Annotated in this window: 40 protein-coding genes and 2 pseudogenes; 14 read left to right on the top strand and 28 right to left on the bottom strand. The window is 53.6% G+C overall.

Annotated elements, in window-relative coordinates; all coding sequences use genetic code 11:
* From KMP13_RS10560 to KMP13_RS10535, 6 genes and pseudogenes are all read right to left on the bottom strand, one after another.
* Positions 1-93 (bottom strand): annotated as a pseudogene (locus tag KMP13_RS10560) (IS5/IS1182 family transposase); the annotation flags it as partial.
* An 849-nt stretch (positions 94-942) separates the two neighbouring features.
* Positions 943-1428, bottom strand: a complete 486-nt coding sequence (locus KMP13_RS10555; protein WP_215265809.1) for a hypothetical protein — start codon at positions 1426-1428, stop codon at positions 943-945.
* Positions 1429-1519: 91 nt separating this feature from the next.
* A complete protein-coding gene (locus KMP13_RS10550) occupies positions 1520-2023 on the bottom strand; it encodes a hypothetical protein (protein ID WP_215265808.1) in 504 nt (167 codons plus the stop codon).
* Positions 2010-3911 (bottom strand): TniQ family protein, encoded by a 1902-nt coding sequence (locus tag KMP13_RS10545; RefSeq protein ID WP_215265807.1) that lies wholly within the window; start codon positions 3909-3911, stop codon positions 2010-2012. The genes KMP13_RS10550 and KMP13_RS10545 overlap by 14 nt, the downstream gene beginning before the upstream one ends.
* On the bottom strand, positions 3911-4915 hold the full coding sequence (locus tag KMP13_RS10540; RefSeq protein WP_215265806.1) for an ATP-binding protein: 1005 nt from the start codon (positions 4913-4915) through the stop codon (positions 3911-3913). The genes KMP13_RS10545 and KMP13_RS10540 overlap by 1 nt, the downstream gene beginning before the upstream one ends.
* Positions 4915-5751 (bottom strand): Mu transposase C-terminal domain-containing protein, encoded by an 837-nt coding sequence (locus tag KMP13_RS10535; protein WP_215265805.1) that lies wholly within the window; start codon positions 5749-5751, stop codon positions 4915-4917. The genes KMP13_RS10540 and KMP13_RS10535 overlap by 1 nt, the downstream gene beginning before the upstream one ends.
* 56 nt (positions 5752-5807) lie before the next feature.
* Between KMP13_RS10535 and KMP13_RS10530 the strand changes: the two are divergent.
* A pseudogene (locus KMP13_RS10530) lies at positions 5808-6494 on the top strand (IS3 family transposase); the annotation flags it as partial.
* A gap of 67 nt (positions 6495-6561) precedes the next feature.
* On the top strand, positions 6562-8733 hold the full coding sequence (locus tag KMP13_RS20480; protein ID WP_251363789.1) for an SEC-C metal-binding domain-containing protein: 2172 nt from the start codon (positions 6562-6564) through the stop codon (positions 8731-8733).
* A 196-nt stretch (positions 8734-8929) separates the two neighbouring features.
* Here the strand turns inward: KMP13_RS20480 and KMP13_RS10520 are convergent, their stop codons facing one another.
* Entirely contained in the window at positions 8930-10051 is a 1122-nt protein-coding gene (locus KMP13_RS10520; protein WP_215265804.1) for a hypothetical protein, read from the bottom strand.
* A gap of 249 nt (positions 10052-10300) precedes the next feature.
* On the opposite strand from KMP13_RS10520, the gene KMP13_RS10515 reads away from it, so the two are divergent.
* Positions 10301-10777: a hypothetical protein gene (locus KMP13_RS10515; protein WP_215265803.1), complete on the top strand. Its 477-nt coding sequence runs from the start codon at positions 10301-10303 to the stop codon at positions 10775-10777.
* A gap of 76 nt (positions 10778-10853) precedes the next feature.
* Here KMP13_RS10515 and KMP13_RS10510 read toward each other — a convergent pair whose 3' ends face one another.
* The gene (locus KMP13_RS10510) at positions 10854-11423 is read right to left on the bottom strand and encodes a metallophosphoesterase (RefSeq protein WP_215265802.1); all 570 of its coding nucleotides are present in this window, start codon (positions 11421-11423) and stop codon (positions 10854-10856) included.
* A gap of 20 nt (positions 11424-11443) precedes the next feature.
* Complete coding sequence (locus KMP13_RS10505) at positions 11444-11866, bottom strand: hypothetical protein (protein WP_215265801.1); 423 nt, start codon at positions 11864-11866, stop codon at positions 11444-11446.
* A 239-nt stretch (positions 11867-12105) separates the two neighbouring features.
* Between KMP13_RS10505 and KMP13_RS10500 the strand changes: the two genes are divergently transcribed.
* Positions 12106-12351 carry a helix-turn-helix domain-containing protein gene (locus KMP13_RS10500; RefSeq protein ID WP_215265800.1) on the top strand — a complete coding sequence of 82 codons (246 nt, stop codon included), beginning with the start codon at positions 12106-12108 and terminating at the stop codon, positions 12349-12351.
* Between the two features lie 257 nt (positions 12352-12608).
* Here KMP13_RS10500 and KMP13_RS10495 read toward each other — a convergent pair whose 3' ends face one another.
* The gene (locus KMP13_RS10495) at positions 12609-12986 is read right to left on the bottom strand and encodes a hypothetical protein (RefSeq protein WP_215265799.1); all 378 of its coding nucleotides are present in this window, start codon (positions 12984-12986) and stop codon (positions 12609-12611) included.
* Positions 12987-13147: 161 nt separating this feature from the next.
* On the opposite strand from KMP13_RS10495, the gene KMP13_RS10490 reads away from it, so the two are divergent.
* The 4 genes from KMP13_RS10490 (at position 13148) to KMP13_RS10475 (ending at position 16978) form a co-directional block, all read left to right on the top strand.
* Entirely contained in the window at positions 13148-14641 is a 1494-nt protein-coding gene (locus KMP13_RS10490) for a recombinase family protein (RefSeq protein ID WP_215265826.1), read from the top strand.
* Entirely contained in the window at positions 14641-15540 is a 900-nt protein-coding gene (locus tag KMP13_RS10485; protein ID WP_251363788.1) for a plasmid partitioning protein RepB C-terminal domain-containing protein, read from the top strand. The genes KMP13_RS10490 and KMP13_RS10485 overlap by 1 nt, the downstream gene beginning before the upstream one ends.
* The gene (locus tag KMP13_RS10480; protein WP_215265797.1) at positions 15537-16436 is read left to right on the top strand and encodes a plasmid partitioning protein RepB C-terminal domain-containing protein; all 900 of its coding nucleotides are present in this window, start codon (positions 15537-15539) and stop codon (positions 16434-16436) included. Before KMP13_RS10485 ends, KMP13_RS10480 begins: the two co-directional genes overlap by 4 nt.
* Positions 16437-16768: 332 nt before the next feature.
* Positions 16769-16978: a hypothetical protein gene (locus tag KMP13_RS10475; protein WP_215265796.1), complete on the top strand. Its 210-nt coding sequence runs from the start codon at positions 16769-16771 to the stop codon at positions 16976-16978.
* A 20-nt stretch (positions 16979-16998) separates the two neighbouring features.
* Here KMP13_RS10475 and KMP13_RS10470 read toward each other — a convergent pair whose 3' ends face one another.
* The 5 genes from KMP13_RS10470 to KMP13_RS10450 all read right to left on the bottom strand — a co-directional run bounded on the left by KMP13_RS10470 (position 16999) and on the right by KMP13_RS10450 (position 23136).
* On the bottom strand, positions 16999-18852 hold the full coding sequence (locus KMP13_RS10470) for a TniQ family protein (RefSeq protein ID WP_215265795.1): 1854 nt from the start codon (positions 18850-18852) through the stop codon (positions 16999-17001).
* A complete protein-coding gene (locus KMP13_RS10465) occupies positions 18831-19847 on the bottom strand; it encodes an ATP-binding protein (RefSeq protein ID WP_215265794.1) in 1017 nt (338 codons plus the stop codon). Before KMP13_RS10465 ends, KMP13_RS10470 begins: the two co-directional genes overlap by 22 nt.
* Positions 19840-22032 carry a Mu transposase C-terminal domain-containing protein gene (locus KMP13_RS10460; RefSeq protein ID WP_215265793.1) on the bottom strand — a complete coding sequence of 731 codons (2193 nt, stop codon included), beginning with the start codon at positions 22030-22032 and terminating at the stop codon, positions 19840-19842. Before KMP13_RS10460 ends, KMP13_RS10465 begins: the two co-directional genes overlap by 8 nt.
* A complete protein-coding gene (locus tag KMP13_RS10455) occupies positions 22029-22733 on the bottom strand; it encodes a TnsA endonuclease N-terminal domain-containing protein (protein ID WP_215265792.1) in 705 nt (234 codons plus the stop codon). Before KMP13_RS10455 ends, KMP13_RS10460 begins: the two co-directional genes overlap by 4 nt.
* Before the next feature lie 172 nt (positions 22734-22905).
* A complete protein-coding gene (locus KMP13_RS10450) occupies positions 22906-23136 on the bottom strand; it encodes a helix-turn-helix domain-containing protein (RefSeq protein ID WP_215265791.1) in 231 nt (76 codons plus the stop codon).
* A gap of 477 nt (positions 23137-23613) precedes the next feature.
* Here KMP13_RS10450 and KMP13_RS10445 point away from each other — a divergent pair, with 477 nt between their 5' ends.
* From KMP13_RS10445 to KMP13_RS10435, 3 genes are all read left to right on the top strand, one after another.
* Positions 23614-25839 carry an ATP-dependent nuclease gene (locus KMP13_RS10445; RefSeq protein WP_215265790.1) on the top strand — a complete coding sequence of 742 codons (2226 nt, stop codon included), beginning with the start codon at positions 23614-23616 and terminating at the stop codon, positions 25837-25839.
* Positions 25836-27785 carry a UvrD-helicase domain-containing protein gene (locus tag KMP13_RS10440; RefSeq protein WP_215265789.1) on the top strand — a complete coding sequence of 650 codons (1950 nt, stop codon included), beginning with the start codon at positions 25836-25838 and terminating at the stop codon, positions 27783-27785. The genes KMP13_RS10445 and KMP13_RS10440 overlap by 4 nt, the downstream gene beginning before the upstream one ends.
* A 209-nt stretch (positions 27786-27994) precedes the next feature.
* Positions 27995-32446: an ATP-binding protein gene (locus KMP13_RS10435; RefSeq protein ID WP_215265788.1), complete on the top strand. Its 4452-nt coding sequence runs from the start codon at positions 27995-27997 to the stop codon at positions 32444-32446.
* Positions 32447-32604: 158 nt separating this feature from the next.
* On the opposite strand, the gene KMP13_RS10430 is transcribed toward KMP13_RS10435, so the two are convergent.
* Together KMP13_RS10430 and KMP13_RS10425 are read right to left on the bottom strand one after the other, a co-directional pair.
* Complete coding sequence (locus tag KMP13_RS10430; protein WP_215265787.1) at positions 32605-33156, bottom strand: metallophosphoesterase; 552 nt, start codon at positions 33154-33156, stop codon at positions 32605-32607.
* A gap of 161 nt (positions 33157-33317) precedes the next feature.
* On the bottom strand, positions 33318-35603 hold the full coding sequence (locus tag KMP13_RS10425; protein WP_215265786.1) for an adenosylcobalamin-dependent ribonucleoside-diphosphate reductase: 2286 nt from the start codon (positions 35601-35603) through the stop codon (positions 33318-33320).
* 189 nt (positions 35604-35792) lie between these two features.
* Between KMP13_RS10425 and KMP13_RS10420 the strand changes: the two genes are divergently transcribed.
* Together KMP13_RS10420 and KMP13_RS10415 are read left to right on the top strand one after the other, a co-directional pair.
* The gene (locus KMP13_RS10420) at positions 35793-36224 is read left to right on the top strand and encodes a DUF1489 family protein (protein WP_215265785.1); all 432 of its coding nucleotides are present in this window, start codon (positions 35793-35795) and stop codon (positions 36222-36224) included.
* A gap of 71 nt (positions 36225-36295) precedes the next feature.
* On the top strand, positions 36296-36826 hold the full coding sequence (locus tag KMP13_RS10415) for a DUF3291 domain-containing protein (RefSeq protein ID WP_215265784.1): 531 nt from the start codon (positions 36296-36298) through the stop codon (positions 36824-36826).
* On the opposite strand, the gene KMP13_RS10410 is transcribed toward KMP13_RS10415, so the two are convergent.
* The 11 genes from KMP13_RS10410 to KMP13_RS10360 form a co-directional block, all read right to left on the bottom strand.
* A complete protein-coding gene (locus KMP13_RS10410; protein WP_215265783.1) occupies positions 36823-37935 on the bottom strand; it encodes a cystathionine gamma-lyase in 1113 nt (370 codons plus the stop codon). The genes KMP13_RS10415 and KMP13_RS10410 overlap by 4 nt on opposite strands.
* A gap of 191 nt (positions 37936-38126) precedes the next feature.
* The gene (hisG, locus tag KMP13_RS10405) at positions 38127-38819 is read right to left on the bottom strand and encodes an ATP phosphoribosyltransferase (protein WP_215265782.1); all 693 of its coding nucleotides are present in this window, start codon (positions 38817-38819) and stop codon (positions 38127-38129) included.
* Positions 38816-39904, bottom strand: coding sequence for an ATP phosphoribosyltransferase regulatory subunit (locus KMP13_RS10400; protein ID WP_215265781.1), 1089 nt, complete (start codon positions 39902-39904; stop codon positions 38816-38818). Before KMP13_RS10400 ends, hisG begins: the two co-directional genes overlap by 4 nt.
* Before the next feature lie 2 nt (positions 39905-39906).
* On the bottom strand, positions 39907-41397 hold the full coding sequence (gene hisS / locus KMP13_RS10395; protein ID WP_215265780.1) for a histidine--tRNA ligase: 1491 nt from the start codon (positions 41395-41397) through the stop codon (positions 39907-39909).
* Between the two features lie 187 nt (positions 41398-41584).
* On the bottom strand, positions 41585-43657 hold the full coding sequence (locus tag KMP13_RS20475) for a methyl-accepting chemotaxis protein (RefSeq protein WP_251363787.1): 2073 nt from the start codon (positions 43655-43657) through the stop codon (positions 41585-41587).
* A 367-nt stretch (positions 43658-44024) separates the two neighbouring features.
* Complete coding sequence (locus KMP13_RS10385; protein ID WP_215265779.1) at positions 44025-44435, bottom strand: F0F1 ATP synthase subunit epsilon; 411 nt, start codon at positions 44433-44435, stop codon at positions 44025-44027.
* 11 nt (positions 44436-44446) lie between these two features.
* Positions 44447-45871 carry a F0F1 ATP synthase subunit beta gene (atpD, locus tag KMP13_RS10380; protein ID WP_215265778.1) on the bottom strand — a complete coding sequence of 475 codons (1425 nt, stop codon included), beginning with the start codon at positions 45869-45871 and terminating at the stop codon, positions 44447-44449.
* Between the two features lie 21 nt (positions 45872-45892).
* Positions 45893-46771 (bottom strand): F0F1 ATP synthase subunit gamma, encoded by an 879-nt coding sequence (locus KMP13_RS10375; RefSeq protein ID WP_215265777.1) that lies wholly within the window; start codon positions 46769-46771, stop codon positions 45893-45895.
* A gap of 14 nt (positions 46772-46785) precedes the next feature.
* The gene (gene atpA / locus KMP13_RS10370; protein ID WP_215265776.1) at positions 46786-48327 is read right to left on the bottom strand and encodes a F0F1 ATP synthase subunit alpha; all 1542 of its coding nucleotides are present in this window, start codon (positions 48325-48327) and stop codon (positions 46786-46788) included.
* Positions 48328-48888, bottom strand: coding sequence for a F0F1 ATP synthase subunit delta (locus tag KMP13_RS10365; protein WP_215265775.1), 561 nt, complete (start codon positions 48886-48888; stop codon positions 48328-48330).
* A 325-nt stretch (positions 48889-49213) separates the two neighbouring features.
* Positions 49214-49999, bottom strand: coding sequence for a class I SAM-dependent methyltransferase (locus tag KMP13_RS10360; RefSeq protein WP_215265774.1), 786 nt, complete (start codon positions 49997-49999; stop codon positions 49214-49216).
* A 55-nt stretch (positions 50000-50054) separates the two neighbouring features.
* Between KMP13_RS10360 and gloB the strand changes: the two genes are divergently transcribed.
* The gene (gene gloB, locus KMP13_RS10355; RefSeq protein WP_215265773.1) at positions 50055-50828 is read left to right on the top strand and encodes a hydroxyacylglutathione hydrolase; all 774 of its coding nucleotides are present in this window, start codon (positions 50055-50057) and stop codon (positions 50826-50828) included.
* Positions 50829-50933 lie beyond the last annotated feature (105 nt).

The raw sequence follows: 50933 nt of genomic DNA, 5'->3' as shown, positions 1-50933 counted from the left end.
CGGGCAGTGAACGCGTGGCTTGCCGTGGGACTTCGGAAAATAGGGCTCAAGACGCGCCATCTGCGCATCCGACAGCCAGAAGAGATCAGACAGGTTCACCGTTCAATTTTTCGGTCAGTGAATCATGCAAACAAACGGAAATCAATGGGTCCTGACCCTAGCGTAGTATTGGTTTTGGCTGTCCGCGCTGCAGATACTAGGTTACGGTCCGCACCTAATTTTCGCGCAAGTAACCATGTGCTGTAACAAAGGTGGCCACCGCAGCATACCAACCTTCTGGTCGGCGGCTGACGGAGGCAGAGGAGCTACTTTGTGACTCTATTCTTACCCACAATATTCCCTCGATGAATATCAAGAAATGTGGAATGCGCTCCGGTCAGACTACCGCGAACGATTGAAAACTGCTCTATTGGAACACTTTTGAGAAATTACATCCAGCAATGCCATTTGCGCAAAACTGCAGTTTAGATGTCAAAAACTGGCGGCTCGGCGTCAAAAAGTTTCACCTTATCTGTCATTCCTGATGCAAACCACACGAAACGACCTTTCTCAAATCTTTAAGCCCTTGTTTTTAAGTGGCTTCGGAAACTGCCCTAATACTAAAGTGACCACTAGAGTCATAAAAGTTGTCCTTTCGTTACTTAGGCTTTCGCGACAAACTAGGTACGACAGCCTCTACAGATTGTGGCGACAGTCACGACGACGAACACTATCGATAATATCATTGACCATGAGTTAAGGCCACGCCCAACATCACTGAGCTGGGGTCGTGCTCTCTGCAGTGAAGGCCTAGTCTTAGCCAAATTTCTAGATGTTACGAAGCCGACCAATGACTGCAACTCAACAAGCCGACATACATAGCCAGTGTCTGGCTTTCTTGAAAAGCACTTCAGGTCGGCATTCAATCTCTGAGCTGAGGAACGCCGGTACGCATTAGTCTATCTAGTTCTCTTCCTCAGCACTACCTTCCTTGTAGCCTTTTAGCAAAAGCCAAGCAGTCGCGACAAAGGATATAATAATCGCAAAAGTCAGCAATCCGGTCGTCATATCGGCAATGATATTGTTAAGTCGATCGCTCCGGAGAAGAACGGCAACTACGGCATGCCAAGCAAGAAGATAAGAAAACGCATCATACAAGAATATTCTAAATCGCTTCTTTGTCTCCCCCCAAAAAGAGATTTTCTCCCGCTGCTTTTCAACGTCTAAAGAAAATGAATTTATGAACGAATTCCTCATGTAGACCATGGAAAATGCAAAAACCGTAGCGATATCTCCCGTCGTCGACATGATTTCGGATAGTTTAATGTCACTAAATGCCCAGACAAATCCATTTATAATTAAGTACATCATCCCAAGCCACAGGATGCCCATAGCTAAAAACACAAACGAACGAACGAGACTTGCCCTGCGGCTTAGAGAGAACGACATCGTGCACTGAATTCCTTGTTATTTTCACGGAAAATTCTCTTGAATGTTGGCCAGTTGCAAGTTGAACCTTGGTTCTGCCCATCGAAAAGAACTAACCTAACCACCAGAAACAATAAATGCAGATTGCAATAACGAGTATTAGTGTCGGCAGATACATCGGGACCTCGATCGGAAGATATCGCTTCCAGTGGGCCAAATCATCACCACCGTCTTCAATCCCAGCCATCCAAATCTTAGCAAACCCGAGAGACATAAAACTTAGCATGAAAGTTATGATCCCGAGGTTACCCATCAAAGAGAGGTGTGTCTGATCGGTACTAAGCACTTCAAAACCAAAAAACCTCATCCCACCCAAGATAGATATCAGCAAAAACGCAGGGATGAGAAATGCCCAAATCGGCAACATCAACCACATTTTCCATTCTTTTTTGTTCCGCAATGCTTCACAGAGCGAAAACACCAACCCCAAACAAATTGGAGCAAGCATCAGCTCAGATGGCGCTAGTTCCATACCCGCCAGCAACAGCGCCATAACCGACAGAGCGAAGCCAGTTGCAGAAGTGCTTATCAGTTTCTCTGGGTCAACTATATTCATTGAAATTTTCCTCGTGTGTAAAATTGCTTGAACTGGCAACGTTACAAACCGCGTTCAACATCGCAACACCCACTTCGATCGCACGCAAATCAGCTTTCACAAAAATTCGGCCCCGACACCCCTCTGGCATGTCGATGGGTCGTACACCTAGCTTTTCCAACCTATTTGCAATCGTTCGAGTATTCGCCAACAACGCTTCCGCGAGGGTTTTTGCGGGCGCATAGGTCTCTAAGAATTGACCCATGTCAGCATACGAGACGATTGATATCGCTTTCCGAGAAATCGGGTGGCGCGACTTGGTTATCGGCAACAGGCCACTAGTTGTCAGGTGTTTCACAGCTGGATCATTCACCCCCAGAAGCCCACCCAACTCGTGTTTCATATAGCCCTTCGGTGCTGTCAGTTGCATCTGCTCTGCCACTTCAATGGGATCGAGCAAGACAGAGAGGTATCCATGTTGGGATGGATCTCGACCAACAAATTGCAGCCTGCCATCTAGGATCAAGTTTACGACCTCAGCAGCACTCGACACCGTTTTTCGACATGCAGTCTGGATATCGACATACTGATCGGATGGCTGCTCAGTGATTACCGCCCCGTCCGACAGCCGTTTCAGAAAGTTGTCGATTTCTGAAACATCATAACTAGGCCGCGCATCACCAGCGCCACCGATCGACTTGATGATGTTGTGGGCCAGCAGAACATCAAACTGCGCGCGTGGCGCATTGACTCGCCGTCTCGTCGCCACCTGACAGATCGACCCATTAAACTTTCGCAAGATCGGGTCGATGTCGTCAGCACGAAAAAGGACATTCTTTTCAAACTGCCCTGTCTTCGGATCCTTATCTAGGAATCCATTTGTATGAAGAATGTGCTTTATCTTCTTCGGCTCGATGCCAGTCGCAGCTTTGGCGGTTGCGATACTGTGGACTAGCCGACGCTTGCATGGCGCCCCCAAGACATCCTCGCCTTTGCCGATTGGATAGGTCGCAATAATATGCTTACGCATAATCTCTTTGATAGGCTGGTAAAGTTTAGACTTGGACGCCTCGAGCCAAAGGAAAAAATAGCCATAGAACCGGCGCTGAAACCATGTCGGTCCGCCGCCTTGGACATGTAGATCGTTCAGGCAAGCGCGAATAGCGGCCTCACCATTGCTAACGACTTCAAAGCCCGCTTCTCCGGCTTTGCAGCGTTGGCCCGGAGATAGCCCCCCAATCTGTTTGTCCGGGCCGAATGCCAACATGAGGCCCAATGCTTCACTTGCCATTGCAACTGCGTTGAAAGGTAATTTGTCCAGCCAAGGGTTTTGGGGAACTCCCTCTATACGCTTGGTCAGATAGCATTCGAGTTTGGTCGGTGATCGTTGAGTTCGTTCTTTAGAAAACCAATCTTGGCTGAATTCAAGATCACGCAACCGCCCCGAAAAATCATGCGGTCCTCTTGTGTGACAGATTTCCGCGATCTCCATGATAGGGATCTGATGTCGGCAGCATGTCCTTATGAATGGCACATGCCAGTATGCTTGGAGAGCCGCACCCTGCCGTGTTTGATCACTCAGATCGTCCGCGACGCAATATGGGCAAAAACGAAGTCGCGATCTTTGGATCCATCGCTTTTCTAGCTCCTGTCCCGCCACGGCGTATTGTGTTTCGCCAATGCGCTCGACGGCAAAGCGACTGAGGACTTTCAAGTCGACTCCGCCAAGCTGAGCGAGAGACGAGAGGGCATCTGCCCTCCCGTCCGCTACATCTTGCAGGCGAAAACCCATATCGAGACAGAAGTCCGTGCCGTATTCAATCCCATTTTTGCGACCCAATCGGGCCGCAAAAGATGCTGGTGTTTCTGCAGGGAGTATATCAACGCTCAAAGGAAGTGGCTTCGACATCAGCTCGCCCTCCGATAGCTATCGATTGCCTGGTTCAACTTTTCAGGCATGAGGTTATCGACACCGCCCAACAACTTGCCAGCATCAACGACTTTGAAGTCGTCTGTCACAAAGGGGTTAAGCGCATCAACGCAGCCGACCCTAGATCGATACATCTCGGCAAAGTTGTCGATACTTACGGTTTTACTGTCCTCCAACAAAGCTTCTTCGATCGCGCCAACAATCATTTCGACAGCGATGCCAAATTCTGAAGATGCAGCATGTATTAACCGGCGCAGGAAGAATCTGTTGTCGATTCCCTGGCCAGTCTTGAGCCCCACAGCGTCGATGTAGGACTCAAGCACACCCAAGATTTCAGGTCCATGCGTGGTGTAAGAAATTTGAGGAAAGTGGATCGGTTTGAAACGCCGCCACAGCTGAGGATCGAGGTTCATCAACTCTTTGAGCCAAGGTAGACCGGATAAGATTAAGCCAACTGGCCAATCCTTATTTTGCATAAACGATTTCAGGGTATTCATGACTGGTTTGATCTCGGTGCCCTTGGAATTTGAGATGAAATCCTGCGCTTCATCATAGTGCACGAAGAGCGTTCCGCGATTGCGGGCATGGAACTGCACCTTGTCCCATAGCCAGTTACTCGTCTTATTGCGCTCGATTTTCAGGCCGAAACCATGCAAGGTTTTCTCGCCCACGAATTTCAAGCTCGCCGGGCTGGGAACCCGAACTGACAGAGCTTCCAGCTTCACCGAACCATCCTGCCCCAGATTGAGTTGCGGATGACGTGCTGTCAGTCGATCAACAGCCGTGGTCTTTCCGCTGCCGGAATTCCCGACGACGATGAGCCCGCGACCTTCTGGTGTTCGACCAGCAGAAATATCTGCGCGTCGTCGCCACAAGAGACGGTTAAATTCCGTTTCCAGCTCTTTGTAGCCAGCGTGGCTAACGAAACGGGCGGATAGGTCAGCCACAATGTGGCTGACCTCGTCAAGACGTCCGATATCCATTACGCGTCCTCCAGACGCCACGTCGGCGCACGGCTGAAATCTGGTGTCGGTTCATCCACATCTGGTGCAATGACTGGCGTTGGAAAACTTGCAGTCTTCCCACCCCCAGCAAACCGCTGCCCAAGCAGGCCGCGTGGCTTGGACTTCCCGGTATCAGCTTGACCCGCAATGACATTCAAACCAAGGAACAGCTTCTTGCGGTTCTGATTTACCTGTTCAGGAGTCAAAGCCTGCGGGGTCACACCAATGCGCAAACAAGCCTGCCGATCCAATTCGGAAATGTCATCAATTGCCTGATCAATACAGCTTTGGTTGATGTCAGCTTCGGCCTTATATTTACGCCGCAGTATCTGGCACGTGTGGGTCCAGGCCTCCAGCGACATGCCGTCAAACCCTGTCGCCAGGGGCTTCGCGGGCACCCATCCGCCCTCAAGATTCACCTCGATGCAACCTAAGTCGCTGCGATCGACACGAATATCGATCTTACGTTTGTTTGATTTCAGGAAATGGTCGCGCAACTCGGGATTGGTATAGTGAATTCCACAAAACCGAACGCCTCGACCTGATACGGTTCTTGAGTACTTTTGACCAAGAGCTGCCAAACGATGGCGTCGATCGGGCGGCGCTAGCCGCCCCACCCTTTCAACTTGCTCCGCCCAACAATTGGCGGGCGTCTGTCCGTTCAGGCCCGCATGAGGTTTCTGATGGTAAACGTCAACCACGAAACGAATGAGGACTTCTGCGAGTTGGTCATCGGTCAGCGCCGCAATCTTTTCAGGTTCGAAATCCCCTTTCTGCACAACGTTGGAGAATGTTCTCGCCGAGAGCAAAGGCATGAGCTCGAGGGCAAACGTATTGAAGAACCTCTCAACGTGCCCCCGAAGCTTGGGAACATCGCAAGCTGCATGATGATCTTTGTGATCTGGGTGAGACCTGTTGCCCAAACCGTGTGGCCCGACTGGCCAAATTGGCTGGGATATACGCGCAAATCGGATATAAACGCCGCCCTGGCAAGTACGGTGGCAAACCATCAGTCGTCGTCGATAATACGTTAGACCGTCAGTTCGATGTCGAGGCCCCCAACAGCGTCTGGGTAACAGATATCACCTATATCAAAACGCACGAAGGGTTCTCATATCTCGCGGTCGTAATTGACCTGTTCTCACGCCGCGTCGTGGGGTGGTCGATGCAAAACCGCCAGCCAACGGATTTGGTGTTGCAAGCGTTACTCATGGCCGTTTGGCGACGCAAACCAACCAACAAAGTTTTAGTGCATTCAGACCAGGGTTCACAGTTCACCAGTATTGATTGGGCGTCGTTTCTCAAGCACCACAATCTGGAACACAGTATGAGCCGTCGCGGGAATTGCCATGATAATGCCGTGGCCGAGAGCTTCTTCAACCTGCTTAAACGCGAACGCATCCGTCGCAGGACATACAAAACCAGAGAAGACGCAAGATCTGACGTGTTCGACTACATCGAGATGTTCTACAATCCTAAGCGCAAACACGCTAGGAATGGGATGTTGTCGCCAGCGGCCTTTGAAAGGCAACAACAACGGAAGCTGCAAGGCGTCTAACAAACTAGGGGCTATTCAACAATCAGCACGACTTCAGCAAGTTACAAGAGAAATTGGGATAACTGTGATGATGCCATTTGAGACTACGCGAAGCGAACAGGAGGTATTCGACGAACTCGAGGCTCTCTGCGGCAACAAAGGCTACATCCACATCCTCGCATACCTATCATTTCGAGACAATTTCATTTCTTACTCGAAAGAGATGACACCTGAGGCAATGTCGGCGTCATATGACAAATCGCGTACTATAAGGACCGAATTTTCTACGCTGCTAGGCTTGATGATGAAAAGCCCGATAGACTTCTCGATGCCGTCACCGCAGAAAATGCAATCTATGATCGAGAAAACACATGCACTCCTAAGTGAGATGCATGCCTGCTTAAGCCAGCCAATGTTTGGCGCAATAAAAGAGGCTGCAGCCGAACATGCTGCGGGCGGTGCATCAGAATTGCAGAGCCCTTTCCGGCGCGGTGACGTTTTGAGAGAGCCAATTTTCTATGGCGGGGAGTCTGCTTACAGCTTCCAATATCGAGACTTCGCTGCCGAAAGATACGCCAAGGATGAAGATTGGCTCGTCGCCAACCGAGGTTTCAAGATTACGGACGGTCATACAATAGCTTCAGCATTAACACGACTGCAAAACCGCAAATTGATTGAAACTAAGAACGGAATGGCGAAGCTGGATCCGTCAGAATGGACGTTGTTGCCAGGGTTCACGTTCTCCCTAGAAGAGCTAAGCAAGGAAGCAGCGTTGCCGGTCGAAATCGTTGAAGCCGCTTTGAACTCGCTGGCTGCGCCCGATGGTCCCACAAACGCAGGCTTTTCGACGCTTGGGAGTTTTAACGTTGCAAATGCATTACCGATCCTGAGGTCAGAAGCCGAAGAATTCATTTCGCTACAGACTTACGGGGTCGTTGAGGCGCTCTATGACTCTCCATTCTATTGGATGGCCGAGGACAAAAAGTATAGAGATATCGCGTTTAAACACCGTGGCGAATTCACAGAGGAATGTGTTGCTGCTCGGTTAATGTCAGTTTTTGGGAAAGCCAACGTATATAAAAACGTTGACGTATTTGATGGTAAATCCCGAGTTTGCGAAGTTGATATACTCGTGCTGTTTGCAGACCGCGCCTTGGTTATCCAATGCAAATCAAAAAAACTTACCTTGGAAGCGCGCAAAGGAAACGATCTGCAGCTCAGAGGGGATTTCAAGAAATCTGTTCAAGATGCCTACGATCAAGCTTTCTTATGCGCGGGTGCACTTAGTGACACGGATCTACGGTTTGTCACCGAAGCAGGGTCAGACCTTGAAATCCCCAATATTTCAGAGGCCTACCCAATCTGCGTGGTTTCCGATCACTACCCGGCTCTCGCAGTTCAAGCCCGCCATTTTCTAGAGCATCAGCATGACGATGTGATTCAGGCACCTTTGGTTACCGACGTGTTTCTAATTGATGTGCTAGCCGAAATGCTACCAAATCCACTGTGGTTTTTGAGTTATATCAACCGGCGGGCAAACTTTGATCAACGTGTCATGTCCGTCAATGAACTTACGATCTTGGGGTTTCACCTAACACAAAACCTCTGGGTTGAAGATGATCTCAATATGATGATCTTGACGGATGACCTTGCTATTGAGCTCGACACGGCGATGACCGTCAGGCGTGAGGGTATCGAAGGTAATCGAACGCCAAACGGTATCATGACCAAACTCGGAGCGACCCTGGTTGGGCGAATTCTAAGATCAATCGAAAATCAGCAAGAACCGGCTTTGGTTGATCTTGGGTTTATGCTCTTGAAGCTAAGTGGCGAAGCGATCGATGATCTAAATAGTGGACTCGGTCAGATCAGTAAACTTGCCAAAGAAGATGGGGAAAATCATGATTTTACCATCGGGTTTGATGGCAAAAGTGCCGGACTAACAGTTCATTGTGGATCACTGCAAAACACTGAGGCTCTCGAAAAGTTACGCTATCACTGTGAACTCAGAAAATATGCACATCGTGCTGAAAGCTGGTTTGGTTTGGTTGTACGCTCAGGCGACGGCCTTCCTAAATTTGGGCTCCATTTGACGTTTCCCTGGAAACACGACGAGGCTTTGAGCGCCGCGACCAAAGACATGCCAAAAACAAGCCAGCGATCACCTTTACCTAGAGATGTGGGCCGCCGGAAAATAGGTCGGAATGAGAAATGTCCCTGTGGTAGCGGGAAGAAGTACAAAAAGTGCTGCATAAGATAATTTCAGAATAGACGTCGGCTGCGTTGCAGATCACCACCGCGTACGTTCGATTATGCTGTTCAAGCAAGACGCCATGATCCGATCAATTGAGTGGCGACTGGCAAAACTCAATCCCCAAAACCCACACTGTGATATCGGGATCGAGTGGTCGGGTTTGCAACTCCGACCACCCAACTCACTCGCAGTACCTAGAGTGTCATCGCTTTATTACACCGTACCGCTCATAGGCCTTCAACAGCGCTGCCGTGAACTCGGCAGTTTCTACCGTCATACTGCCTAATTCAGGCCAGGCAAACGGTTCTGAGAACTGGGAAATCTCTTGCTCCAACTCAAGCCCGAGCTTTGCCGCAACCGCTAATGCGGACTTAGGCTCTTTTTCTTCGGGCCACAGCATCTCGTCAAATGTGATCCAGACCTCTTCTCCATCCAAGAGACTGATTTCTGCTCGCATTGCGCCTAGCCGTTCGTTGACTGAAGTCGCGTCTTCGAGCAACGCACACCGGATTAGTGTTGAGACGGTTTCCTCATCCAAGTGCAGAGTATGCCTAGGTTCAACGATCCGCACCTCCGGGTTTTCTCGTTGCGCCGTATCTGGCGTCTGCACTGGCTCACCGGGAAACTGATCATCAAACGGCTCAGCGTGGATGTTGAGAGGGTGCGTGCCGCAGTTGGGGCAGTGCCAATAGTTCTCAGCCACTTGTGAACCTGTAATCTGCGCATCACAGCTGTGACAATACCAATTGGCGGCGTCCCCACCTCGCAGCGGGTGGCGTGCCACCCCATCAAGATCCGCTTTTGTCGATCGGCGAGGCCAATCGACTGCCATTTGCGCGCGTATTCGTGTGCTGCGCACTTGAGCGATCTCAATGAGTTTGGCCAGAAAGCGGGAATCTTTGACCGGGCTCGTTTTCGAGTGGCGCTCATCAATCTCAACGATCGGTGCTTTAAATGGAGCTTCCGGAACTCGTAAGTCCCACCCTTTTCCAGTGACAACGACGTCCCCGGAGCAGTCTCCGATCTTGTATGCGTGGCCGCAAAGCTCACCTTCCTCCCATTTTGGTTCCTTGAAGAACAAGGTATCAGGGCTTGGGACGACTGGACCCGTCTTCGCGCCAGCTTCGCGTACAAACGCTTCGGCCCGAGCGACATCCTCGTCGTTCGGATGCCAGTCGCCCTTCGTCGCATCGTTTAGTGCTTTCCAATGAACGAACCCAAACTCCTTTGCAAAGGCGTTTAAAGCTTCATTGTGCGCCATAGCGGTCGCGCGCGCGTACCGCTTGCCCAGCATTCTTAATTTTTTCATCTGATAGTCTATCAAGTGTCATCTCCGATAGGATTTGACTAGGTGCCCACTGCTAATCATCCTGCGCAATTTACGCAGAGTTTCAATTCAAAGCTGAATACGCTGCTTAGCTTTGCATGGCGGGCACACCGGCCTGCGATAAGGCCGACTAGTTGGTATGACTTCTATCGAATTTGGTCAAGCGGCCCCTTTCCGAAGCCGACGTTGACGAAATTGCCCAGAAGGACATATTGAACCCCATTTGGGAATGGAGGGTTAAAATTTATGCAGATGCCAAAAGGAATAGTGAACGATCAATTTCTTACAGAGTTGATAGATCCCAACGATGAAATTGGTAAGGGAACTACGCGTAAGGTCTTTGGTGCAATTGGGGCACCGGATTTTGTAATAAAAGAAAGTCACAGACCTTTTCATTACAGTAATTTCGTTGAGTGGACAGTATGGCACGCGGTTCAAGAAATGGCCGAAGACATCATGGGAAACGAAACCAATCCGCATTTAGCAAAATATTTTGCGCGATCGGTTGCGATTTCGCACTCCGCAAAATTCCTGTTGATGGAACGGCTGCAACCTTTGGAAAACGCAGCTCACCTTCAACTGAAGGATTTCCCAACTTGGCTAAACGATCGAAAGCCAAACGCATTTGGCTTGGCTAAAGATGGCAGTATCAAAGTCATGGACTACGCCATGGTGAATTTTTACCATGTTCTTAATCCTCTAAATGGGCATAAGCCATTTTGAGATGTACTGCCCAGAACCACCATTGCCGACGGTCTGGATTGTCGCGGCGCAGCGCATCATTCCGAACATTCAATGCCTAAGTGTCGAATTCTGCCTCATGTTCGACATCGCCCCAATGCTTGTTCGGTGACAGCTTCTTTGTCCGGCGCACGATGTCGCTAAAGTTGATAGGCATGAATTCCCAGACGTCGACGCCAACATTCACCGAATTGCGCGACCCGCGCCAGTTATTATGAACATGGCCGAAGAGCTGTAGCGCGCCTCTGCGAGCGTGATTCCAAGTGATCATCGGGTAGTGGCAGAGCGTGTTGAGCTGGTTTTGGGGGCCGTCACGCAGTTCAGCGAAGTGAGAGACTGAATCCCAGGGTAGCTCCAGTGTTGGTTTGTGATCGTGGTTGCCGATAATCAGGTGACGTTCAGCACCCGGCAACTGATTGAAAATTTTCTCAACATAAGTGCTGTCCTTGGCCTTGGAGCCAAATGCAAAGTCGCCCAGAATCCAAAGCTGGTCTTCCGGGCCAACCACCTTCCACATTTTTTCCAACATCGCACCATCCATCTGTGATGCCGACACGAAGGGGCGATTGCAAAACCGCATGATGTTTTCATGGCCGAAATGCGTGTCGGCAGTGTACCAGATTGTCATTGAGTGTTCTTTCGGTTCAGTCAGCCCGCCAGAGCCCGAAATTCCTCGGGTGTGTAGTCGAGCGCCAGTAATTTCAGAAAAATTAGATCCAGAGGCAATTGCGTCTCCATCCAGCGTATTTCCTCTGCTCGGATGCTCAAATTGTATCCGCAACGTTTATCGACGCTGACGCATATCTCGCGCCCATTGAAGAAATCCCAAAGCACCAGAGTGAAAAAGGTATCTTTTTGGTCCGTTTGGGTCGTTATGCCCGAACATTGCGCCAGAACTTCTGGAACAACAGTCACCAAAGCATCCCACGCCTGCTGCTGCTCAGTCACACTTAAGGGTTTTGCAGTTAGAGGCATCTCTTGAGCAGCCGATTTAAGCGCCAAGACGGGGGCAAATTTCACCCGAAATGTTTCTACGGAACCTAGCGTTCGAGGAGAAACCTTATCCATCATTCTGATCTTATTTGGGCGAAGACTGCATTTTGCAGCGCTGAAGCACTGATTGTATGTATACCTAATTTCATCACTTTTCCCTCGGTATTGCAGACATCACATATGCGCAAATTGAGCCCATAAGCAGTTTCACATGGTTCAATGAAGAAATGTGATCACACCAGATTTGAGCGCCCTAAGTTCGCACATTCACAGTATACTTCATAGACCAAACGGTAAAGACCCATGATGCCGATAGGATGGAAGAACTATCGGATAAGTTACTCACTTCATTTGCCTTTGTCGTGCGCCAGCGTCGACTGGAGCTTGGGCTAACGCAAGAAGAACTCGCACACAGGGCGAATGTGTCGATGCGCTATGTATCTCTTTTGGAGACGAAGAAGCACCGACCAACGCTTGAAACGATAAACGGCCTAAGCAAAGGTCTTGAGATGACAATGACCGAGTTGGTTCGAAAAATTGAGGAAACGCTCAATAAAGCGTAACCTCAATTTTTACATTTTAAATCAAAGCGTTGGAGCGATGCCGCACCTATTCCAAAGGTCGTTTTGTGACGCAAAAGGCCGTGTCGGCTGACCCGTTTCAATTCCAGACAAAGCTGTGGATTGCCCCATAGTATTGCCATTTCACTTTTATAAACCCTTGAATTCGTTGCCACGATAATACGCCATTGCAAGCAACTTTGCCATTCGTGACCCCATAAAATTGCCATTCAAGCGCAAACCTCGCAATTTTGGCAAACCTATTCCCGATGAGGTGATTCCCGACCTTCAATCATATCAATCGCTTTCAGCATGGCGTGAAGTTCGGTTCGAACCACATCAAGGCGTGCCAAGGCGTTCGCCTCTCTTCTTCCTGCAAGGATGAGCACTGCCGAAAGTACGGCATCAGAATTTCGTATCAGTTCGATTAGATGTTCCCCTGCTGGTGCATGAGAACCTGAAATCCAGTTTCGTGCAGTCCGTTCGCTAACTCCAGTCCACCGCATCGTCGTCTTGGTCGCCTGATGTGTACCACCTAACTCTGCCGTCAACGCGATCCAAATGGCTTCACGATATTCTACCTGCGGATTCAATTTTTTACTCGTGTTTTGAAAAGTGTTGCCTGTCTTAGGAAACATGTTGCCGCCCTTCCTCTGTTAGAAATGGAACAAGGAATCGCAGACGACCTGTGCAAATTTAAGAACCCGAACGAAGGAGAGAAGAAGCATTGAATTTGTCAGATCGCGATCATTTAGAGGCTCGCAACCCAAAGGCGCGCAAAGCGGCACAGTATGTTCGCATGTCGACAGACCATCAGCGCTACTCGACCGAGAACCAGTCCGACGCGATTGGGCGCTACGCTGCAGAACGCGGTTACCAGATCATTGAAACTTATACCGATTCCGGCAAAAGCGGATTACGGATTGAAGGCCGAGATGGCTTGACGCAGTTGCTTGAGGACATCCAAGCAGGAAAGACAGATTTCAATACCGTTCTCGTATACGATATCAGCCGCTGGGGTCGGTTTCAGGATGCCGATGAGAGCGCATATTATGAATATATCTGCAAACGTGCAGGCATAGCAGTCGAGTATTGTGCCGAGCAATTTGAGAACGACGGCAGCCCAGTTTCCACCATCGTCAAGGGCGTCAAACGCGCAATGGCAGGTGAATATAGTCGTGAATTGTCACAAAAGGTTTTTGCAGGCCAGTCTCGTTTGATTGAGATGGGATATCGTCAAGGCGGCCCGCCAGGGTTTGGTTTGCGGCGGATGTTGATTGACGAAGCCGGCACCCAGAAAGGGGTTCTTACTCGAGGCGAACACAAGAGCATTCAGACGGACCGTGTAACACTTGTACCGGGCCCCGACGATGAAATCGCGGTCGTGAACCAGATTTTTCATAGCTTTGTAGACGACAATAAATCAGAAGCCGCGATCGCGGCCGATTTGAATACGAAGGGCATCAAAACTGACTTGGACAGGGACTGGACTCCGTCGGTGGTGCGCCAGCTACTCTCAAACGAAAAATATATCGGCAATAATATCTGGAATCGCAACTCCTTCAAACTGAAGAAGCGACACGTACGCAATAGCCCTGAACATTGGGTGCGATCCGTAGGCGCGTTTGAGGCGATCGTAGATACTGGACTGTTTGCTGCGGCTCGTGCTGTTTTCACAGCAAGGGCTCAACGTTATTCCGATGAAGAAATGCTGGATGGACTGCGAGACGCACTTGAAATTCACGGTTTTCTATCTGGATTTGTAATCAACGAAGCCAGCGCCTTACCATCTAGCGGCGCGTATCAAAGCAGGTTTGGCAGTTTACTGAGGGCTTACAGATTGGTCGGTTTCACACCCGACAGAGATTATCGATACATCGAGATCAACAAACGTCTGCGGAAGATCCATTCCGGGATCATTTTTGAGACGGTGGATGGCATCGAACAGATCGGCGGGCACATTCAACAAGATCCCAAATCCGGCCTGCTGACGATCAACCATGAATTTTGTGCATCTGTCGTCATTGCCAGATGTACACAAACCGGTGCTGGTGCGTATCGATGGAACATACGGCTGGATACCGGTCACTTGCCGGACATCACTGTGGTTGTGCGCATGGACCGCGCCAATGAGGCGCCACTTGACTATTACCTTATACCTACAGCTGACATGACACTTCCAAAGTTGCGCCTTTCGGAAAGTAACGGTCTGTCGCTCGACGCATACCGTTTTGATGACCTCGCCCATTTTTTCTCCATGGCCGAGCGCACTTCAATCTTGGAGGTCGCATGATGTCTGATACCCCGCAGGAACATACCGAATTGATTGCGGTTGATACGATCACAGTGGTCAACCCTCGGGTCCGCAATCAAAAGGTCTTTGATGAAATCGTCGATAATATCGCTGAACTTGGTCTGAAACGTCCAATCACAGTTGCTGCCCGCAAAGATGATGAGAGTGGTGTCCTTTCATACGAACTTGTCTGCGGCCAAGGTCGATTAGAGGCCTTCAAGACCCTAAAACAAGAGAAAATACCGGCGGTCGTCATCACGGCAAGCTCTGAGGATTGCCTTGTGATGAGCTTGGTAGAGAACCTCGCGCGAAGACAACATCATTCACTCGAACTGTTGAGGGACATCAAGCGCCTCAAGGACAGTGGATATTCCGAACGTGAAATCGCCGCGAAGACCCAACTCTCGATCAAATACGTTCACGGCGTTATTCGGTTATTGGAGAGCCATGAACATCGACTTCTGCGCGCCGTTGAAAGCGGAAGAATCCCTGTGAGCGTAGCGGTCGATATCGCCGAAGCCGATGATGTTGGTGTGCAAGCAGTGTTGCGCCAGGCCTATGAAAGTAAGGTTTTGCGAGGCGGTCGCCTCATGGCGGCGAAACGCTTGGTCGAAGCACGCAAAAATTTTGGTAAGGGGCGTGGCACATCTGACAAGCGAAACCGCAAAAATCTCTCAGTCGAAACTTTGCTACGCACATACCAAAACGACGTCGAGAAAAAGAAAATTCTGCTGCGCAAGGCCGGGGCGACCCGAAGCGAAATCCTGTTTCTGACACAGTCCTTGAAGACGCTGCTTTCAGACGAAAATTTTGTCACGCTTTTGCGCGCCGAAGGCCTTTCCGACATTCCCAAGACGATTGCAGATCGATTGACCCGGACTGAAGGAGCCATCACATGACAACTGAGGACGAAGAAAGGGTCGTTGCAGCGGCATTTGAACGTAATTTGCTGCGCATTGCTTTTGATCATATTGCACCACTGTATGTCGTAAGCCCGCAAACAAAGGAAACGATCAAATTCAAACGAATTGCCGCATCCATTGCGGAGATTGGCCTCGTCGAACCGATCGTTGTGTCGCGCGATCAAAGGGACCCTACGCAATACACATTGCTAGATGGTCATTTGCGCCTAGAAGTGTTGAAGGACCAAGGTGCTGCGGACACCCCGTGCATTATTTCCACCGATGACGAAGCCTTCACCTACAATAAGCGGATCAGCAGGCTTGCGACTATCCAAGAACACAAAATGATCCTGCGTGCGTTAACCCTTGGTGCATCCGAAGAGCGATTGGCGAAAGCACTGAACGTAAACATCAGAACGCTTCAAGAAAAGAGGCGTCTGCTTGACGGCATTTGCTCGGAGGCTGCAGAGATGCTGAAAGACAAGCAGGTCGCACTCACCGGATTTCAAATCCTTAAGAAGATGAAGCCGATGCGCCAGATCGAGGCAGCACAGCTGATGGTCGCCATGAACAAGTTCACGATCAATTATGCACGGTCTCTTTTGGCGGCAACGCCGGAAAGTCTGCTGGTGTCGGCAGCAACGCCGAAGCAGATCAGAGGGATATCGCGTGAGCAACTTGATTTGATGGAGCGCGAGTCTGCGAATTTGGAACGCGAAGTGCGCCTTGTTGAGGACAGCTATGGTACCGACCATCTCGATCTGGTGCTCGCACGTGGGTACATCTCCAAACTGATGAGTTGCGATCGCATCACAAGGTATCTGTCGCTGCATCACTCAGATTACGTGCCCGCATTTGAGAAGATCACGGAGACGGAAGCTTTCGCATCCTGATTGATTTGAGCGTTTTGCTAAGATTTGGGGACCCGGACCCATCAAGCGCGGGGACCGCAGGAGACGCCGCACTGTGGGGCGGATCGAGTGCGGGGATGGGGACGGCGGCGATCCCGCTTGGGCCCATCATGCCGGACACTCAGTCCGGCCAATTTGTTCCAGACCGTCTGCGCGTGCTTGTCAATTTTGGGCGCACGCGCAGACAACCCTTGAGTGAAACCACGCGCCATAACGAAGCGTGAACGTCGCCTAACGGGTGTTATGTTAACCGCCCATAGGTTGAAAGCTGTGGCCGAAGTGGGCATCGGTCGTGTATCATATTTCAGACAAAAATGCTGGCCATCAACCTGGGGGGAATCCCAATCGCAAACTTTGAAAAAGAATATGCTTTTGCAAGCGACATGAACGCCCAGTTTCGACTTATCAAGGATGCATTCGGCAGTGGCGAAGAGCAAAAATTCGAACAAGCGCTTCGTACAGTTCTTGATGCAAGAGACAGTCTTCGTCGTGGCATTCTCGACATGTTAAGAGACGTTGATTGATTTCAACCCGCTGCATACCATCAAGCGGACGGTGAGCGCTTTAGGGCACCTAGCGCTTGATCCCGAATGTAGATGCTGCCAATCCCCCCGCTTGGCATGGCCAGCTTCTCAACCCCTAAGTTCTTCAGCTTTGCGATGATGGTCGGTGGTTTCAGGTCAAAAAGCGCGCCGAGTTCTTTTGCAGGAACATAGTCATCCAAGAACTGGTCGAGCCTAGCTTGCGTAACGACGGAAGCGACCTTTCTGGTTCTTGGGTTCCTCGATTTTGAAGCCTCAATGTAACCCTCTTCGATCAGAAACTTGATGCTTGGATCGTTGACACCCAAAAGTGCCTTGAGATCTGCTTTGGTGAACCCCTCGATGCCAACGCCATCAAGCAGTGAGGCAAGTTCCTGAATATCAACACGAAGCGAAAGATAACCGGTGACACCACTTACTTTCCCTAAAGATCCGCACTTATTGTCGATGATCAGCTGAATGACCTCCGCCGCCCCGCAAACCAGCTTTCGACATGCAGTCGGTATATCGACCATCTCCTGTGAAAAATGTTCAACGGGGACCGCATTGCGCATCATGTCGGAAAGCAACTTGCCCGCAGCCTTTGACGAATAATGGGGAGTGATGTCCCCTAGCCCAGCGATCGGCGTAACGAGCCCGGCTTCACATACCGCATCAAACTGCGCCCGAGGGATGTTAAGCAGCTGGCTGGTCGCCAATCTTGTCAGGCCATCATTCAGATCGTTCATCAATCCTTTTGATTTCGTCGCAGAGAACGTTCCAGGTTCTTTGACTGCACCGGTTCGTGGATCCAATGTCAGAAACCCATGCTCCACCAATGCCGCGCGGACGCGCTGACCAGACATTTTACACTCCGATTGGAACGAACTGAAACTGTGTACGCGACGGGTCTGAACCTCTTCGCCAAAAACCGTTTCTCCAGCACCAATTGGGAAACTGTTGACGATGTAGTGCCGGATTGCATTTTTAATGGGCCGGTATTCTGGCTGGCGCGCCGACCGGCTGAGCCAATGATAAAGCGGTCCAAGATGGCCTTGCGCTTTTTCGAGCAAGCCCGGTGTCGGCAAGCCTTCTCTGAGCGCCTGATAGATCCTCTTGTGTCCCATCTTTGCAATCTGAAAACCCACATGCCCAGCTATGTTGCGTTGGATGTTGGTGAGGCTTTGTACTTTGCAGGCAGAACCAAACTCGAACAATACGCCAAGCAACTCACAAAACTGGGTCACTGCGTTTAGCTCAATTCCGTCAAGCCAGCCACTCGTCGCATTTCCCAGCACTCGTGCTTCGATGTAGCGTCCAAGCTCAGAAGGCACGATCGGCTTAAGGGATGCAGCGCTATCTTGGATATCAAATCGGTTGCGTAGGATGCGGTTTGTAAAGTCGTGCTGAAACCCCCAGTCACGCTCTGGTGCCAAGTCAACAAGAGGAACATTGTGCTTCCCGCAGTCACGCAGAAACGCCATATGCCAATAGGCTTTTCCAACGGGCCCACCGTCTTCACCAAAACCCTCTAGATCCTCAAGAATGCAATGGGGGCAAAATCTGATTTTGGTGCGCAAAATCCATCGCGTTTCAACGAGTTGACCGGCGACGCGATATTGCTTGTTTTGTTGCCTGCACACAGCAAAGCGCCGCATTTCTTCTCGGTCGACGCCCCCGAGGGCTGCAAGTTGTGACAAGGGATGTAGGCCGCCGTTCGCCAAACCACCCAAGTCAATTCCAAAGTTCGCACAAAAGTCAGTCAAGCGTTGGCCATTTAGGTAGGCAATTCTAGCGCCGTAAGATGTTGGAGCCTCGCCCAAGCGCAGATCCGTTCGAATGGGTAACGGCCCCATCATGAACCAGTCTTCTTCCAACGAGCTAGCGCGCGTTGCAACGCAATACGTGTTAAACTGTTCTCATCTTCTTTTGTTTGCTCCCGAACACCAATGTCGCGGTAGTCGGGGGCCAAGAACGGATTTAGACCATCTAAGCAGTTAAAGTTTCGGCGGGCGTACTGAGCAAAGTGATTTCGTGTAAGAACCTTATCACCCGAGCGCAAACATGGCCGAATTGATTCTACAACGAATTTGAATGCCAAACCCGGCTTGTGTTGCGCCGCATGGAACAGACGCAAACCGAAATCTTCACCTCTAAGATCATCCGAAACAGTCAGACCAGCCTTTGCTGCAAGGTACTTTACGATCCGAGGGATGTTTTCCCCGTCCTGGGCCCAGGATAGCTTAGGGATCTCAATGATTTCTTTCCTGCGGTTCACCTCGCCATTCAAGGCGACCAGCTCTGTGAGTTCTGGCGTTCCGGCCAACAACAAGTTTACAGGCCATTTGATACTGTTGAGAAGCGATTTGAGCGTACTGAGCGCGGTTAAAATTTCGCGCCCTTGATGATTGAAGATCAGATCATGCGTTTCATCAATAATGAGAAACTTGACCCGACGCTGCCGAAACTGAGTTTCAATCTGATCCCAGATGTCAAACTGGTTGCTTCCCTTCGTGTAAGGGTGTTCCAGTTCCCCAAGTATCTGCTTTCCAATGTTGAGTACCGTGGTCGTTGAAGGAGCGCGCACACGAACGACATCCAAGTAACGATCTTTTTTGTCGGACCTGATTTCGGGAACGAACTTTGCTAGTCGTTTTGTCATTTGGGTTTTGCCGCTGCCCGGTGGGCCTGTCAGAATAATCGCTGTGCACTCGGAATCATTCCCTTCCTTGAGGTCTGCAACACGCTGGTAGTGTAAATCTAAGAACTGTTCCCGAAGCTGAAGATAGGTCGGTGTTTCAACGAAAACCGTCTTCAATTTGGCAATTGTATCCGCTGTCTCTTGAATGGTTTTGGGGTCACGTTCAGTCATCTGCAATTCCCCATCCCTTGCTGGGTTTTGGTGGCATTGAGACTTCTTCGGGACTCTTTTCGGATTTCTCGGGGGAAGTTAAGTCTTCGACAGGCGGACCAATCGGCTCAATGACATCAGACAAAAACCCTGTATCCTCGGGAACTGATGGCGTGTCCTTGTCTCCTCTTTGAATGCTGAACCCATAGAACAGAGATTTTTTGTCGTACTCGAGTTCGTCGGCAGAAGTTTCCTCCATGCCGAATCCAGCACGTCGCCTTCCAAAGTCATCCATATCCCGTATTTTACGAATGCCACGTCGGACAACCGGTAGACTTAGTTCGGATTCAGCACGATTACTTTGAACAAGTTCTTTGAATTCACGCTTCCAGTCTTCATATGAGATGTTCTCAAAACCAGGTGTGGCGCAAATTGCGAGGTAAGGCTTCTTTTCGTACCAAACCGTTACATGGCCCAAATCAGCAGGATCGATGCGTATCTCAACTTCGGCATCCGCGACATCTAGCGAGATTTGTTTGAGTTTGTCACAATAATAGTCAAGCCCCGCGAACCGCACTTGGCCACCCGAGACTTTGCACTTTGTTGGAATTCCGACGGCAGCAGTACGCGTCAGATGTGGCACTTCGGCAGGGTACCCAAACTCCTCACACAATTTTTTCCAAGTATTTGCTGGGGTAGCGCCATTGAGACCAGAATGCGGAGAATTATGATAAACGTCAGCGATGAAAATCGCCATTGCAGCGGTTAGTTCATCATCCGTGAGAACGGCTTCACTCTTCGGATCCGCATTGCCTTTCTCAACGACGTTGGAGTGAGTTCTTGCAGAAAGAAGTGGCATGAATCCAGTTGTGAAAGTGTTAAAGATGCGTTCGACATATGGCCGGTTATCTGGCAGACCGCCGACCTCGGTTCGAAGATTGCTCCCCAGGTCCTCAACCGCTCGCCGAAATCGAGCAGCAACGAACGGCGGGCCGTTGTCGCAGACGATCAATCCGGGCCGTCCATAAAAATCCCATTTACTTTCTGCGCCGTATGATTGAGCGAATTCTGTTTTGTCCCGCAGGATTTGGTCCAACACGGCTATTGAATTGGAAGAGTGTGGTTTGGCCGAAACTTTTACGCCAACGACGACGCGCGTCGCACAATCAACTGCAAGTGTAACAATTCTTCTTGTTCGCGGCACTCTTGCAAGTTGCTTCTTTGTGAAAACATTGGCCAAATTTGTTCTGATTGCCAACGAGAATACATCTCCTTCCCAATCGTCGCCTTCTACTCGCTGGAGAGGATAAAGAACGTCAAAGCCATCTTCACGAAGTCTGAATTCCAGATTTGCGACGTCTCGCCCGTAGGCTTTAACCGACTTGTGGTAAGGTGATATCTTCTCGACGTACTTGGGAATGGTCCAATAGCTTGGAACGACCAGCGGACTTTCGCCTTCTACTACTCGGCGGTCATTCTCATGGGCGAACTCGTCAAGTACCAATTTAGCGACCTTAAACGGCTTTGCCCGCTTAGTGTTTAGGTGCTTCATGATCATCTGATTCATGAATTGGTAGGTTTCTGGCGGAAATCTTAGCGTCCGATTGCCGCAGTTCTCGGTCAGTGGACGTAGAGCCTTAGCCGAACCTTCGTTGCTGCGGTACGCTTTCAGCAAATCTCGAAACCTACGAGGGCCAGGTATCTCAAAATTCCATGGATTTGGATTGGCTGTGCAATCCTTATCTCGGGCTTCCGGCTTACGCGCACCGCCGCGTTTTTTGCGTCCATCGGGAATCTTGTCACGCATCTCTAACAATGCGTGCTTTTCAATTTGTTGTAGCGTTTCCTTTATTGCTGGGTCAGTGATCTTTGTGCGCCCTGCATCATATTCCACCATGAACAAGCGGCAGAGCGATTGATACCATAGCCCCGTTTCTCCAGAATACTCACTCGCTGTCAGCAGCAAAGCGTCGCGCCCGGAGGCGCGAAGTTCTTCTCGTTCTGGTGCGAAATGGTCTGGTATCAAATTCCAGTCAGCCGACTGCATGAACTTCGCGATTTCAGCATATGTCAAAAACACTTTCACATTTGCGAGGTCCAAACGGATGAACTCGCCACCGAGATCATTTTTGCGATGCAACCTGTATTCAATCCCTTTGAAGACATAGAGATCAAGCATCCGGAGAAAAATCTTGCGAGCGGTCATGAGCAAGCCAACCGAACTTGGCTAGCTGAGCAAATACGCCCTGGAGAAACTAGTTGTAGCATGCCTCCAAATAACTGTCGGACGACGGCTCGGAACATCGCTCCACCGTGCCCACTTAAGGCCACGATGCTTGCTATTGTCATGGTACCAATGAGATCTCCTGAAATTGACAACAGACACTGGTCAGCTTCGGGATCCTGATCCTTCGAAAAATCGACGAACATTGCAGCGTTAAAAATCTGCACGCGTGTAAAGGAGCGGTCTGTGACCAAACACACTCTGTCTGCAAAAGATGGCGGCATTTGCCCCGCAATAACAGACAGAATTTCTCGGAAGTCCGAATTGACGACTCGGTCAAATGGCTTGACTGCTACCGCTGTTTTCATACCGTCGCGGTGTTCCAACAGCACATCAAACGTATGGTGACGTTTCTTACCCCGCTTATCGATGAAAGAGATGCGTTCTGGTTGCGGAATGACCGACACAATGTCTGGACTCGCCAATGCCAACTGCGACGTAAAGAACTCCGTTCCGCTCTCTGACACCAACCTACGAAGATGATCATCGCTTGGTATATATGCCGTATGATAAACTCGGGCGCTCTTCTTGGACCTAGCCGGGGGCATTCTTGATGCCAAACATTCCAGAGGTGGCTGATAGATGGGTTCTTGGCTTGTGTATTGCTCGATGGATGACTGCATTTTGTTGCTGCCCTTTCGCTATAGTTGAGCGCATCGCGACCCAACGCTGGCCGCGAAGCACTTGACTTTTTTTGCTAAAAGAAGGAACAAAGACTCAGCTTAGAGGGACTCGTTCCTTCAAAAATGGGGGAGACCTAGCGTTCCAGCGCTAGGTTTTCTTCGTTTTCGGGAACTACATTTCCTTAACCTCCTGATATCTTTCTGGGAAGAGCGCCTCTGGGGTCGTCTCCAAGATTGCTGCCAAGTGGGATTGAATCTTGTGACTTCGCCTAAATCCTTGCGACACAAGAGTGACCGATGTTGGCGAGATTTTCAAAAATTCTGCCGCCTTCGCCAATGAGCTGCCTCGCTTGCGTAAGGAGCATTTCAGATTTTCATGTCGCTCTAGGTCTGGTGTCAGCATTGGATCCAAATTAGCTAATAATTTGGACTAACTTTAAGGAATAGCGACCTTAATGTCAAAACTATTATATTGCAATATCAATGACTTAATACATAGTTAATAATAGATTCGATATTTAACTTAGGAGCGCTCGAGAGAGCCACCTGATCGCCGTTTTGTTCCGCACGCCAACCGGGGTGGGAAGCGGTCGTTCGACGCAATTGCATGAGTACCCTTGCTCATCCAAAGCACCACGCGCAAGAAGAAAGGCTGCGACCAAAATCAGACGCCTATGCCTCGGGCGTTGCGCCTCAAGGTCGGTGCGTGGCCAATCAACGACAATGCGATTTCCACAGTCCCCATTGAGTCCGTAAGTGAAATAGCCACACTCATTAAGACAGGGAGAACATCTGGCGGTCGAGCATGGATACACAACCGCAGGAGAAGTATATATACAGACACTAACGCAGCAATTTCTGCGAAAGGAACTCCGATATTATGAAACTTACACGCATAGAAATCTTCAATTTTCGCAAATTGCGGCGCGCCCGTCTGGACATGTCGGATAAGCAGACTCTGCTCGTCGGGGCAAACAACAGCGGCAAAACATCAGCCATGAAGGCGTTGCGTAAATTCCTCAAGGATCGCGGCGGAATCGACACGCGTGATTTGACAGCCTCTAACTGGCCCGCGATCGAACAGATCGCGAGCGCATGGACAAAGGAGGCCGAAGCGGATCTCACCCCACTCCTGGCACAGCTTCCGTTCCTCGATGTATGGCTCCATGCTGATAACTCAGAGCTGCACCACGTCGCGCATCTGATTCCAACACTTACCTGGACTGGCGGTCTGCTGGGCGTGCGCCTGCGCATGGAGCCCAAAAAGAAGGCGGACATCAAGGCGCAGTACCTGGCAGCGCGAGAGGCCGCGCAGACACTACAACCCGGCGGTGCAACAGCTAACGGATTCGCGCTTTGGCCACGCGACTTTCGGGAATTTCTGGACAGGCGCCTGAAAGACCTGTTCGAGCTTAACGCCCATCTTTTGGACCCCGCGAGCATTACCAAGACGGGGCCGGTGGAGCCGCATCCTTTGCCGCCCTTGTCGGAAGGGATCGGTGCGAACCCATTTTCTGGTCTCATCCACATTCGTGAGATCAACGCTCAACGCGGTTTCGCAGATGCGGGAGACGGTAAGGGCGACGACGATGAGCCAACGAACGCAAACAGCCGTAAGATCGCCAGCCAGATACAGCCCTATTTCCGAAAACACATTGACCCCGAAACGAACCCCACGTCGAACGACGTGAAAGCGCTCAAGGCGATCCATGATGCCGAAATCACATTCAATGACCGCCTCAAGGATGGCTTCGCCGATGCTATCAAGGAACTGGAAAAACTTGGCTACCCCGGCGGACTAAACAATCCGAAACTCTCCATTGCCACGCAGATCAAACCCGTTGACGGGCTCAATCACCCGGCGGCCGTGCAATACGACATCTCTGGCAACACATCCGGGGTGAAACTGCCTGAAAGCTACAACGGCTTGGGCTTTCAGAACCTGATCTCCATGGTTTTTCAGCTCATGCGTTTCCGGGATGATTGGATGCAGGTAGGCAAATACAAATCAAAGATGGTGACCCAGGACGATAGGGGCATGGAGCCCCTACAACTGGTGTTGATCGAGGAGCCGGAGGCGCATCTGCACGTTCAGGTGCAACAAGTCTTTATGGCCCGGGCGTACAAGGTGCTGCGCGACCATGAGGATCTGGAGAAGGAGGACTCGGCTTTTACTACACAGCTGGTAGTGAGCACCCATTCAGGCCACATCGCGCACGCCGCCGCATTTGAGGAGCTGCGCTATTTCAAGCGAGAGTTACCTAGTGCCGGAGTTGTGCCCACAGCCAGTGTGGCGAATATGACGGGGCTATTTGGTACAGACAAAGAAACCGGACGCTTCGTAAAGCGGTATCTTCAGAGCACACATTTTGATCTGTTCTTCGCTGACGCCATTGTCGTGATCGAAGGCACCGCAGAGCGGATACTACTGCCGCATCTGATCCAGAATCATTACCCTGACCTAGCTGCGGCCTATCTGTCCTTTCTGGAGCTGGGGGGCAGCCACGCGCATCGGATGCGGCCACTGATCGAGGCGCTCGAATTACCGACGCTGATTATCACCGATCTCGACGCAGTAGCGGAGGTCGACAAGGACGGTAAAGCTGTCAAACAATCGGCCCAGCCTTGCTACGGGGCCGCTCAGACCACCGCAAACCACGTGCTAAAGACTTGGATCCCCGGGCTGACAGAGATCGACACGCTTTTGGCCCCGCCCGCCAATGCCCTGTGTCATACGGCCTCAGACCACCCCATCGCGGTCAGCTACCAGATCCCGCAAAGCCTGACGCTAGGCACGGTGTCCGAGAAAGTCACACCCAGCACCTTCGAGGATGCTCTTGCACTGGCCAACCCGAAAGCCGTGGAAACCGCCGCAACAGCCGAGCTCGCCTGCCGCATGACCCGCGCCTTTGCCAAGTCCATTGCCGCCGAACCAACGCCGGTGGGCCTCGCAAAGGCGCTCTTTGATCGGTTGGAAAAATACCCGGAGAAAGCCGCCTTCGCGCTAGACCTCCTTTATATCGAGGACATCAAATCGCTGCGCACGCCGCCCTATATCGACACCGGCCTGACCTGGCTCGCAGGCCAATTGAAGGGCATGACATGACGGAAGTGACCGACGCCAATCGCGACGCCAGCGCCGACGAGACGATCCGCGGATGCCTGTCCCTCATCGCACCTCGCAGCTTCTTTCTCTTTGCTGGGGCGGGATCGGGCAAGACGCGCTCTCTCAAGGAAGCGCTGGAAGGGTTGGACACACAGACCCTGACCACCTTGCGCAAACACAGCCGCAAGATCGCCGTGATCACCTATACCAATGCCGCCGCCGATGAGATCACGCGCCGCGTCAAGGCCGATCCGGTGTTTCAGGTACAGACAATCCACAGCTTCGCTTGGTCGCTCATCGAGGGGCGCACGACGGATATTCGGGGCTGGCTGAAGAGCAACCTGCAGACAGAAATTTCCGAGATCCAGGCAGCCCATGCGAAGGGCCGTGCGGGCACCGACGCCCATGATAAACGCGAGAAGAAGATGGCCTCCAAGACAAAGCGGCTGGAGCGCCTAACTGAAATCCGTGCCTTCACCTATGCGCCCGAGGGGGACAATTTCGGCCGCGATGCGCTGCAACATACCGAAGTCATTGCGCTTGCCGCGCATTTCCTGACCGAAAGCGAGACGTTTCAGAACATCGTTCTGGCGCGCTACCCGTTCATCCTAATCGATGAGAGCCAGGACACGATGAAACCATTGATGGAGGCGCTCTTGACCTTCGAGGCGCGCCATCGCGGTCGCATCGTCCTAGGGCTGCTCGGGGACACGATGCAGCGCATTTATACTGATGGTTTGCGCGATCTTGACCAGCGAGTGGGAGATTTTGCGCAACCGGCCAAACAGATGAACCACCGCAGCCGCAAGCGGATCGTAGATATGGCGAATTCGATTCGGCGCGACGATGATGGCCGCCAGCAGCGGGCGCGCGAAGATAAACCGGGTGGCACCGTGCGTGTTTTTCTTGCGCCAAGTGCCGGCACGGATCGCAGAGCCTTTGAAGCCTCCGCTTGTGCGGACATGGCACGCATCACCGGAGACCCCGCCTGGCAGAACCCGGAGGCAATCAAGACACTTACGATCGAGCGTCACATGGCCGCCGCGCGTCTTGGTTTTAGTGAACTGTTTGAGCCATTGAGCAAACCCGACAAGCTCAAGGATGGGTTTCGCGCTGGTACATTGCCCGCAATGCGGCTTTTCACCCATCGTGTGTTGCCATTGGTGACTGCGCAAAGGGCCGGCGATATCTTTGCGGCGATGGCGGTGCTGCGCGACAGCTCGCCACTGGTCGATAAGAAAGCCATCCGTGGGGCGCGCGGGGACCAGGCAACTGGCCTAACGGCAGCGAGCGCAGGCGTTACAGCGCTGATGACACTTTTTGCAGACGACCGTGATCCGAGTTGTGCCGAAGTTTTGGCGATTGTGGCCGAGCACCAGTTGTTTCCGATCCCCGACCAACTGCGCCCGTGTTTGCCGGAAAATGGTCCCGTAGCTGACGATATGGCCGATTTCATTGCCGAGCTTGGTTCCGTATTCGACGGGCTAGACTTGACCGCTCCAGAAAATACTTCACCCCCCAAAACCAACATCACAGAAGCCTGGACCCAGGCGCTTGCGGCCCCGTTTTCTCAGGTGGAGCGCTACCTTGCCTATGTCGAAGATCGCAGCCCTTATGGCACTCACCAAGGGGTAAAGGGGCTCGAATTTCCCAGGGTGATGGTGATCGCCGATGACGAACACACACGCTTCAAGGGTCTTGCTTCATACGAGACCTTTTTTGAAGTGAAGAGCTTGTCCCCTGCCTCTCAAAAGAAGGCAGCTCAGGGCGAAGAAACCACAATCGAACGCACCCGCCGTTTGCTTTACGTTACCTCCACCCGTGCGGAAGAGAGCCTAGCGCTTGTGCTCTATTCCGAGGCTCCTAACACGATCCGCGACTTTTTGATTTCAAAAGGATGGGTTTCCGAGGACGAGGTCGTGACGGCTGGCCCTGCAGGGACCTAGAGGACGGTTAGATGCCTGTTTCCGCGGCAGAGCAAAATCTGGGTCGTCAGAACGGCACTACCCTAGACGCAAATTTGATCATAAAGCTTTTCTCTAAAGACTCAAGAAATTCAGCCAGATCAATATGGTAGAAGAGATGGCTGCACGATAGTATAGTTTTCGGAGTTACATTACTCTCATTGATTGCAACCGGAATTACTTCAAATATCATGAACATCGATTTCAAGGCCATCAGAACCATAGACGGGAAAGCCTCGACCGGATTCGAGGAACTCGTGTGCCAACTCGCAGCTTTGGAGCCAGTTCCGGGCGGCGCGCGATTTCATCGAAAGGGTACAGGAAAAGACGGTGGCCTTGAGTGTTTCACGCGCTTTTCCGACGGAACAGAATGCGGTTGGCAGGCCAAATACTCTTGGCGGTTCGATAACAATTTGGAGCGTAGCTTGAACAGTTCAGTCAAGAGCGCTCTCAAAAAGCACCCTAATCTAACCAAGATCTGTGTTTGCCTCCCCTTTGACCGGTCGGATCCCTTTTCCTCCAATGAGACACAGCTGGAGGCGTTCGAGAGGTGGCGAAACAATGAAGTCGCGGAAGCAGCCAAGCAGGACCGACAACTCGAAATCGATCTCTGGGACGCTTCCGCGCTTAAGACGAAGTTGACCAACCCAAGTGGCCATCATGCAGGTCGCATCCGTTACTGGTTCGAGAGTCAATTCCTCTCGCCTGTTTGGTTTCAGGATCAGTTCGAGCGTAGCAAAGCTGCTCTTGGCCATCGCTATACTCACGAAACCAGCGTGGAAATTCCCATCCGCCGCGCGCTCCTTGGAGCCACTCGGAACCCTGAGCTATTAACCTCATTGCGCAATCATCGCAGCGAGCTTCGAGAAGCCTGCAACGAGTTTCAGACTACTTTCGTGCTCTCACGCGAAGACGCCGATACGATGTCTGCGCTCGGCGCATTATTGGATGATGTTGACGAACTTCCTCATCAAACTTGGCCGGTCGACCACTGGCGCAATGTGCTGGATCAAGGGTTAGATATTATAGAGCGAAAATACCACGATGAGATCCGTGAAGCATACTCTACAAGCAGTGATGAGAAAAAAACAAAGAAGAACCAGACGCATGACGCGCGTCGCGCGCTCGAAAAACTGGAGCGGGTCTCTGCGACGCTGCAGGCTAGAGCTTGGGAAATGGCCGTCATTCCTCATATGCTTATCACCGGCGAAGCTGGCAGCGGAAAGTCCCACCTTCTCGCCGATGCGTGCAGCCATCAGCTGAACAAGAAACGACCCGCGGTGTTGTTGCTCGGTGGCCAGTTGACCGATGCGGAAATCTGGCCCCAGATTTCGAGCCAATTGGGACTTCCACTTGATTACACGCGAGACCAATTGCTTGGGGCGCTCGACGCCGCTGGCGAAGCTGCTGGTGTCAGGGCCATGCTTTGTATCGACGCGATTAACGAGCGCAAGGGAGGCGAGATCTGGCCGAGCCGTTTAGCCGCCTTTCTCAAAGACGCAGAAGCATATCCCAACGTGGTCATAGTTCTTTCCTGCCGGTCGACCTATCTGGCACAGATTGTGCCGTCGCATTTGGACGATACCAAACTGCCGCGACTCGAACACTCTGGGTTCTCGATGCGCGATGCACGCAAATTTCTTTCTCTGCGTAATATCCTGCTGCTGGATCAACCATTTCTACCGAACGAACTCCGCAACCCGCTGTTTTTGAAAGTCTGCTGCGACGCTTTGGATCGCCAAGGCAAGAAGGGCTTTCCCAAGGGAATGCAAGGCGTAACAGAAATTTTTAAGATGTACCGAGGCGCGCTCTGCGATTCAGTGGAAGCTCACTTAAAACTTGCTCCGCGCCGGAGATACCCTGTCAAAGCGATCGAAATCCTTGCCAAGGAGATCGCTACAACTACCGATCCTCTCATTGAGTATGATCGAGCAGCAGAACTTCTTGCACCCATCTGCGGCAACAATCCCAGCCTCGATAGCGATCTGCTCGAAGCGCTCTGCGACGAAGGCCTTCTCGCAATAGAGCCGATCCGCGAGAATGGCGAAGATAGTGAATATGTCCGCTTTAGCTTTGAGCGGTTCGGCGACCATGTGGCCGCGCAAGCCATCCTTGACGCGACACTGATCAACGAGACCTTGCCATCGCCGCTTTTGCACGACATTGCGCTTTTCAAAGCATGCTCACGCCAAGGTGCTCCACAGGGCGTCCTCGACGCTCTCGCAATTCAATTGCCGGAACGGACTGGCGTGGAACTTCCGGACGCGGTCAAAGACGCAGACCGCTGGTTGATGTCTTGTATCTCTCGAGAAAACATTACTTTGCGCCGGCGCGAGAGTGTAACGGAGCGCAGCTTTGAATTGCTGGAAGAGTGGGTTGACCCCGATGAGATTTGGAACGCTCGAATCCAACTCGCGCTCGGGACAGACGGGCCTTTTGGACTGAATGCATTACATCAAGACCTTCTGCGCTTGCCGATGCCTGAGAGGGATGCCGAATGGTCTTGCTATGCTGGCGAGTCTGCGGACGACGGACGAGAAGGTGAGGAGGAACTCGATACTCCACTGCACGACCTTATGGATTGGGCAATGGACGCAAAATCTGGTTCATTGGATGACGAAGCTGCTACAAACGCTGCGGTCCTTCTAACTTGGTGTCTTTCCACAACTTATCGACGCACAAGGGATCGCGCCACCAAAGCCCTGGTTGCTCTGCTTATCGCGTCTCCCCAATGTGGTCAGGAGTTGCTTCGTCGCTTCGATAAGATCGATGACCCCTACATTGGTGAAAGACTTGCCGCCGCAATCTATGGTGCAGCCTTGCAATCTGCATGGACCGATACCGAACTGGCCACAATCGCCCAGGTGACCGCGAACCGCCACTTTGTGGAGAACAATCCGCCCGTAGACTTGCTATGGCGCGATCATCTCGTCGGACTTATCGAATACTCTAGGCATCGTTGCTGCGCACTTGACGTTCCAAAGGATACGCAGCTCCAGCCTCCGTTCGACAGTCCATGGCCTCTTGAATTTGCTCCAGACATGGAGCGTGGCAAGGATCCCCGCAACTCCGAAACATCGTGGGACATAATCAGCTCGACGGACCTGCACGGTGATTTTGCAAGTTACGTAATCAAGTATGCTGTCCAAAACTGGGCAGCCGGCGAAGAGGGTTCCGCCCTTCCAACAACAGAGGATCTTTACCAAACATGGCGATCCGAGTTCGAAACGTCCTGCACCGAAAAGGAACGAGCACTTGTCGATGAGCTAATCGTGCTCCGATCGTCATCACACGATTGGTGCTACCCTGGGACGGAGCAGGGTATACTCCACAAAGAGATGGAACAAAAACTCCGCAAGCTCCTCGGCGATCAACGGTACGAGGCCTATCGCGTCCGGGCAGGGCATTGGGCAATGGACCGCTCGGATAGCTGGACAACAGACCGTGCGGCACACTTCGATCTGGGTTGGGCGCAGCGCTGGATCTGCCGCAGAGCTCATGACTTAGGCTGGAAAGCGAAATTGCATGCGGGCTTTGACCGCAACTGCAGCGGCGATAGAATGAACCACACGAAGGAACGGATCGGCAAAAAATATCAGTGGATCGCGTTAAGGGAGTTGATGGCGCGTATTTCGGACCATTGCGGAGCCGTTGAACGGGACCGGCCACAGCACTTGCGGGAAACCGTTCGACGCCTGCGCGATATGGATCCGAGTCACCTAATGACGAAGAGTCACGATTGGGGCTGGGCGAAGTTTGATGAACCCACCTTCTGGATGCCCAAAGCTCCCCTTCTATCACCACGATCGGTAGAGGAAGCTTGGGAATGGCTTGATAGCGAACGAGACTTTTTGGATGGCGAGGAATTTCTCGACTTCCAAGTCGATGAACAAGGCCTGAAATGGACGCCGCTACGAGATTTTCAGAGCTTCAGCGGCGTTGGGGCTTCCGGAGAAGCAGCGCACATTAGAACGAAGACATGGCGACGGTCGACGTGCTTCTTAGTTCGGAACAACGATCTTGCAGGCGCACTCCAGCACCTGGACGGCCAAATGCTGACAACCGATCATGACCTCGGCTTCACAAACGAAGCATCTTCAGAGGATTTTCTTGGCGAGTTAGGATGGCGCACGGACACAGGCGAGGACTGGATAACTGAGTGGGCTCGAAAATGGATTGATAAGCCTACGCCAGCTTGGACGATGGCCCCAGTGGAGGGCCTTTGTCCGACGATGGAGTTCTTACAGGAAGCAAGTGGCTACAACCATAGCCTGAAGCAGAATTTGCGCGTTATATTGCCTTGCTCGTGGCTGATGAGAAACTTGAATATGTCGCTCAAGGATGGGCGCGATTTGATCTACACCGACACGAATGGTAGCGAGATATTCAAGGATCCTTCGGCTTCAAAGAATGGACCAAGTACCGCTCTCGTCAACAGAGACGCTTTTGTGCGTCTTTTGTCAGACAGGGAGTTCGCACCGATATGGGTCATCGGCGGAGGAAAGGAACTGTACTCCGACAAAAATGATGCATTCGGTCAAAGATGGTTCACCAGCACTTGGACCCTTGAGGACGGTACGTTTCGAAAATGCTCTCTTGAGACCGAGGAAGATCGTCGACGGGAAGGGGAAGGTTCTGGCTGAGCATCAAAAGACCGGCATTCAATCCGTGCGAACAAGGCATTTCTGCGAATTATATGGGTTCGAGCAGCGCAAGAATTCAACGGTGCGGCGAATGACCGGATTGGTGAAGCTGCGGCGCAGCGAGTGACGGCGTCGCCTAGGTCCGCTATGGGCCGTCATTACAATGCGTTGCCATGCTCAACATCTTCCCAATGCCTATTTACCGCTAGCTTAGCTGCTCTCCGACGAATTTCGTCAATTTGAACCGGACAAAAATCCCATTGATCCACACCGACATTCACACTGTTGCGTGTGCCAGGCCATTGATCATGAACATGGCCGAAGAGCTGTAACGCGTCGTCGCGCGCACCATCCCACGTAATCATGGGATAGTGACAAAGAACCAATTTCTGCGTTCCATCGGCAACCCTAGCGATATCTTCGACACTCTCCCACGGTAGAGAAACTATCGCCTCATCGTCATGATTACCCAAGATCAGATGTTTACGACCTGGTAGGCCGTGAAACCAACTTTCAAATTGAGAACTGCTCTGACTCTGGCCGAAGGCAAAATCGCCAACAACCCACAGGTCATCATCCGGTTGTACGCGAGATTGAAAATTGCTGATGATCTTCGCGTTCATCTCAGCCACCGATGCAAAAGGCCGCTTACAAAATTCGATTATGCGTTTGTGACCGAAGTGGAGATCAGCCGTGTACCAATTTGCCATCTGTTGCTCTCTAAAGTTCAGGTCACAATAAGCTCGAAGGCGTTGCTAGCAAGTCCAACCGTGTAATTTGGTTAAATTTCAACACTATGCCCCAATTTGTGGAACTACATTATGCAAAAATGGAAAATCTATGGGCCAATTCACAAAAGCGCAGCCTGTTATCAGCCACACTTCGAATGGCCGCAGCTTGCACATGTCATGCAGCCTTCGACCATTTGCAGGGTGAACTCTCCACACGAGGGACAGGCTTTGCCAGGGCGTTGATCCAGGTTTACGACCTCGGCCTGTGGGTCAGATTTCAACCCCATGCCCTCGCCTTCGATAAATTCGATTTTGACCATATGCGTCTCAATCACACCACCGATGGCTGCGAGGATCGACGGGATGTATTTGCCTTTGACCCAGGCACCACCGCGCGGATCAAACACCGCTTTCAGCTCTTCCACCACAAAGGACACATCGCCGCCGCGACGGAACACGGCTGAGATCATCCGCGTGAGCGCAAGCGTCCAGGCGTAGTGTTCCATGTTCTTGGAGTTGATGAAGACCTCGAACGGACGACGGTGGCCGCCCATGATGATATCGTTGATGGTCAGATAGATCGCATGTTCGGAATCCGGCCACTTCAGCTTGTAGGTGGAGCCTTCCAGCGATTGCGGACGATCCAGCGGCTCGGACATATAGACGACCTCTGCGCCTTCCGCCGATTGCGGTGCCTCAGCCCCCTCGCCCGGTGCTTTCTCGGAGCTCTCCGAGACGGACAGAACCGAACCGGTCACGTCGTTGGGACGATAGGTGGTGCAGCCTTTGCACCCCTGATCCCAGGCCTGCATGTAGACGCCCTTGAAGTCATCAAAGGAGATGTCCTCAGGGCAGTTGATCGTCTTGGAAATCGAACTGTCGATCCATTTCTGCGCCGCCGCCTGCATCTTGACGTGGGCTGCGGGTGCCAGGGTCTGTGCGTTTACAAAATAGTTGGGCAACTTTGCGTCGGCACCGAACTTTTCGCGGAACATTTTGACGGCGTAATCAACCACTTCCTCTTCCGTGCGGCTGCCATCTTTTTGCAGAACCTTCCGGGTATAAGCATAGGCAAAGACCGGCTCGATCCCGGAAGAGACGTTGCCCGCATAAAGGCTGATGGTGCCAGTGGGCGCGATTGAGGTCAGCAGCGCGTTGCGGATACCATGTTCGCGAATGGCGTCACGGACGTCTTCATCCATGTTCATCATATTGCCGGACGCCAGATATTTCTCGGCATCAAACAGCGGGAACGCACCCTTTTCCTTGGCCAATTCCACCGACGCCAGATAGGCGGCGCGGGCGATCGCGTGCAGCCAGAGATCCGTCTGACGCGCCGCTTCGTCGGTGCCATATTCCAGCCCCAACATCAGCAGTGCATCCGCCAGGCCCGTGACACCCAGGCCGATCCTGCGCTTGTTCTTGGCTTCCTGTGCTTGCGCCTCCAGCGGGAATTTGGACACGTCTACCACATTGTCCATCATCCGCACGGCGGTCGCGACCAGCTCCTGCATCGCGACGGGATCCAGCTCGGCGTCTTTCTCAAACGGGTTGCTCACCAGACGCGCCAGGTTGATCGAGCCCAGAAGACAAGCACCATAGGGCGGCAGCGGCTGCTCACCGCAGGGGTTGGTTGCACAGATATTTTCGACGTAGTTCAGGTTGTTGGCCTTGTTGATCCGATCGATAAAGATCACACCCGGCTCAGCATAATCATATGTCGCCTGCATGATCTTGTTCCACAGATCGCGCGCCTGAACCGTTTGATAGACCTTGCCGCCAAAGGTCAGCTCCCAAGAGCCATCCGCCTTGACCGCTTCCATAAAGTCGTCGGTCACCAGCACTGACATGTTGAACATGCGCAGACGTGCAGGGTCGGATTTCGCCGTGATAAAGTTCTCGATATCCGGGTGATCACAGCGCATGGTCGCCATCATCGCACCCCGACGGGAGCCCGCAGACATGATCGTGCGGCACATCGCGTCCCACACATCCATGAACGACAAGGGACCCGAGGCATCCGCCGCCACGCCTTTGACGTCCGCACCGCGGGGGCGAATGGTCGAGAAGTCGTAGCCGATGCCACCGCCCTGCTGCATGGTCAGCGCAGCCTCTTTCAGCATGTCGAAAATACCACCCATGCTGTCTGGCACGGTGCCCATCACAAAACAGTTGAACAAGGTTACCTGACGCGCGGTGCCGGCACCGGCGGTGATACGACCTGCGGGCAGATACTTGAAATCTTCCAACGCGCCATAGAACTTCTCCTCCCAGGCCGCAGGATCCGTCTCAGCGCGTGCCAGATCGCGCGCGATGCGACGCCAGCTGTCCTCGACCGTGACATCGATCGGGCTACCGTCAGCCTCTTTGAAACGGTATTTCATATCCCAGATCTGTTCGGCGATGGGGGCAGCAAAGCGGGTCATACAGCGGTTCCTATGAATCAGCGGACGGGGGTTGGTGACGGCGTCGATACTACAGTCTTCACAAAAATCTCAACGTGGAAAATGATGCCGGTTAGGATTTTCTTGAGTATTGTAACACAAGACCTTGTCTCCACCAAATGCTGACCTACAATATAGAGCCATTACTTGGGACGACTCTGTGGGGAAGCTGTGGATAAGACTGTCAATCTCGTAAAGCTCTCTGTGGGCACAGAAAGCGTGGAAACTTTAGTCGATTGGCAAAGCCTTCATGCGGCGCGCTGGCCGGACGGGTTGCCGCGCCATGTGACTCGCATGTGGCCCAAACGCGAGGCCGAGATTGTGAATGGCGGTTCGATCTATTGGGTCATCAAAGGTCAAATCCAATGTCGCCAGCGTATTCTCCGGATGGAGGAGGTCTTCGGCGAGGATCAGCTACGCCGCTGCGCTATCGTTTTGGAGCCGGAAATCCACGCCACCCAGACCGCCCAGAAACGACCCTTCCAAGGCTGGCGCTATCTCAAAGTCGAAGACAGCCCCGCCGACCTGACAGGTGCACGTCGCGAAGAAGAGCCCTTACCGCCTGAATTGTCACAGGCTCTGGCGGAAATTGGCGTCATCTGATCTGTTTTCGCGCAGCGTGACAGGATTTTGCGGTATCCTTGGGCTGTCTTCACCCAACGGGACCCATACGCATGCCCCTCGCCCTTTATACATTTGGCCTGTTTCGCACCCCTGCCGAGGATCCGGCCAATGACGGGTTTTACGCGCTAAACGATTTGGTGTTTGATGAGGTCGACGCCGCCCCCGGCCTGATCGCGCGGTCGGGCTATGCGATGGATGATGGCACCACGCCCTGGGGCGCAGAGATCTATCCCCCTTTTTACCAGGAACGCGGTGATGGCTGGTCTCCAGCGACCTTGTCCCTGTGGGAAGATCTGGAGTCGATCCTGGCCTTCACCTATGGCGGCTTGCACAAAACTGCGGTGAAGCGGGGCCACGAATGGTTTCAAAACGGCGATTGGCCACCGCTGGTTCTGTGGTGGCACCGGTCGCCGTCGCCCTACCCCACATGGGCCGAAGGGGTAGAGCGCTACATGAAACTCCATGCCACTGGCCCGACGGCTGAAGCTTTTAGCTTCAAAACCGCCTTTGATCCTGCAGGCGCGGCGCTACAGATCGACAGTGTTCGGGTGCGGGCCTTGAAACGCGAAAGCCCAACCTAAAGCCCTGCGCTGACCGCGTCCCACAACTCCTCGACCGGCTCCACGCCAATCGACAAACGGACAAAGCCGGGATCAACCGCATCTCCCCAACGGGCGCGCCGCTCGGCCGACGTATGGATCCCGCCAAACGATGTCGCGGGTCGGATCAAGGGGCATGTGTTGATGAAGGCTTCAGCCGTCTCCTCATCGCTTAAGGTCAGACCAATCAGGAAGCCAAACTGCGCGCATTGCGCTTTGGCCAGATTATGCGCGGGATCCTGCGGCAGACCGGGATAGCGCAGGCGTGTCAGGGCCGGATGATCGGCGAGACGCGCGGCAATAGTTCCGGCGGTGCTGCACATGCGATCAAAACGCACCTCAAGCGTCTCTAGCCCGCGATGCAACAACCAGGCGGTATGGGCACCGGGGATCGACCCCGACAGCATGCGCCAGTTTTCCATCGCCGCGATCAAGGCGGGATCCCGGCTGGCCACATGCCCCGCCAGCAGATCAGAATGCCCCCCCATGCATTTGGTGTCAGACGAGACCACGATATCGACACCTAGATCGAGGGGACGTTGCCCAAGCGGCGTCAGGGTCGTGTTGTCGGCGATGGTGATGCCACCCGCCGCACGTACCTCAGCCGCGACAGCGGCCAGGTCGATCATGTCGAGCCCTGGGTTTGAGGGGGTCTCGACAAACACCACGTCAAAGCCTGCAAAACCGCCTGCGCCGAAATTCGCAGTGGCGCGTTCTTCGATGGTCACACCCAGGGGCGCCAGAAAGGTCTCGGCCAGACGGCGGGTGGCGTAATAGCCATCGGATGGCAATAGCAGGCGCATCCCTGCCCGCAGCGTCGCAAAAAACGCCGCAGAGATCGCCGCCATGCCCGAAGGGAACAGCAATGCCGGCGCCCCTTCCAAGGCAGACAAAAGCGCCTCGGTCTCGCCCCAGGTCGGATTGGTTGCGCGCCCATAGAAATCTGAGCCATCCGGCTGTCCCGGCAGGTGGAACATCGACGCCGTGGTGATTGGCGGTGCGATGGCGGTGCCCTTGTCCAAGCTTTGACCGCGTTTGTGCAGCAATGCGCCGGGTTGCAGGAGGGGATAAGATTTGGGCGTGTCAGGCATCGGCGCGTTCCTTGGAGTAAGAGCCAAGGGAGCCAGACGTGGTGCAAAATGGCAAGAGGTTTCCTGCCGTGTAGTGCGCCATTGCGATTTACGAGCGTGCCAAAGGCTCCCGCCCCGAGATTGGGCCTTAACAGGCCCGGCCTCGCGTTGGGCGTGGCCCGCGCTGACGCGCGGGCGGGTGGCGGACCTGGCTAGCCTTGCAGCATATCGCGGAAGGTGTTGAGCGTGGCTTTGTCCGCTGCGTCATAGGGCGCGGTGCGGCTGCGCCACAGGGTCGCCTGGGACTTGAGCACCAGACCATCGCCGAGAATTTTGAGGTGGTTGGCGCGCAGGGTTTCACCGGTTGAGGTGATATCCGCGATCATCTCAGCCGTTTCGTTTTTGACCGTCCCTTCGGTAGCGCCTTGGCTGTCCACCAATTGGTAATCCGCGACCCCGGCATCGGTCAGAAACTCACGCACCAACCGGTGGTATTTGGTGGCAATCCGCAGTCGATGACCATGGGTGGCACGGAAACGTGCGGCCACTGCATCCAGATCATCCAGCCCTTCGACATCAATCCAGAACTGTGGCACGGCGAGGATCAGATCCGCGTGGCCAAAGCCAAGCGGCGCGATCTCTTCGACCTGTTGTTCCCAGCGCGGCAGTTTTTCTTGAACCAGATCGGTGCCCGTGACGCCCAGGTGGATCCGGCCGGCCGCCAGCTCCCTCGGGATTTCACCTGCGGACAGGAGCACAAGCTCCACCCCATCAATCCCGTCAACACGACCGGCATATTCGCGATCCGACCCCGTGCGCGACAAGGTCAGTCCGCGTTTGGCAAACCAGTCAAAGGTCTTTTCCATCAACCGCCCCTTGGAGGGCACACCCAGTTTCAGGCTCATTGTGCGTCCTCCTCAAGCAGAAGCATCAGATCAGGGCGCAGAACCCCTCCGACCGCAGGAATTTCATCGCCCTGCCCCAGATGCCGGGTCAAGGCGTCATAGCGGCCGCCTGTGGCAATCGCAGGCAAGTCCGGACGTTGGTTCGCATAAAAGCCAAAAACAAACCCGTCGTAATATTCCATCGAGGTGCGCCCATAAGAGGCATCGAATTCAAGCGCCTCCACGTCAATCCCGCGGGCACGCAAGGCTGCGACCCGCGCATCCAACCGGTTCAGCGCCGGTGTAATGGACGGCAGGTCCACCGCAACATCGCGCAATTGCTCCACCGCAAAGGGGATGGTTTCGCGCACAGCCAGCAGAGTTTCCAGCGCCAGGATCTCATTCTCGGAAATCGGCGGCAGTGCTGCATCCGCGCGCAATGCGGCCACGCGGTCATCAATATCTGCAGCCCGGCGTTTGCCGATGTCCGGGGCCGATGCGGAAATCGCCCCATCAGTAGACAAAAGTTTCAGGCGATGTTCCGGTACGGGCACACGCCCGGAGAAACGATCGAGCAGCGCCTTGAACCGGCGCGGACGCCAGATGTGGCGCATCAGGGCGGCTTTGCGCAGCTCAGACGTTTTGAGCCCCTGAACAGCGGCCAGCAAAATGCCAATATCGCCGCAAGCCGCGCGCACCGGAAGGGCGCGCATCTGCATGGAGATCAGGGCAAAAACCTCGGCATCGGCGGCGGCGGGGTTGTCGCGGTCAAAGACCTCATAGCCGACCTGCACATATTCGTTGGACCGGTCGGGATCCTGTTCCTGGCGGCGAAACACTTCGCCCGCGTATGTATAGCGCGCAGGCTCTGCCCCCTGTCGCATATGCATCTCGACCACGGGAACGGTAAAATCCGGGCGCAGCATTTGTTCACCGCGCAATGCATCGGACGTCACATAGGCGCGGGCACGAATGTCCTCACCATAAAGATCCAGCAGGGTTTCCGCCGACTGCAGCACCGGCGGTTCAACTACCTGCGCCCCGGCGGTTTCAAATGTCATCCGCAACCGCTGGGCGCGGGCGAGAATTTCAGACGGGTTGGCCATGGTTACAGGTCCTGACTGTCGAGGATTTCACGCACCTTTGCCACCAGATCGCTGCGCGCGACGGTGAACTGGCTAGGGCGTTCCTTCCATTCTTCCAAAGTGGCGTTTTCAGCGATCTTGGCACCGAGGATCAGATCCTTGATCTGGATAATCCCTTGCGCCTTTTCATCACCACCCTCGATCACCGCAATCGGCGAGTTGCGCTTGTCCGCATATTTCAGCTGGTTGCCGAAGTTTTTGGGATTGCCCAGATACACTTCGGAGCGGATGCCTGCGGTGCGCAGCTCTGACACCATAGCCTGGTAATCCGCCATCCGGTCGCGATCCATCACGGTGACCACAACGGGGCCTTTGGGCGTGGTGGCAAGACGCCCCTTTTCGCGCAAGGCCGCCAATAGACGGTCCACACCGATGGAGACGCCCAAGGCGGGAACTTCCTGCCCGGTGAAGCGTTTGACCAGCCCGTCGTAACGACCGCCACCCGCAACAGACCCAAACTGGCGCTTACGCCCCTTTTCATCGAGGATCTCAAACGTCAGCTCGGCCTCAAACACCGGTCCGGTGTAATAGCCAAGGCCGCGCACGATGGACGGGTCAATCAACACACGATCCGGACCATATCCAGAGGCCGCAAGCAGTTCCGCAATCTGTTCCAGCTCGCCAATGCCGTCCTGGCCGACTTTGCTGTCGCCAACCGCGTTGCGCAGATTGGCCATGGTGCCGGCCACATCGTCCGCCCTGGAGGTCAGGAAGGCAATCACCGGATCCGCCTGTGCGTCATCCAGACCCACGCCATCGATAAAGGCACCCGACGCGTCAAGACGCCCTTTGGTCAGCAGCTCACGCACACCGGCCTCGCCGACTTTGTCGAATTTGTCGATGGTGCGCAGCACGTCGTCGCGTTTGGGATCATCCTCGGCAAGGCCCATGGCCTCCAACACACCGTTGAGCACCTTGCGGTTGTTGACGCGCACCAGATAGTCACCGCGCGGAATGCCCACGGTTTCCAGCGTGTCAGACAGCATCATGCAGATCTCGGCATCTGCCGCCATCGACGCGGTGCCAACCGTGTCCGCATCACATTGGTAGAACTGGCGATAACGGCCCGGTCCCGGCTTTTCATTGCGCCAGACCGGCCCCATCGCATAGCGGCGATACGGCGATGGCAGATCATTGCGGTGCTGGGCATAGACGCGCGCCAAAGGGGCGGTCAGGTCATAGCGCAGCGCCATCCAGTCGCCCTTGTCGTTCTCATCCGCTTCCTGCCAGGCAAAGACGCCCGCATTGGGACGGTCGACATCTGGCAAAAAACTGCCAAGCGCCTCAACCGTTTCCACAGCAGAGCTTTCGAGCGCGTCAAACCCGTAATGATGGTAAACACCCGCGATGGCCCGCAGCATCTCAGTGCGTTGGGTCACCTCTTCACCAAAATAGTCACGGAACCCTTTTGGCGTTTGCGCCTTGGGGCGGGGCTGTTTCTTGGCTTTGGCCATAGTGGCCTCCTCGCAGGTGTTGTTAGGTTACGACCGGCGGAATAGCCCATGCGCCCCTGCGCGGCAAGGCAGAGCATGTGAGGTTTTCCGCCGCGCCGCCAATGGCACGCAAAAACGGGAAACCGCCCGACCCTGTTTTGGGAGCCGGACGGTCAAATCTTTCCGCGTCTAAATCGAGGGTGCGCGCTTATGCGACCTGATCAAACGACGCCGGTGCCGACATATTTCCGCCGCCGTCTGCCGGCAGTTGGAAGTCCTGAACCATGCCAGCCAGAGCCGATGCATCAGAGGCCAGCAAGTGACCCGCAGCTGTGGTTTCTTCCACCATGGCCGCGTTTTGCTGGGTCACCTGATCCAACTGGGTCACACCCAAATTGATCTCATTCAGACCGGTTGATTGCTCGGAAGAGCCGTTTGCAATGTCTGACACCAGTTGCGAGATATGGTTCACCTGATCCACGATCTTGTTGAGCGCATCGCCTGCACTGCCGACCAGATCCACACCTTGGGTGACTTGACGCGAACTTTCACCGATCAGCTCTTTGATCTCGGTCGCGGCATCCGCAGAACGTTGCGCCAGCGCCCGCACTTCCGATGCAACCACCGCAAATCCACGACCCGCTTCACCGGCACGCGCGGCTTCTACACCTGCGTTGAGCGCCAGAAGGTTGGTCTGGAAGGTGATGTCATCGATCACACCGATGATCTTCACAATGGTGTCGGACGATTCCTGGATCTCGTGCATTGCGTTGACCGCGTTTTGCACCACAACACCGCTGCTTTCGGCTTCTTTGCGGGCGTCGACCATGATGCCTTCGACACGACGTGCACCTTCTGCGGAAGATGTTACCGAAACGCTCAGCTCTTCTAGCGCAGCGGCGGTTTCTTCCAACGTTGCCGCCTGGCTTTCGGTGCGATGCGATAGATCATCTGCCGCCTGGCTCACTTCGGAGGCACCGCTTTGAATACTGGCAGAGGCTTGCACCACCTGTTCCAGAGAGTTCGCCAAAGTGCCCAGCGTGTGATTGAAGCTTTCGCGCAGCGTCTCATATTCTGACGGGAAGGCCGAGTGAATGGTGCAGGTCAGATCCCGGTCCGCCAACATCCGCATGCGCTCCGACAGTTTCTCGATCACCGTGACACGATCACGTTCCTTCTCCTGCAGAATCTGTTCGGCATCGTGCAGTGATTTCCGTGTCATTTCCATAGCCCGGCTGAGGTCACCCATTTCAGTCTGAGCGTCAACATATGTGGGGCGGAAGTCGAATTCCTTGCGCGCCAATCGGTCTAGATCGTCCTGAACCGTGCCGATCTGAGTGTTAAAGGTCTTGAGCAGCTTCAAACCCAGAACAACGCAGACACCGCCAGAGATGAGGATCAGAACGCTGTCGATAATGACACCCATCAGCGCGCCGTTTCTTGCGTCTTCCGCTTTGCCGAGCAGAATTTGCGCCATATCCTCTTCGATTTCATGCATGTAATCGAACCATTCGGTCGCCAGCGCATACCATTGCGATCCATTCATATAGGGTCGCGCGACATTGGGTCCCTCGCCCTCGGCCTTGTAGATCACGTCTTTCAGGCCAATTTCCTCGGCGTGGTGTCCCAATTCCAGTCCGGGAATATATTCACTCAGCACGGATTGCGCCCGATGCAGCTGTTCGAATTCAGCAGCGCCATAGGCCACAAAATCATGGTAGTCCTTCAACGACCCGCCACCTTCGGCGAAAACCGCCATGCCAGCCGCGCGTTGCTTGGCGGCCGCTTCTTTGGCCAGATCCAGCGCAACAATACCCGAAGAGATATTCACCAGTTCCGAGTTCTGTTGGTGGAGCAATTCCGCCGCAGCCTCATCCAGCAAGGCTACAATGGCTTCTGAAAACGCGTGCTTGACCTCGCGGCCTGCGATAGTGCGGTTGTCGACCTTGGTCCGAACCTCGGCGAGGTCCATGTGGGCTGCAAGGATCGATTTGGCCAGATCATGAGTCAGACGGATATCTTCGTCGACTTTGACGCGGGTCTTGGTGAGTTTCTCTCTGAACTCGGTTGAACCGCCGTTCAGGTAACCCACACTTTGGCCACGCTCCAACTGCAAATAGTGAACAAGATCGGCAATCATCAGCGCTTCATGGCTGGTTTCAAGCGTTTTGCGGGCACCCATGTAGTCCCGAAAATCGCCGAATACTTTGAGGCCACCAATAACTAAAAGGGCCACCATCGGTACAGCTATCAGCAGCTGCACAAAAGATCGTAATTTCATTTTCAACATCCCCTGTTGAACTCGTATACAGTCAATTTAGCGCCGCTCTTCAGGCACATCTCTCGTTCTTGTTTTCGAGACAGCATTGCATTTGACTGCCGAGTTCCGAGACCCCATCAACAGGGTCCCCCCATCCTCAAAAAACCAAACGAATTGGCGACCACCATTTGGTTCCAGTAAAAAGTGATCTCCGGACAACATATTCCGAAAGTCTTTCGATGCGCTTAAAGGCGCGCAACCCTCTGTAAATCCACGGGGCTACGCAAAACGTCGCGGGGAGCATTCGCACGAAGATGGTTAACCAAAAAAAAATCGGCCTCCAAAACGGAAGCCGATTCGCAAATTTTTCACGGTAGCTTTGTGGCGCTTACAGACCGATGTGGGTGCCCAGGGCTTCCATATCAGCCAGCAGCTTGGCCGCATCGCTGACCAGATCGTGCTGTTCGTTGTCCACAGCGTCCTTGTGCGCGGAGCGTGCCTCTTCAATCAGCACGTCCAGTTGCTCACGGGTCAGCTCACCTGTGGGGATCGCTTTTTCAGCTAAGACCGACAGGCCCTCAACGCCGATTTCCGCAAACCCACCGGTGACCACATATTCCGAGTTTCCTTCGGGGCTTTCGACCTTCAGGAGACCCGGACGCAGTGTGGTGATGGTCGGCGCATGCATCGGCATAGCCGTCATGTCACCTTCCGCGCCAGGGATCAGAACCGCGGTCGCCTTGAGCGAAGCTAGGCTTCGCTCGGGGCTCACGAGGTCAAATTGCATGGTGTCAGCCATCGGGGTACTCCTTAGGCCGCTTCAGCAGCCATTTTTTCGGCTTTTGCGAGCACTTCATCGATGCCGCCAACCATGTAGAAGGCGCCTTCGGGGAGGTGATCGTATTCGCCAGCAACAACCGCTTTGAACGACGAGATGGTGTCTTCCAGTTGAACCTGAACACCGTCAGAACCGGTAAAGACTTTTGCCACGTCAAACGGCTGCGACAGGAAGCGCTGGATCTTACGCGCACGGGTCACGGTCAGTTTGTCTTCTTCTGACAGTTCGTCCATGCCGAGGATCGCGATGATGTCTTGCAGCGACTTGTAACGCTGGAGGATCTGCTGAACCTCGGACGCCACTTTGTAGTGCTCTTCGCCAACGATCTGCGGGTCCATCAGGCGCGACGAGGAGTCGAGCGGGTCAACGGCCGGGTAGATGCCCAGCTCAGAGATCGCACGGTTCAGAACAGTTGTCGCGTCAAGGTGCGCAAAGGTTGTCGCAGGCGCCGGGTCAGTAAGGTCATCCGCGGGAACGTAAACAGCTTGGATCGAGGTGATCGAGCCGTTCTTGGTTGACGTAATACGTTCCTGCATCGCACCCATGTCGGTCGCCAGCGTTGGCTGGTAGCCAACCGCCGAAGGAATACGGCCGAGCAGAGCCGATACTTCGGAACCCGCTTGGGTGAAGCGGAAGATGTTATCAACAAAGAACAGAACGTCGGAGCCAGATTGGTCACGGAACTGTTCCGCCAGGGTCAGACCTGTCAGAGCAACACGTGCACGCGCTCCGGGAGGTTCGTTCATCTGGCCGTAAACCAGCGCAACCTGCGAGTCTTCCAGGTTATCTGGTTTGATAACGTTGGATTCGATCATCTCGTGGTAGAGGTCGTTCCCTTCACGGGTCCGCTCACCAACACCCGCGAACACGGAATAACCCGAGTGTACTTTTGCGATGTTGTTGATCAGTTCCATGATCAGAACGGTTTTACCAACGCCCGCACCGCCGAACAGACCAATTTTACCACCTTTTGAGTAAGGGGCCAGCAGGTCGATCACTTTGATGCCGGTTACCAGAACTTCCGACGCCGTCGACTGTTCCGCGAACTCAGGCGCGTCTTGGTGGATTTCGCGGGTTTCGGTAACCTTCAGCGGTTCACCTTCATCCACGGGCTCACCCACAACGTTCAGAATACGACCCAGGGTCGCGTTCCCAACGGGGATGGTGATCGCAGCGCCGGTATCGACGACTTCTTGACCGCGAACCAAACCTTCGGTCGCATCCATCGCGATGGTACGAACGGTGTTTTCACCCAGGTGCTGGGCAACTTCCAGAACCAGTTTCTTACCGTTGTTTTCGGTGGTGATGGCGTTCAGGATCGCGGGCAGTTGGTCGTCGAACTGGACGTCTACAACGGCGCCGATGATCTGGGTCACCTTACCTTTTGCATTTGCCATTTTATGGTCTCCGGTTGTCTTCTAGAGCGCCTCAGCGCCCGAAATGATTTCAATCAGTTCGCTGGTGATCACAGCCTGACGCGAGCGGTTGTACTCGATTGTCAGTTTGTCGATCATCTCACCCGCGTTGCGGGTCGCGTTGTCCATCGCGCTCATACGGGCACCTTGTTCGGATGCACCGTTTTCCAGCAGCGCCGAGAAGATCTGAGTGGCCACACCACGGGGCAGCAGATCGGCCAAGATGGCCTCTTCGCTGGGCTCGTAGTCATATTCAGCCGCCAGACCGTCCGCGTCGTCGCCTGCCTCATAAGAGGCCGGAATGATCTGCTGCGCGGTTGGCACCTGGGTCACAACGTTGACAAACCCCGAGTAGAAGAGTGTCGCAACGTCGAATTCCCCGGCATCAAAACGCGTCAGAACGTCTTTGGCGATGTCCTGCGCATTGGCATATCCAACAGCCTTAAGGCCAGTCAGATCCACGTGCCCAACGAACAGGTCCCCAAAGTCACGCTTCAGCGCGTCGCGGCCTTTTTTGCCAACAGTCAGCATTTTGACTGTTTTGCCTTCGGCCTTGAGCGCGTTTGCCTTTTGGCGCGCGAGCTTCGAGATATTGGAGTTGAAGCCACCGCAGAGGCCGCGTTCCGCTGTGAGAACGACCAGAAGATGAACCTGATCGCTGCCGGTGCCCGAAATCAGTTTGGGCGCGGTATCGCTGCCGCCAACCGAAGCCGCCAGCCCCGCCATAACGGCATTGAACCGCTTGGCATAGGGACGTGCGTCTTCAGCAGCTTCCTGGGCGCGGCGAAGTTTCGCCGCGGCCACCATTTGCATGGCTTTTGTGATCTTCCGAGTGTTTTTCACACTCTGGATCCGGTTTTTAAGGTCCTTGAGAGAAGGCATGTCCTACTCTCTCCTTATGCGAAGTCAGCTGCGAATTCGTCGAGAACAGCCTTCATCTTTTCAATGGGCTCACCCTTCTTGAACTTCGGATCTTCAGTTTGGATCCAGTCCAGGAAGTCAGCTTTCTTGGTGCGCAGGAAGGTCAGCAGCTCAGCTTCAAAGCGGCCAACTTCTTTCAGATCGACGTTGTCGAGGTAACCGTTGGTGCCTGCGAAGATGACGCAAACGATTTCTGCGTTGGTCAATGGTGCGTACTGTGGCTGTTTCATCAGCTCGGTCAGACGTGCGCCACGGTTCAGCAGCTGCTGTGTCGCCGCATCCAGGTCGGAACCGAACTGAGCAAACGCCGCCATCTCACGGTATTGCGCCAGCGACAGTTTCACCGGACCCGCAACCGAAGACATCGCATCGGTCTGAGCGGACGAACCAACACGCGAAACCGACAGACCGGTGTTCACAGCAGGACGGATACCTTGGTAGAACAGTTCGGTTTCCAGGAAGATCTGACCGTCGGTGATCGAGATCACGTTGGTTGGAATAAACGCAGAAACGTCGCCGCCTTGGGTTTCGATGATCGGCAGCGCGGTCAGCGAGCCAGCACCGAAGTCTTCGTTCAGTTTCGAAGACCGTTCCAGCAGACGGGAGTGAAGGTAGAAAACGTCACCAGGATAAGCTTCACGTCCGGGCGGACGACGCAGCAGCAGGGACATCTGACGATAAGCAACCGCTTGCTTGGACAGATCATCATAGACGATCAGCGCGTGGCGGCCGTTATCACGGAAGTGCTCGGCCATTGCGGTCGCGGCGTAAGGCGCCAGGAACTGCATCGGAGCCGGATCGGACGCAGTTGCGGCAACCACGATCGAATAGGCCATCGCACCGGTTTCTTCCAGCTTTTTCACCAGCTGAGCAACGGTCGAACGCTTTTGCCCAACCGCAACATATACGCAGTACAGTTTCTTGTACTCGTCGTCGCCTGCGGCTTCGTTATAGGATTTCTGGTTCAGGATCGCGTCCAGAGCAACGGCAGTTTTACCGGTCTGACGGTCACCAATGATCAGCTCACGCTGGCCACGACCGATCGGGATCATCGCGTCAACGGATTTGAGACCGGTTGCCATCGGCTCGTGAACCGATTTACGCGGGATGATGCCAGGCGCTTTGACGTCTGCAACGCCGCGCGTGTCCGAAGCGATCGGACCTTTGCCGTCTAGCGGGTTGCCCAGACCGTCAACAACGCGACCCAAGAGGCCGTCACCGGTGGGAACGTCCACGATGGAGTTGGTGCGCTTAACAGTGTCACCTTCTTTGATGTCGCGGTCTGTACCGAAAATAACAACACCAACGTTGTCGGTTTCCAGGTTCAGGGCCATGCCCATGATGCCACCGGGGAATTCAACCATCTCGCCGGCTTGGACGTTATCCAAACCGTAAACACGCGCAATACCGTCACCGACGGACAGCACGCGACCGATTTCGGCCACCTCTGCTTCTTGACCAAAATTCTTGATTTGGTCTTTCAGGATCGCAGAAATCTCTGCAGCTTGGATACCCATTTATCCGACCTCTTTCATTGCATTCTGTAGGGAGTTGAGCTTGGAGCGGATCGAACTGTCGATCATCTTCGAGCCCACTTTAACGACGAGACCGCCGATGATGCTGGCATCGACGCTTGCGTTGATTGTGACTTTCTTGCCCACGCGCTCGGCCAAGGTCTTGGCCAGTTTTTCGCTTTGGGTCTTGGTCAGCGCCTTGGCCGAAATCACCTCTGCAGTGACCTCGCCCCGGGCTTCAGCCAGACGTTCGCGCAGCGCAGCAATCAGCGCGGGCAGAACGAACAGGCGGCGTTTTTCAGCCATCAACGCCAGGGTATTGCGAACAGTGGGGTCAATCCCCATCTTGTCTGCCACAGCGGTGATCGCTGCGCCCTGCGCTTCACGGGAAATAACCGGCGAGGTGATCAGCTCGGACAGCTCTGCGCTGTCGGCCAATGCCGCGTCCAGGTCATTGATGCTGGATTCAAGGCTATCGAGCGATTTGCTCTCTTCCGCGATCTCAAAGATCGCAGTGGCATAGCGCGCGGCAATGCCTGCGGAAATCGAAGCTGGTTCGGACACGTCCACCCTTCCGATATTAGGCCCCGGTTGGCATGCAGCTGCGCGCGTCCGGGGGCGTGAGTCAGCCTCCCTGCATTAGAGAGGCATCAAAATCAGCGTGGATGTAGCAGAGCGTTACCAACCTATCAACTGCCTTAAATTCATATTTCAATTCTGCCTTTTAAACGTTTTCAATGACTTAGAAAAACTGCGACGCTTTTACCCAAGATTAACCATTGAAAAAGATCTCTGCGGGACGACATTTTTCGTGAACGCCCTAGCCGGACACGCACTAAAACTGTGCGAAGGTCGTAAAAAATGCGCTATTTCGCACGCAAACCGGGAATCAGCTATTTTCCACTTGCGTCTGTCCCTGCCCCGCATTCCAGGCCGGCTCTGGCAGCGGATTTGACAAACCTTCTAGAACCCGAATGCGGCTTGGCGTGGTGGATTTGACACGATTTCCCGATTGAGGATAGCTCTGCTTGCGCACCTCAACCAGGAATACGCCCCCCGCCATCACGGTCGGCAGCTTGCGGCCGAAGCGTTCGAACATCTTGACCGACTTCAACCAGAATCGTTTCTCGCTCGGCAACAGATGCAGGCCCGAGAAATGACTCTCCACTTCGAACTGATGACTGCGCAGCTGGCTCTCCAATTGGCCGAGCGTATAGGGTCGCCCAAAGCCAAAAGGCGTGCGATCAGAACGCACCCACAAACCGGCACGGTTTGGCACGATAAACACCGCCCGCCCACCGGGGCCGAGAACCCGCCAGCATTCTTCCAGCAACCGTGTCGGCCGCTCTGAGGTTTCCAACCCATGCAGCACCACCAAACGGTCCACATGGCCGGTTTCCAACGGCCAATTCGTCTCTTCGCACAGGACCGATACATTGGGCTGTCCGGCCGGCCATTGCATCACGCCTTGCGGGCCCGGCATCAGCGCGACAACCCGGCGGGCAGATTTTAGATAGGGACGCAATAACGGGGCGGCAAAACCAAATCCCGCCAGCGTTTCACCTTCCACATCGGGCCACAACTCCAATAGCCGCATCCGGATCGAAGCCTGTGCGGCGCGCCCCAGTTTGCTGCGATAATAGAAGTTCCTCAGATCTTGAACGTCCAGATACATTGCAGCCGCGCGCTCCTTTGGCCAAACTGAGGTTAGTTTAGCAATCCTGAGACGAATGGCCATGCCCCTAGAAATCGTAACACTGCCCTGTCGTACAGATAATTACGCCTTTTTGTTACATAATGAGCAAACTGGCGAAACCGCATTGGTAGATGCGCCGGAAACCGCCGCAATCGAGACCGCGTTGGATTCGCGGGGCTGGACCCTCGATTACATCCTGCTGACCCACCACCACACCGACCACATCGAGGCGGTTAACCCGCTCAAAGCCCGTTATCGCAGCAAAGTGATCGGCGCGTCAGCGGATGCCCATCGCCTGCCCGATCTCGACCAACAGGTCGCCGCAGGAGAGACGACCACCCTCCTTGGCGAAGAGGTTCACATCATCGATGTCTCGGGCCACACCATCGGTCACATCGCCTTTCACATTCCGGGGGCAAATGCGGTCTTTACGGCGGACAGTCTGATGGCGTTTGGATGCGGGCGGCTGTTTGAAGGCACCCATGAACAGGCCTGGACCAGCCTTTGTGCTCTTGCCACCCTGCCAGAAGAGACTATTGTTTATTCAGGGCATGAATACACTCAAGCAAACGCAAAATTTGCCCTCACAATCGAAGCAGAAAACCCGGCCCTGATACAACGTGTTGCGGACATCGACGAAGCCCGCGCCCAAGGCCGCCCAACAGTGCCCTCCGCCTTGGCACTCGAACTCGCGACCAACCCTTTCCTGAGAGCCGGTGAGCCCTCGGTTAAGGCGGCTGTTGGTATGGAAGATCAAGATGCGCTTGCCGTCTTCACCGAAGTGCGGCGCAGAAAGGATAATTTCTGAGCCAGGACGTTCCGTCACTGTAAAACCCGAGGTTTAATAACCGTAAAATGACAGAAACCTCTTGAAGACTACGCCAGATCAACCAAACTCTAACACTATGGAGAC

The organism is Epibacterium ulvae (genome assembly GCF_018678075.1).
GTDB classification, from domain to species: domain Bacteria; phylum Pseudomonadota; class Alphaproteobacteria; order Rhodobacterales; family Rhodobacteraceae; genus Epibacterium; species Epibacterium ulvae_A.
Note: the sequence above shows the minus strand (reverse complement) of the source record. Positions and strands in the feature narration are given on the sequence as shown.

Coding starts and splice junctions, on each gene's coding strand:
- KMP13_RS10555 (WP_215265809.1), bottom strand. CDS start 1,428: ATGTCGTTCTCTCTAAGCCGCAGGGCAAGTCTCGTTCGTTCGTTTGTG.
- KMP13_RS10550 (WP_215265808.1), bottom strand. CDS start 2,023: ATGAATATAGTTGACCCAGAGAAACTGATAAGCACTTCTGCAACTGGC.
- KMP13_RS10545 (WP_215265807.1), bottom strand. CDS start 3,911: ATGTCGAAGCCACTTCCTTTGAGCGTTGATATACTCCCTGCAGAAACA.
- KMP13_RS10540 (WP_215265806.1), bottom strand. CDS start 4,915: ATGGATATCGGACGTCTTGACGAGGTCAGCCACATTGTGGCTGACCTA.
- KMP13_RS10535 (WP_215265805.1), bottom strand. CDS start 5,751: ATGCCTTTGCTCTCGGCGAGAACATTCTCCAACGTTGTGCAGAAAGGG.
- KMP13_RS20480 (WP_251363789.1), top strand. CDS start 6,562: ATGATGCCATTTGAGACTACGCGAAGCGAACAGGAGGTATTCGACGAA.
- KMP13_RS10515 (WP_215265803.1), top strand. CDS start 10,301: ATGCAGATGCCAAAAGGAATAGTGAACGATCAATTTCTTACAGAGTTG.
- KMP13_RS10510 (WP_215265802.1), bottom strand. CDS start 11,423: ATGACAATCTGGTACACTGCCGACACGCATTTCGGCCATGAAAACATC.
- KMP13_RS10505 (WP_215265801.1), bottom strand. CDS start 11,866: ATGATGGATAAGGTTTCTCCTCGAACGCTAGGTTCCGTAGAAACATTT.
- KMP13_RS10500 (WP_215265800.1), top strand. CDS start 12,106: ATGGAAGAACTATCGGATAAGTTACTCACTTCATTTGCCTTTGTCGTG.
- KMP13_RS10495 (WP_215265799.1), bottom strand. CDS start 12,986: ATGTTTCCTAAGACAGGCAACACTTTTCAAAACACGAGTAAAAAATTG.
- KMP13_RS10490 (WP_215265826.1), top strand. CDS start 13,148: ATGTCGACAGACCATCAGCGCTACTCGACCGAGAACCAGTCCGACGCG.
- KMP13_RS10485 (WP_251363788.1), top strand. CDS start 14,641: ATGTCTGATACCCCGCAGGAACATACCGAATTGATTGCGGTTGATACG.
- KMP13_RS10480 (WP_215265797.1), top strand. CDS start 15,537: ATGACAACTGAGGACGAAGAAAGGGTCGTTGCAGCGGCATTTGAACGT.
- KMP13_RS10475 (WP_215265796.1), top strand. CDS start 16,769: ATGCTGGCCATCAACCTGGGGGGAATCCCAATCGCAAACTTTGAAAAA.
- KMP13_RS10465 (WP_215265794.1), bottom strand. CDS start 19,847: ATGACTGAACGTGACCCCAAAACCATTCAAGAGACAGCGGATACAATT.
- KMP13_RS10460 (WP_215265793.1), bottom strand. CDS start 22,032: ATGACCGCTCGCAAGATTTTTCTCCGGATGCTTGATCTCTATGTCTTC.
- KMP13_RS10455 (WP_215265792.1), bottom strand. CDS start 22,733: ATGCAGTCATCCATCGAGCAATACACAAGCCAAGAACCCATCTATCAG.
- KMP13_RS10450 (WP_215265791.1), bottom strand. CDS start 23,136: ATGCTGACACCAGACCTAGAGCGACATGAAAATCTGAAATGCTCCTTA.
- KMP13_RS10445 (WP_215265790.1), top strand. CDS start 23,614: ATGAAACTTACACGCATAGAAATCTTCAATTTTCGCAAATTGCGGCGC.
- KMP13_RS10440 (WP_215265789.1), top strand. CDS start 25,836: ATGACGGAAGTGACCGACGCCAATCGCGACGCCAGCGCCGACGAGACG.
- KMP13_RS10435 (WP_215265788.1), top strand. CDS start 27,995: ATGAACATCGATTTCAAGGCCATCAGAACCATAGACGGGAAAGCCTCG.
- KMP13_RS10430 (WP_215265787.1), bottom strand. CDS start 33,156: ATGGCAAATTGGTACACGGCTGATCTCCACTTCGGTCACAAACGCATA.
- KMP13_RS10425 (WP_215265786.1), bottom strand. CDS start 35,603: ATGACCCGCTTTGCTGCCCCCATCGCCGAACAGATCTGGGATATGAAA.
- KMP13_RS10415 (WP_215265784.1), top strand. CDS start 36,296: ATGCCCCTCGCCCTTTATACATTTGGCCTGTTTCGCACCCCTGCCGAG.
- KMP13_RS10410 (WP_215265783.1), bottom strand. CDS start 37,935: ATGCCTGACACGCCCAAATCTTATCCCCTCCTGCAACCCGGCGCATTG.
- hisG (WP_215265782.1), bottom strand. CDS start 38,819: ATGAGCCTGAAACTGGGTGTGCCCTCCAAGGGGCGGTTGATGGAAAAG.
- KMP13_RS10400 (WP_215265781.1), bottom strand. CDS start 39,904: ATGGCCAACCCGTCTGAAATTCTCGCCCGCGCCCAGCGGTTGCGGATG.
- hisS (WP_215265780.1), bottom strand. CDS start 41,397: ATGGCCAAAGCCAAGAAACAGCCCCGCCCCAAGGCGCAAACGCCAAAA.
- KMP13_RS20475 (WP_251363787.1), bottom strand. CDS start 43,657: ATGAAATTACGATCTTTTGTGCAGCTGCTGATAGCTGTACCGATGGTG.
- KMP13_RS10385 (WP_215265779.1), bottom strand. CDS start 44,435: ATGGCTGACACCATGCAATTTGACCTCGTGAGCCCCGAGCGAAGCCTA.
- atpD (WP_215265778.1), bottom strand. CDS start 45,871: ATGGCAAATGCAAAAGGTAAGGTGACCCAGATCATCGGCGCCGTTGTA.
- KMP13_RS10375 (WP_215265777.1), bottom strand. CDS start 46,771: ATGCCTTCTCTCAAGGACCTTAAAAACCGGATCCAGAGTGTGAAAAAC.
- atpA (WP_215265776.1), bottom strand. CDS start 48,327: ATGGGTATCCAAGCTGCAGAGATTTCTGCGATCCTGAAAGACCAAATC.
- KMP13_RS10360 (WP_215265774.1), bottom strand. CDS start 49,999: ATGTATCTGGACGTTCAAGATCTGAGGAACTTCTATTATCGCAGCAAA.
- gloB (WP_215265773.1), top strand. CDS start 50,055: ATGGCCATGCCCCTAGAAATCGTAACACTGCCCTGTCGTACAGATAAT.